The organism is Corynebacterium ihumii, from assembly GCF_028609825.1.
Lineage (GTDB): Bacteria > Actinomycetota > Actinomycetes > Mycobacteriales > Mycobacteriaceae > Corynebacterium > Corynebacterium afermentans.
Map to the genome: position 1 here is coordinate 726,967 of NZ_CP063190.1, position 55,292 is coordinate 782,258.

Annotated in this window: 54 protein-coding genes (2 of these 54 only partly in view); 22 read left to right on the forward strand and 32 right to left on the reverse strand. The window is 65.5% G+C overall.

Going from position 1 to position 55,292, the window contains the following annotated elements:
• The 8 genes from CIHUM_RS03675 to CIHUM_RS03710 form a co-directional block, all read left to right on the forward strand.
• Window positions 1-818, forward strand: the 3' portion of a protein-coding gene (locus CIHUM_RS03675) for a resuscitation-promoting factor (RefSeq protein WP_034999512.1). Its footprint begins 322 nt before the window's first position; only the last 818 of its 1,140 coding nucleotides appear in the window; the start codon falls outside the window, past its left edge; it ends in the stop codon at window positions 816-818.
• On the forward strand, window positions 819-1,673 hold the full coding sequence (gene rsmA, locus CIHUM_RS03680; protein WP_034999513.1) for a 16S rRNA (adenine(1518)-N(6)/adenine(1519)-N(6))-dimethyltransferase RsmA: 855 nt from the start codon (window positions 819-821) through the stop codon (window positions 1,671-1,673).
• Window positions 1,663-2,610, forward strand: a complete 948-nt coding sequence (locus CIHUM_RS03685) for a 4-(cytidine 5'-diphospho)-2-C-methyl-D-erythritol kinase (protein WP_034999515.1) — start codon at window positions 1,663-1,665, stop codon at window positions 2,608-2,610. The genes rsmA and CIHUM_RS03685 overlap by 11 nt, the downstream gene beginning before the upstream one ends.
• Window positions 2,611-2,655: 45 nt before the next feature.
• Window positions 2,656-4,446: an ABC-F family ATP-binding cassette domain-containing protein gene (locus CIHUM_RS03690; RefSeq protein ID WP_034999945.1), complete on the forward strand. Its 1,791-nt coding sequence runs from the start codon at window positions 2,656-2,658 to the stop codon at window positions 4,444-4,446.
• Window positions 4,447-4,456: 10 nt separating this feature from the next.
• Window positions 4,457-4,780: a putative quinol monooxygenase gene (locus CIHUM_RS03695; RefSeq protein WP_034999517.1), complete on the forward strand. Its 324-nt coding sequence runs from the start codon at window positions 4,457-4,459 to the stop codon at window positions 4,778-4,780.
• A gap of 184 nt (window positions 4,781-4,964) precedes the next feature.
• Entirely contained in the window at window positions 4,965-6,134 is a 1,170-nt protein-coding gene (locus CIHUM_RS03700) for an NRAMP family divalent metal transporter (protein WP_034999518.1), read from the forward strand.
• 9 nt (window positions 6,135-6,143) lie between these two features.
• Window positions 6,144-6,923, forward strand: a complete 780-nt coding sequence (locus CIHUM_RS03705) for a putative hydro-lyase (protein ID WP_034999520.1) — start codon at window positions 6,144-6,146, stop codon at window positions 6,921-6,923.
• 103 nt (window positions 6,924-7,026) lie between these two features.
• Window positions 7,027-8,184 (forward strand): HNH endonuclease signature motif containing protein, encoded by a 1,158-nt coding sequence (locus tag CIHUM_RS03710; RefSeq protein ID WP_273680238.1) that lies wholly within the window; start codon window positions 7,027-7,029, stop codon window positions 8,182-8,184.
• Here CIHUM_RS03710 and CIHUM_RS03715 read toward each other — a convergent pair.
• From CIHUM_RS03715 to CIHUM_RS03730, 4 genes are read right to left on the reverse strand one after another with little or no spacing between them, the layout of a single operon-like run.
• Window positions 8,150-9,898 carry an ATP-binding protein gene (locus CIHUM_RS03715; RefSeq protein ID WP_034999521.1) on the reverse strand — a complete coding sequence of 583 codons (1,749 nt, stop codon included), beginning with the start codon at window positions 9,896-9,898 and terminating at the stop codon, window positions 8,150-8,152. The genes CIHUM_RS03710 and CIHUM_RS03715 overlap by 35 nt on opposite strands.
• A 3-nt stretch (window positions 9,899-9,901) precedes the next feature.
• Window positions 9,902-11,455: a 5-oxoprolinase subunit B/C family protein gene (locus tag CIHUM_RS03720; RefSeq protein ID WP_034999523.1), complete on the reverse strand. Its 1,554-nt coding sequence runs from the start codon at window positions 11,453-11,455 to the stop codon at window positions 9,902-9,904.
• The gene (locus CIHUM_RS03725) at window positions 11,452-12,207 is read right to left on the reverse strand and encodes a LamB/YcsF family protein (RefSeq protein ID WP_034999524.1); all 756 of its coding nucleotides are present in this window, start codon (window positions 12,205-12,207) and stop codon (window positions 11,452-11,454) included. The genes CIHUM_RS03720 and CIHUM_RS03725 overlap by 4 nt, the downstream gene beginning before the upstream one ends.
• 59 nt (window positions 12,208-12,266) lie before the next feature.
• Entirely contained in the window at window positions 12,267-12,905 is a 639-nt protein-coding gene (locus CIHUM_RS03730; protein WP_034999525.1) for a GntR family transcriptional regulator, read from the reverse strand.
• A gap of 186 nt (window positions 12,906-13,091) precedes the next feature.
• On the opposite strand from CIHUM_RS03730, the gene ppk2 reads away from it, so the two are divergent.
• Window positions 13,092-13,943 (forward strand): polyphosphate kinase 2, encoded by an 852-nt coding sequence (gene ppk2, locus CIHUM_RS03735; protein WP_034999526.1) that lies wholly within the window; start codon window positions 13,092-13,094, stop codon window positions 13,941-13,943.
• Here ppk2 and CIHUM_RS03740 read toward each other — a convergent pair whose 3' ends face one another.
• The gene (locus CIHUM_RS03740; protein ID WP_034999527.1) at window positions 13,944-14,510 is read right to left on the reverse strand and encodes a DNA-3-methyladenine glycosylase; all 567 of its coding nucleotides are present in this window, start codon (window positions 14,508-14,510) and stop codon (window positions 13,944-13,946) included.
• Window positions 14,507-15,283 carry a Cof-type HAD-IIB family hydrolase gene (locus CIHUM_RS03745; protein WP_034999528.1) on the reverse strand — a complete coding sequence of 259 codons (777 nt, stop codon included), beginning with the start codon at window positions 15,281-15,283 and terminating at the stop codon, window positions 14,507-14,509. Before CIHUM_RS03745 ends, CIHUM_RS03740 begins: the two co-directional genes overlap by 4 nt.
• A gap of 41 nt (window positions 15,284-15,324) precedes the next feature.
• Here CIHUM_RS03745 and CIHUM_RS03750 point away from each other — a divergent pair, with 41 nt between their 5' ends.
• Complete coding sequence (locus CIHUM_RS03750) at window positions 15,325-16,308, forward strand: 3-hydroxyisobutyryl-CoA hydrolase (protein ID WP_034999947.1); 984 nt, start codon at window positions 15,325-15,327, stop codon at window positions 16,306-16,308.
• 8 nt (window positions 16,309-16,316) lie between these two features.
• Here CIHUM_RS03750 and CIHUM_RS03755 read toward each other — a convergent pair whose 3' ends face one another.
• On the reverse strand, window positions 16,317-17,717 hold the full coding sequence (locus tag CIHUM_RS03755) for a histidine-type phosphatase (protein WP_051106443.1): 1,401 nt from the start codon (window positions 17,715-17,717) through the stop codon (window positions 16,317-16,319).
• A 450-nt stretch (window positions 17,718-18,167) separates the two neighbouring features.
• Here CIHUM_RS03755 and CIHUM_RS03760 point away from each other — a divergent pair, with 450 nt between their 5' ends.
• Together CIHUM_RS03760 and CIHUM_RS03765 are read left to right on the forward strand one after the other, a co-directional pair.
• Window positions 18,168-19,559 carry a glyceraldehyde-3-phosphate dehydrogenase gene (locus tag CIHUM_RS03760; RefSeq protein WP_101494257.1) on the forward strand — a complete coding sequence of 464 codons (1,392 nt, stop codon included), beginning with the start codon at window positions 18,168-18,170 and terminating at the stop codon, window positions 19,557-19,559.
• Window positions 19,560-19,561: 2 nt separating this feature from the next.
• On the forward strand, window positions 19,562-20,014 hold the full coding sequence (locus CIHUM_RS03765) for a hypothetical protein (protein WP_034999530.1): 453 nt from the start codon (window positions 19,562-19,564) through the stop codon (window positions 20,012-20,014).
• Here CIHUM_RS03765 and CIHUM_RS03770 read toward each other — a convergent pair.
• From CIHUM_RS03770 to CIHUM_RS03780, 3 genes are all read right to left on the reverse strand, one after another.
• A complete protein-coding gene (locus tag CIHUM_RS03770) occupies window positions 19,992-21,122 on the reverse strand; it encodes a glycosyltransferase family 4 protein (protein WP_034999531.1) in 1,131 nt (376 codons plus the stop codon). The genes CIHUM_RS03765 and CIHUM_RS03770 overlap by 23 nt on opposite strands.
• A complete protein-coding gene (locus CIHUM_RS03775; protein ID WP_034999533.1) occupies window positions 21,123-22,319 on the reverse strand; it encodes an NAD-dependent epimerase/dehydratase family protein in 1,197 nt (398 codons plus the stop codon). It abuts the gene before it with no gap.
• A gap of 247 nt (window positions 22,320-22,566) precedes the next feature.
• The gene (locus CIHUM_RS03780; protein ID WP_051106444.1) at window positions 22,567-23,364 is read right to left on the reverse strand and encodes a hypothetical protein; all 798 of its coding nucleotides are present in this window, start codon (window positions 23,362-23,364) and stop codon (window positions 22,567-22,569) included.
• Window positions 23,365-23,516: 152 nt separating this feature from the next.
• Between CIHUM_RS03780 and CIHUM_RS03785 the strand changes: the two genes are divergently transcribed.
• Window positions 23,517-23,876 (forward strand): DUF2200 family protein, encoded by a 360-nt coding sequence (locus CIHUM_RS03785; protein WP_034999949.1) that lies wholly within the window; start codon window positions 23,517-23,519, stop codon window positions 23,874-23,876.
• Here the strand turns inward: CIHUM_RS03785 and CIHUM_RS03790 are convergent.
• From CIHUM_RS03790 to CIHUM_RS03805, 4 genes are all read right to left on the reverse strand, one after another.
• Window positions 23,873-24,460 carry a TetR/AcrR family transcriptional regulator gene (locus CIHUM_RS03790; protein WP_081634454.1) on the reverse strand — a complete coding sequence of 196 codons (588 nt, stop codon included), beginning with the start codon at window positions 24,458-24,460 and terminating at the stop codon, window positions 23,873-23,875. The genes CIHUM_RS03785 and CIHUM_RS03790 overlap by 4 nt on opposite strands.
• Window positions 24,461-24,462: 2 nt before the next feature.
• Window positions 24,463-26,820, reverse strand: a complete 2,358-nt coding sequence (locus CIHUM_RS03795) for an MMPL family transporter (protein WP_034999538.1) — start codon at window positions 26,818-26,820, stop codon at window positions 24,463-24,465.
• Window positions 26,821-26,875: 55 nt separating this feature from the next.
• A complete protein-coding gene (locus CIHUM_RS03800) occupies window positions 26,876-28,006 on the reverse strand; it encodes an ATP-binding protein (RefSeq protein WP_034999539.1) in 1,131 nt (376 codons plus the stop codon).
• Between the two features lie 109 nt (window positions 28,007-28,115).
• On the reverse strand, window positions 28,116-28,301 hold the full coding sequence (locus CIHUM_RS03805) for a hypothetical protein (protein ID WP_034999541.1): 186 nt from the start codon (window positions 28,299-28,301) through the stop codon (window positions 28,116-28,118).
• Between the two features lie 125 nt (window positions 28,302-28,426).
• Here CIHUM_RS03805 and CIHUM_RS03810 point away from each other — a divergent pair, with 125 nt between their 5' ends.
• A complete protein-coding gene (locus CIHUM_RS03810; RefSeq protein WP_187370391.1) occupies window positions 28,427-29,932 on the forward strand; it encodes a DASS family sodium-coupled anion symporter in 1,506 nt (501 codons plus the stop codon).
• Here CIHUM_RS03810 and CIHUM_RS03815 read toward each other — a convergent pair.
• Window positions 29,929-31,326: a hypothetical protein gene (locus tag CIHUM_RS03815; protein ID WP_143313251.1), complete on the reverse strand. Its 1,398-nt coding sequence runs from the start codon at window positions 31,324-31,326 to the stop codon at window positions 29,929-29,931. The two genes, CIHUM_RS03810 and CIHUM_RS03815, sit on opposite strands and share 4 nt — an antisense overlap.
• A gap of 80 nt (window positions 31,327-31,406) precedes the next feature.
• Window positions 31,407-31,799: a hypothetical protein gene (locus CIHUM_RS03820; protein WP_034999546.1), complete on the reverse strand. Its 393-nt coding sequence runs from the start codon at window positions 31,797-31,799 to the stop codon at window positions 31,407-31,409.
• 27 nt (window positions 31,800-31,826) lie between these two features.
• Here CIHUM_RS03820 and CIHUM_RS03825 point away from each other — a divergent pair, with 27 nt between their 5' ends.
• Window positions 31,827-32,741 (forward strand): ADP-ribosylglycohydrolase family protein, encoded by a 915-nt coding sequence (locus tag CIHUM_RS03825; protein ID WP_051106445.1) that lies wholly within the window; start codon window positions 31,827-31,829, stop codon window positions 32,739-32,741.
• Here CIHUM_RS03825 and CIHUM_RS03830 read toward each other — a convergent pair.
• On the reverse strand, window positions 32,727-33,788 hold the full coding sequence (locus CIHUM_RS03830; RefSeq protein WP_051106446.1) for an HNH endonuclease: 1,062 nt from the start codon (window positions 33,786-33,788) through the stop codon (window positions 32,727-32,729). The genes CIHUM_RS03825 and CIHUM_RS03830 overlap by 15 nt on opposite strands.
• A 143-nt stretch (window positions 33,789-33,931) precedes the next feature.
• Here CIHUM_RS03830 and CIHUM_RS03835 point away from each other — a divergent pair, with 143 nt between their 5' ends.
• Genes CIHUM_RS03835 through bioD form a run of 3 tightly spaced genes read left to right on the forward strand, consistent with a single transcriptional unit; the run spans window position 33,932 to window position 37,017 of the window.
• Complete coding sequence (locus CIHUM_RS03835; protein ID WP_034999548.1) at window positions 33,932-35,044, forward strand: YihY/virulence factor BrkB family protein; 1,113 nt, start codon at window positions 33,932-33,934, stop codon at window positions 35,042-35,044.
• Window positions 35,045-35,086: 42 nt separating this feature from the next.
• Window positions 35,087-36,352, forward strand: coding sequence for an adenosylmethionine--8-amino-7-oxononanoate transaminase (locus CIHUM_RS03840; RefSeq protein ID WP_034999550.1), 1,266 nt, complete (start codon window positions 35,087-35,089; stop codon window positions 36,350-36,352).
• Entirely contained in the window at window positions 36,349-37,017 is a 669-nt protein-coding gene (gene bioD / locus CIHUM_RS03845) for a dethiobiotin synthase (RefSeq protein WP_034999551.1), read from the forward strand. The genes CIHUM_RS03840 and bioD overlap by 4 nt, the downstream gene beginning before the upstream one ends.
• Here bioD and CIHUM_RS03850 read toward each other — a convergent pair.
• Window positions 37,004-38,635, reverse strand: coding sequence for a peptide chain release factor 3 (locus CIHUM_RS03850; RefSeq protein WP_034999553.1), 1,632 nt, complete (start codon window positions 38,633-38,635; stop codon window positions 37,004-37,006). The genes bioD and CIHUM_RS03850 overlap by 14 nt on opposite strands.
• Before the next feature lie 47 nt (window positions 38,636-38,682).
• On the opposite strand from CIHUM_RS03850, the gene CIHUM_RS03855 reads away from it, so the two are divergent.
• Window positions 38,683-39,222, forward strand: a complete 540-nt coding sequence (locus CIHUM_RS03855; protein ID WP_034999953.1) for an NADPH-dependent FMN reductase — start codon at window positions 38,683-38,685, stop codon at window positions 39,220-39,222.
• On the opposite strand, the gene CIHUM_RS03860 is transcribed toward CIHUM_RS03855, so the two are convergent.
• Both CIHUM_RS03860 and pth (CIHUM_RS03865) read right to left on the reverse strand, forming a co-directional pair.
• A complete protein-coding gene (locus CIHUM_RS03860) occupies window positions 39,219-39,788 on the reverse strand; it encodes a DUF6891 domain-containing protein (RefSeq protein ID WP_034999954.1) in 570 nt (189 codons plus the stop codon). The genes CIHUM_RS03855 and CIHUM_RS03860 overlap by 4 nt on opposite strands.
• A 10-nt stretch (window positions 39,789-39,798) precedes the next feature.
• Window positions 39,799-40,377 (reverse strand): aminoacyl-tRNA hydrolase, encoded by a 579-nt coding sequence (pth, locus tag CIHUM_RS03865; protein WP_187370392.1) that lies wholly within the window; start codon window positions 40,375-40,377, stop codon window positions 39,799-39,801.
• Between pth (CIHUM_RS03865) and CIHUM_RS03870 the strand changes: the two genes are divergently transcribed.
• Both CIHUM_RS03870 and CIHUM_RS03875 read left to right on the forward strand, forming a co-directional pair.
• Window positions 40,376-41,293 carry an NAD(P)H-dependent flavin oxidoreductase gene (locus CIHUM_RS03870; protein ID WP_051106490.1) on the forward strand — a complete coding sequence of 306 codons (918 nt, stop codon included), beginning with the start codon at window positions 40,376-40,378 and terminating at the stop codon, window positions 41,291-41,293. The two genes, pth (CIHUM_RS03865) and CIHUM_RS03870, sit on opposite strands and share 2 nt — an antisense overlap.
• The gene (locus tag CIHUM_RS03875) at window positions 41,290-41,601 is read left to right on the forward strand and encodes a hypothetical protein (protein WP_034999559.1); all 312 of its coding nucleotides are present in this window, start codon (window positions 41,290-41,292) and stop codon (window positions 41,599-41,601) included. Before CIHUM_RS03870 ends, CIHUM_RS03875 begins: the two co-directional genes overlap by 4 nt.
• Here CIHUM_RS03875 and CIHUM_RS03880 read toward each other — a convergent pair.
• The 10 genes from CIHUM_RS03880 to CIHUM_RS03925 form a co-directional block, all read right to left on the reverse strand.
• Window positions 41,598-42,392, reverse strand: a complete 795-nt coding sequence (locus CIHUM_RS03880; protein WP_034999561.1) for a fumarylacetoacetate hydrolase family protein — start codon at window positions 42,390-42,392, stop codon at window positions 41,598-41,600. The two genes, CIHUM_RS03875 and CIHUM_RS03880, sit on opposite strands and share 4 nt — an antisense overlap.
• 5 nt (window positions 42,393-42,397) lie before the next feature.
• Window positions 42,398-42,949, reverse strand: coding sequence for an aminoacyl-tRNA hydrolase (gene pth / locus CIHUM_RS03885; RefSeq protein WP_051106491.1), 552 nt, complete (start codon window positions 42,947-42,949; stop codon window positions 42,398-42,400).
• Window positions 42,950-43,029: 80 nt separating this feature from the next.
• The gene (locus CIHUM_RS03890; protein ID WP_034999563.1) at window positions 43,030-43,677 is read right to left on the reverse strand and encodes a 50S ribosomal protein L25/general stress protein Ctc; all 648 of its coding nucleotides are present in this window, start codon (window positions 43,675-43,677) and stop codon (window positions 43,030-43,032) included.
• A gap of 134 nt (window positions 43,678-43,811) precedes the next feature.
• Window positions 43,812-45,146 carry an MFS transporter gene (locus CIHUM_RS03895; protein ID WP_034999565.1) on the reverse strand — a complete coding sequence of 445 codons (1,335 nt, stop codon included), beginning with the start codon at window positions 45,144-45,146 and terminating at the stop codon, window positions 43,812-43,814.
• The gene (gene hisC / locus CIHUM_RS03900) at window positions 45,136-46,152 is read right to left on the reverse strand and encodes a histidinol-phosphate transaminase (RefSeq protein WP_034999567.1); all 1,017 of its coding nucleotides are present in this window, start codon (window positions 46,150-46,152) and stop codon (window positions 45,136-45,138) included. The genes CIHUM_RS03895 and hisC overlap by 11 nt, the downstream gene beginning before the upstream one ends.
• Window positions 46,149-47,441 carry an amino acid permease gene (locus CIHUM_RS03905; RefSeq protein WP_081634456.1) on the reverse strand — a complete coding sequence of 431 codons (1,293 nt, stop codon included), beginning with the start codon at window positions 47,439-47,441 and terminating at the stop codon, window positions 46,149-46,151. The genes hisC and CIHUM_RS03905 overlap by 4 nt, the downstream gene beginning before the upstream one ends.
• A 66-nt stretch (window positions 47,442-47,507) precedes the next feature.
• Window positions 47,508-47,954 carry a hotdog fold thioesterase gene (locus CIHUM_RS03910; RefSeq protein WP_051106448.1) on the reverse strand — a complete coding sequence of 149 codons (447 nt, stop codon included), beginning with the start codon at window positions 47,952-47,954 and terminating at the stop codon, window positions 47,508-47,510.
• 79 nt (window positions 47,955-48,033) lie between these two features.
• The gene (locus CIHUM_RS03915; RefSeq protein WP_034999569.1) at window positions 48,034-49,011 is read right to left on the reverse strand and encodes a ribose-phosphate diphosphokinase; all 978 of its coding nucleotides are present in this window, start codon (window positions 49,009-49,011) and stop codon (window positions 48,034-48,036) included.
• Window positions 49,012-49,015: 4 nt separating this feature from the next.
• A complete protein-coding gene (gene glmU / locus CIHUM_RS03920; RefSeq protein WP_034999571.1) occupies window positions 49,016-50,458 on the reverse strand; it encodes a bifunctional UDP-N-acetylglucosamine diphosphorylase/glucosamine-1-phosphate N-acetyltransferase GlmU in 1,443 nt (480 codons plus the stop codon).
• A 60-nt stretch (window positions 50,459-50,518) separates the two neighbouring features.
• On the reverse strand, window positions 50,519-51,745 hold the full coding sequence (locus CIHUM_RS03925; RefSeq protein WP_034999573.1) for an MFS transporter: 1,227 nt from the start codon (window positions 51,743-51,745) through the stop codon (window positions 50,519-50,521).
• A 56-nt stretch (window positions 51,746-51,801) separates the two neighbouring features.
• On the opposite strand from CIHUM_RS03925, the gene CIHUM_RS03930 reads away from it, so the two are divergent.
• Window positions 51,802-53,292: a multicopper oxidase family protein gene (locus tag CIHUM_RS03930; protein WP_081634457.1), complete on the forward strand. Its 1,491-nt coding sequence runs from the start codon at window positions 51,802-51,804 to the stop codon at window positions 53,290-53,292.
• Here CIHUM_RS03930 and CIHUM_RS03935 read toward each other — a convergent pair.
• Together CIHUM_RS03935 and CIHUM_RS03940 are read right to left on the reverse strand one after the other, a co-directional pair.
• A complete protein-coding gene (locus tag CIHUM_RS03935) occupies window positions 53,289-54,998 on the reverse strand; it encodes a hypothetical protein (RefSeq protein WP_148363850.1) in 1,710 nt (569 codons plus the stop codon). The two genes, CIHUM_RS03930 and CIHUM_RS03935, sit on opposite strands and share 4 nt — an antisense overlap.
• 193 nt (window positions 54,999-55,191) lie before the next feature.
• On the reverse strand, window positions 55,192-55,292 hold the 3' end of the coding sequence (locus CIHUM_RS03940) for a DUF3558 family protein (RefSeq protein ID WP_158293375.1). Its footprint extends 565 nt past the window's final position; 101 of the gene's 666 nt are visible here — the last part of the coding sequence; its start codon lies beyond the right edge, outside the window; it ends in the stop codon at window positions 55,192-55,194.

Sequence of the window (55,292 nt, forward strand, 5' to 3'; positions counted from 1 at the left end):
AGGAGATCACGTCCACCGCCGGCACCGTCGGCGAGCTGATCGAGCAAGCCGGCGTGGCCGGACACTCCGCTGTGGACGTGGACCGCGACCAGCCGGTCACCCACGGCATGAACCTGGACGTGACCACCCCGAAGATCGTCGCGCTGCGCGACGGCGGGAACCTGACCTACGTCTCAGCCGCCGCGAAGACCGTCGGTGACCTGCTTGCCGCCCGCGGCGTCACCTTCGACACCGACGACCGCCTCAACGCCGCGCTCACCGACGCCATCGAGCCGGGCATGGAGATCGTGCTCGACCGCGTCAGCACCGTGGACCGCCCGGAGACCGTCGTCGTCGAGGCCCCGGCTGAGTACGTCGACGACGACTCGCTCGAGGAAGGCACCGAGGAGGTCCGCGAAAAGGGCGAACAGGGCGAGACCGAGGTCATCCACCGCACCGTCACCGTCAACGGCAAGGTCGAGTCCGAAGGCGTGGCCGAAGAAGAGGAAGTGAAGAAGGCCAAGCCGGCCCTGATCGCCCGCGGCACCAAGCAGGCCGGCAACACCGGCGCGGCCGCCCCCGCGGTGGCCTCCGGCAGCGTCTGGGATTCGCTTGCGCAGTGCGAATCCGGCGGCAACTGGGCCATCAACACCGGCAACGGTTTCTACGGCGGCCTGCAGTTCACCCCGTCCACCTGGGCGGGCCACGGCGGCACCGCGTACGCGCCGAGCGCGAACCTGGCCACCCGCGAGCAGCAGATTGCCATCGCCGAGCGCGTCCAGGCATCCCAGGGCTGGGGCGCTTGGCCGGCCTGCACCGCCCGCCTGGGTATCCGCTAGATGGCGGGGGCGCAACTCCTCGGGCCAGCCGAGATCCGCGACCTCGCCGCCGAGCTGGATGTCACGCCGACGAAGAAGCTGGGGCAGAACTTCCTGCACGACCCCAACACCGTGCGCCGCATAGTCGCGGCCGCGGAGCTTTCTGCCGACGACCACGTCGTGGAGGTCGGGCCGGGCCTCGGCTCGCTCACCCTGGGGCTGATCGACACCGCCGCGAGTGTGACCGCGCTCGAGATTGACCCGCGCCTGGCCGGGCGTCTGTCCACCACCGTGGAGACGTTCGCCCCGCAGTGCGCCGAGCGGCTTTCCGTGATCAACACCGACGCACTGAAGGTCGCCCGCGCCGACTTTGACGTCGCGCCGACCGCGCTGGTGGCAAATTTGCCCTACAACGTCTCAGTGCCGGTGCTGCTGCATTTGTTGGCGGAGTTGCCGTCGATACGCAGCGTGCTCGTGATGGTGCAAAAGGAAGTTGCCGACCGCCTCGCTGCCCAACCTGGCTCGAAGATTTACGGCGTGCCCAGCGTCAAGGCCGCGTTCTACGGCGATGTCTCGCGCGCCGGCACGATTGGCAAGCACGTGTTCTGGCCGGCGCCGAACATCGAGTCGGGGCTGGTGCGCATCGACGTCGCAGCCGACGCCCCACGCGAGCTTCGCGACACTATCTTCCCGCTGGTGGATGCCGCGTTCGCCCAGCGCCGCAAGACGCTGCGCTCCACGCTGTCGGGCGTATACGGTTCGGCCGCAGCCGCCGAGGACGCGTTGCGCGCCGCCGGCATCGACCCGGGCCTGCGCGGCGAGAAGCTCACCGTCGCAGACTTCATCCGCCTGGGGGAGGCCCGGAATGGTGCGTGAGATCGTCGCCTCCGCGCCGGGCAAGGTCAATCTGCACCTCGGCGTCGGTGAGGCGCGCACGGACGGCTACCACGACCTGGTCAGCGTTTTCCACGCGGTGGACCGGCGCGAGGTGGTGCGATTGCTTCTCGACGGCGACCCCGTAGCCGGCCCGGCAGTCGAGTCCATGCACACCACGTTTTTCGTGGACGAGCCGGACGAGGACATCGACGGGCCGAACAACCTGGCGTGGCGCGCCGTCGAGGCCGTGGTGGCGCGCGCGGGCGTGGCGGTGCCGCGCGTGCGCATCGAGGTGGATAAGCACGTCTTCGTCGCGGGAGGCATGGCGGGCGGCTCCGCCGACGCGGCCGCCGCGCTGGTAGCGGCGAACGCGCTCGTGTCGCAGTTCGGCGAGCCGCTGCCGGACGAGGCGCTGCACGAGATCGCGGCGTCGCTCGGCGCGGACGTGCCCTTTTCGCTCATGGGCGGCACGGCGCTCGGCACGGGCCGCGGCGACGAGCTGGTCGAGATGCTCTCGCGCGGCCGGCTGCACTGGGTGTTCATCAACCCCAAGATCGGTATCAACACTTCGGGAGCGTTCTCGCTTCTCGACGACCTCCGGCACGGCAACCTCGCCCTCGTGCCGCATTTGGACGCCACAGACCTGTCCCAGGCGCTGACCTCCGGCGACGTGGCGCGCGTCGCTGCGGCGCTGCACAACGACCTGGAGGCGCCCGCGTTGTCGATGCGGCCGGTGCTCAAGCGCGTGCTCGGTGTAGCCGCAGAGGCTGGCCGCCGTGCCGTCGTCTCCGGGTCCGGCCCCACCGTGGCCGTGCTCTGCGATGATGCCAACGCCGCGCGGTTCGCCGCTGAGCACTTGGCGGAGCAGTTCGACGGCTACGAGGTCTTCGTCGCCGAAGGCCCCGACCACGGCGCGGTGGTGGAGAAGGTGAGTTAACCGGAGGCGTCGTTACGCGTGCGCCTGCGTAAGATTGCAAGCCATATGGCTAACCTGATCAACCTGGAAAACGTCTCCAAAACGTGGGGGCTGAAAACGCTTCTCGACGGGGTCTCGCTCGGCGTGCAGACCGGTGAGCGCATCGGCATCGTCGGCGTCAACGGCGGCGGCAAAACCACCCTGTTGGAGGTGCTCACCGGCATCGAGCCGCCGGACGCCGGGCGCGTCTCGCACACCTCGGATCTGCGCATGGCGGTGGTGACGCAGCGCTTCACGCTGGATAGCGCGCTCACGGTCGGCCAGGCCGTCGTCGAGCCGCTGGGCCTGCAGACCTTCGAATGGGCCTCCAACGCCCGCGTGCGCGAGGTGCTCCAAGGCACCGGTGTGGCGGAGCTTGGCCTGGACACCCCGGTGGGGCAGCTCTCCGGCGGCGAGCGGCGCCGCGTCAACCTCGCCGCCGCGCTCGTGCAGGACCTGGACCTGGTGGTGCTGGACGAGCCGACCAACCACCTCGACGTCGAAGGTGTGCAATGGCTTGCCGACCACCTGCTCTCGCGCAAAGTCGCGGTCGTGGTGGTCACCCACGACCGCTGGTTCCTCGACACCGTAGCCACGCTGACGTGGGAGGTGCATGACGGCACGGTCGATGTCTACGAGGGCGGCTACAACGACTGGACCTTCGCGCGCGCCGAGCGCGCCCGCCAGGCCGACGCCATCGAGCAGCGCCGCCAGAACCTCGCCCGCAAGGAGCTGGCGTGGCTGCGCCGCGGCGCACCGGCGCGCACCTCCAAGCCGCGCTACCGCATCGAGGCCGCCGAAGCCCTGATCAAGGACGTCCCGCCGCCGCGCGACACCGTCGAACTCATGGCCTTTTCCAAGCAGCGCCAGGGCCGCGTGGTCATCGAGCTCGAAGACGCGCGCATCGACGCCCCCGACGGCCGCACCCTGGTCGACCACCTCACCTGGCGCCTCGCGCCGGGCGAGCGCATCGGCCTGGTCGGTGTGAACGGCTCCGGCAAAACCACCCTGCTGCGAACCCTGGCCGGCGAGTACCCGCTCGCAGCCGGCAAACGCATCGAGGGGCAAACCACCCGCATTGGCTGGCTGCGCCAAGAACTCGACGACCTCGACCCGGAGCGCCGCGTCATCGACGCCGTCGAGGATGTGGCCACCTACATCTCCCTCGGCAAGAAGGAGCTGTCTGCCTCCCAGCTCGCCGAACGCCTCGGCTTCTCGCCGAAGCGCCAACGCACCCCTGTGCGCGACCTCTCCGGCGGCGAGCGCCGCCGCCTCCAACTCACCCGCGTGCTCATGAGCGAGCCGAACGTTTTGCTTCTCGACGAGCCCACGAACGACCTCGACATCGACACCCTCCAAGAGCTGGAAAGCCTCCTCGACTCCTGGCCCGGCACCCTGGTGGTTATCTCCCACGACCGCTACCTGATTGAGCGCATCGCCGACAACACCTACGCGCTGTTCGGCGACGGCAAGCTGACCAACCTGCCCGGCGGCATCCAGCAGTACTTGGACACCCGCGCCGACCAGGCCCGCACTGCCGGCGTGCTGGATCTGGGGGAGGGGAAACCGGAGGGCGTCGAGAAGCAAATGAGCTCCCAACAAGAGCGCGAACTGCATAAGAAGATGAAGGCCCTCGAGCGCAAAATCGCCAAAGAAAACGAGCGGGCGGAAGCACTCGAAACCGAAATCGCCGAGCTTTCCGAAGCCGGCGAATTCGACACCATCGGCGCCAAAACCAAAGAGCTCAACGCCGTGAAGGACGCCCGCGAGGAACTCGAGATGGAATGGCTCGAACTCGGCGAACAGCTCGAAGGCTAGGGTGGGGCGCATGATTTTGATCAACGTACGATTCAAGCCCCTGCCCGAACACGTCGACAACTTCCGCGAACTGGTCAAGGACTTCACCGACGCCTCCCGCGCCGAAGAAGGCAACATCTTCTTCGACTGGTACCGCAACGAAGACAACCCCGACGAATACCTGCTCATCGAGGCATTCCAAGACGACGCCGCCGAAGCCCACGTCAACTCCGACCACTTCAAGGCCGCCCAGGAATTCTTCCCCACGATCCTCAAAGAGACCCCCACCATCATCAACACCCTCATCGAAGGCAAGACCGAGTGGGACCAGATGGCGGAGTTCAAAGTCTCTTAAGGGGTAACCCCAGTGGGGCGCAATGTTTCCTGGAGCGCATTCATGGCTTAATATCTCCCCCGTCACATTTTCCTAGAACGTGAAAGGGGTGTCCCCAGTGACCGCTCCAGATCCGACCCAGAGTGGGTCCACCGCGGCCGACGTGCCCGCGAAACCACCAGCCGCGGCGAGGGGGATCGGCCCCATGATCGGCGCCATCTTCCTCATGGCCACCTCGGCCATCGGCCCAGGATTCCTCACCCAAACATCCGTCTTCACCGTGAAGATGGGCGCAGCGCTCGCCTTCGCGATCCTGCTGTCCATCGTCATCGACATCGCCGTGCAACTCAACGTCTGGCGCATCCTCGGCGTATCCGGCCTGCGCGCCAGCGAACTCGCCAACAAGGTGGTGCCCGGCCTCGGGTGGGTGCTCGCGGTGCTCGTCGGCGTCGGCGGCTTCATCTTCAACATCGGCAACGTCGCCGGCACGGGCCTCGGCCTGCAGGCGCTCGCTGGCATTGAACCGCGCATCGGCGGCGCCATCTCCGCCGTCATCGCCCTGGTGGTGTTCCTGTCAAAGCGCGCCGGCGCCGCGCTCGACGTCATCGTCGGCATCCTCGGCGCGATGATGATCCTGCTCATGCTGTATGTCGCCATCTCCTCGAACCCGCCGGTGGCGGAGGCCATGCGGCAGACGGTCGCGCCTGAGGCGATCGACTTCAACGTCATCACCATCCTCATCGGCGGAACCGTCGGCGGATACATCGTGTTCGCCGGCGTACACCGCCTCATCGACGCAGGCCACACCGGGCCGGAAAACATCGATTACCTCACCCGGTCCTCGGTCACCGGCATCATCGTCACCGGCATCATGCGCGTGCTGCTGTTCCTCGCGGTGCTCGGCGTGGTGGCCACCGGTGTCACGTTGTCCAAGGACAACACTGCCGCCGACGTGTTCTACCAGGCCGCCGGCGAGTTCGGCCGCCGCGCGTTCGGCCTCGTGCTGTGGGCCGCTGGCCTGTCCTCGGTGATCGGCGCGTCGTTTACCTCCGTGTCGTTTATGACCAAGCAGGGCTTCGACCCGAAGAAGCGCACGATGTTCACCGTCGCGTTTATTGTCGCCTCCGCCGCGATCTTCCTCGCGCTCGGCGGCACCCCGCCGCAGAAGGTGCTGCTGTTCGCCGGCGCGTTCAACGGCTTGATCCTCCCGATCGGTTTCGCGGTGGTGCTCTTCGCCGGCATCTTCCGCCGAGACCTGTTGCGCGGCTACAAGCCGCCGGCGTGGATGCTCACGATCGGTGTGCTCGTGCTGGTGCTCACGCTGTACATGGGTTGGAGCTCCATTAGCAAGCTTCCGGAGATTATCTCGATGTAGCGTTGAGGCATGTACGCCTCCTACACCCCAGCGCAGGCCCGCGCGTTGTTCCGCACCACGGATGTGGCGACAACGGCGGGCTTTTCCGCTGGCTTCGCCCAGGCCAATCTGATCGCGCTGGATCGGAAGTACGCGTTCGATTTCTTGTTGTTCGCGCAGCGCAACCCGAAGCCGTGCCCGCTGCTCGGGGTGTTAGAGCCGGGCGAAGTGTCCTCGCCGCTGCTTGCGGGTGGCGATATCCGCACCGACATTCCGTCCTACCGGGTGTTTTCGCACGGCTCGCTTATCGACGAACCAACGGATGCCACCGCCTACTGGACCGAGAACACCGTCGCATTTGTCATCGGGTGCTCCTTCACCTTCGAACAGGCATTGCTGGACAACAATGTGCCGGTCGCCCACATCGAGCAGGGTGTGAACGTGCCGATGTATCTGACCAACATCGACTGCGAACCTGCCGGGGTATTCAGCGGGAAGATGGTGGTCTCCATGCGTCCCATCCCGGCGAACTTGGTGTCGGACGCGGTGCGGATCACCTCGCGCTACCCGGCGGTGCACGGAGCGCCGGTGCACGTGGGGGAGCCGGGGCTAATCGGCATCGACGACCTGGCCGCGCCCGATTTCGGCGACGCGGTAGACATCCCAGCAGGTTGGGTGCCGGTGTTCTGGGCGTGTGGGGTCACGCCGCAGTCGATCGTGACGTCGTCCAAGCCTGACCTGGCGATCTGCCACGCGCCGGGCAAGATGCTCATCACCGACGCGAGGGACGTGGCGTACCAGGTTCCCTAAAGGTCCCGGCTGTGGACAACTTTGGTGCGTTTTGGGACGGGTTATCCACAGATTGGGCTTGTGGGGGTTGTGTGGGGTTGCGTTGGGTTTAGGGTCTGTGGTCATGAACTCGTTCGACGCATTCATCCAGGCGATGTCCGCAGTATCCATGGAGACACTGCGGCACTTCGACCTGCCGGTTGCCCTTGCTGCCGGGATGGCGCCGGATCGGGCGCGTGCGTGGGATCAGATGCAGGACGTCTACTACGGAAAAACGAAATTCACCCGCAAACAAGCCCACGCGGTGCAGAAAGCCCGCGGGTTCTCCCTCGACGAACTCGGGCTGATCGAACGACGTGTTGCCGTGGTGAAGGATGCCGGCGAGCGGTGGCGGCTGCGGCTGGAACTGTTGGATGTCACCGGCGGGTACCGCGCGATCGAACGCGCCGCACGAGAGATCGTGCCCCGCGAGGACAACACCCCGACAAAGAAACAAGTCGCGTTCTCACAACCGAAAAACGGGCGCGCGCGCATCACCATCGACACCACCGACCGCAAAGCAGCCGACTTAGAGCACCGCCTGCGCCAAGACATCGACGCCACGCTGCCGGCGGCGGCGCAGATGGAGGATGCGTTTTGGCGCATCGTCGAAGGTAAGGCTGGCGGGGTGGTCGCCGCCGCGCCACGGCCGATCGTGATGGTGCCGATCACCGAGCACGCCCGGATTATGGCGGGCGACGGCGACGACATCATCCTGACGCTGACTGACGGCACCATCATGACGGGTGCGGAGTACCTCCAGCAAGAGTTCGGCGAGGCACTCGAGGTCGCAGCCTTCCACCCCGAGGAAGGCGCGGTGAACCTCTACGACACCGAACGCTTCGCCAACCAGAAACAACGCGATATGGCCTGCATGGTCTCACCCGTGTGCGCGTTCCCGGGGTGCAGGCACGGGGCGTACGGGTCGGAGATTCATCACGTGGATGCGTGGAAACACGGCGGGCTGACCAACATGAACAACCTGGTGCCGCTATGCAGGTATCACAACCGGATCAACGACGACGACCCCTGGCGCACCAAACGCGGCCGCATCACCATGATCAGAGGCGCGCCCTGGTGGGTCTCACCCCGCGGTACCACATCAAAAACACCGACCGCGGAGCACTCGACCAACTCTTCGGACCACAAAGCACCTAGCAACGCGAAACGCCGCCGCCCAAACGGACGACGGCGTAACACCCGCGCGCCTAGGAAATCGTCGCGATGGTGGCGTTCGCCTTGACGCGCTCGCCCTGTTGTGCGGCGAGGGAGATCTGCCCGTCTCGAGGCGCTTTGATCTGCGATTCCATTTTCATGGCCTCGACTGTGGCGATCGCGTCGCCCTTGGAGACGACGTCGCCGTCGGCGACCAACCATTCAACGATGGTGGCTTCGTACTTCGACGTCACGGCTCCTGCTTCGTCGCTGGCCGGGCCAGCTGTTTCGGCCGGGGCCGTGGCCGCGCCGCCGCCGAGCATGGCGACGGGGAAGCCGATGGTGTGCAGTCGGCCGTCGATTTCCACGACGACGTCGCGGCGCTCGTCGTAGATGTGCTCGATGTCGACGCCGTTGTGTTTCTGCGACGGTGAGTAGTTGTGGTCGACCCAGTCGGTGTAGACGTCGAGGCTCTCACCGGTGATTTCGGGCGCGTCGACCATGTCGCGGTGGAACGGCAGCACGGTGCGCACGCCTTCGATGACGAACTCGCTGAGCGCCTGCTTTGCGCGGGCGAGGGCGGTGTCGCGGTCGGGTCCCCAGACGACGAGTTTGCCCATGAGCGAGTCGTAGTACGGCGGGATTTGTCCGCCGGTGCGAACGCCGGTGTCGATGCGCACGCCTGGTCCGGTCGGCACGTCGAAGCGCGTCACCGTGCCAGGCGAGGGGGCGAAGCCGTTGGTGACATCTTCGGCATTGATGCGGAACTCAAAAGCATGCCCGCTTATCGACGGATCGATCCCGTTGCCGCCGTTGCCGTTCGAGTCGACGAAGGAGAGGGGAAGCCCATCCGCAATGCGGAATTGTTCGGCGATGATGTCCACGCCGGTGACGGCCTCGGTGATGGGGTGCTCGACCTGGACGCGGGTGTTGACCTCCAAAAACGACACGGTGCCGTCTTCGGAGACGATGTATTCGACGGTGCCGGCGGACTGGTAGTTCGCCTTGCGGATGATTTCGCGGGCGCCTTCTTCGATGGCGCTGCGCTGCTCGTCGGTGAGGAACGGGGCGGGGGCTTCCTCGATGAGTTTTTGGAAGCGGCGCTGGGTGGAGCAGTCGCGGGTGCCGAGCACTGCGACGTTGCCGTGCGCGTCGGCAAGCACTTGCGCCTCGACGTGGCGCGGGTGGGTGAGGAACTTCTCCACGTAGCACTCGCCGCGGCCGAACGCCTCCTTTGCCTCGCGACCAGCGGACGCGAAGCCTTCCTCGATGTCGGCTTCGTCGAAGACAACTTTCAGGCCGCGGCCGCCGCCGCCGAAGGCTGCCTTGATCGCGATCGGCATGCCGTGCTTGTCGGCGAAGTCGCGGGCTTCCTCCCAGGTGGACAGCGGCTCGCCGGTGCCTGGTGCGAGCGGGGCGTCAACCTCGACGGCAAGGGCGCGGGCAGAGAGTTTGTCGCCGAGTAGCTCGATGGCCTCCGGCGATGGTCCGATCCAGGTCAGGCCGGCCTGCTCGACGGTGCGGGCGAAGTCGGCGTTTTCGGACAGGAACCCGTAGCCGGGGTGGAGGCAGTCGGCGCCGGCGCGGTGCGCGATCTCGATGAGCGCCGGGATGTTCATGTACGTCTCGGCGGAGGTCTTGCCCGGCAGCAGGTAGGCCTCGTCGGCGATCTGGGTGTGCAGCGCCCCGGTGTCCGGCTCGGAGTAGACGGCGATGGAGCGGATGCCTAAATCGCGGGCGGTGCGCGCGATGCGCGCGGCGATCTCGCCGCGGTTGGCAATCAGTACGGCAGAAAGAGTCATGAATTAACCTTCCAGGGTGTAGCGCTCGAAGCGGAGTTTTCCGCCGGGCGGGAGTTGTGCGGCGATGTCGACGTCTTCATTGATCACGGTCGCGATAACAGGGTAGCCACCGGTCACGGCGTGGTCGCGCAGGAAGAGCACCGGTTGGCCGGACGGGGGGATCTGCACGGAGCCTGCGACCATGCCTTCGCTGGGCAGCTCGCCGTCGCGCGAGCGGGTTAGTGGTGCGTCGGATTCGAGGCGCAGGCCCACGCGGTTGGAGTCACCGGTGACGGTGAAGGTGGTGGCGAAGAACCGGTCGACGGCGTCTTGGTCGAACCAGTCGTCGCGGGGGCCGAGGACGCAGCGCACCACGCCGACGACGTCCGCGCCGTCGCGTTCGACTCGCAGCGGGTTGGTCAAAAGCGAGTTGGCGGACTGCGGAGGGGTCAGTGACATGGCGATGGTGTCGCCGGCTGCCAGCGGTTTCGGGCCGAGCCCGGAGAGCATGTCGGTGGCCGCCGAATCCAGCTCGGTGTCGGCGATGAGCCCGCCGCGCACTGCGACGTAGGTGCGAAAACCGAGGCGCGCCGGCTTGACGACGACCTCCGCGCCCGCCGGCACAATCGTCGGGGTGGCCAGCGGCGCGGGGCGCCCGCCGACGGTGATGTCGGCGTCGGCGCCGGTAACGCAGATGACAGTCTCGGCCAGGGCGGTCATGGTCAGCCCGCCGACGTTTTCCAAAAGCGTGGCGTTGCGTTTGTTGCCCACGGCGGCGTTGGCGGTGCGGGCGGAGGCGCGGTCGGTGGACCCGGACGTGGTTACGCCCAGGTTGCCGTTGCCTTGTCGGCCGAGGTCCTGGTACAGCGTCTGCAGGCCCGCGTCGTCCAGCGTGAACACGGGGCGCCGCGGCGGTGTGGCCAGGTGCTTGCGCGCGGTCTGCGTGTCCGCGGGCAGGGTGTCCACGGCGTGGTAGTGCACGCGGTCGCCGGGGGCGACGAGCGCGGGCGGGGTGGCGGTGGAGTCCCACATCGGGGTGGCGGTGGTGCCGATGAGCTGCCAGCCGCCGGGGGAGGTGCGCGGGTAGACGGCGGAGAACTCGCCGGCGAGGGCGACAGCACCTGCGGGCACGGCGGTGCGCGGCGAGTCGCGGCGCGGGATCGTCAGCGCGCGCGAGGCGTCTTCCGGCACGCAGTAGGTGAACCCGGGGGCGAATCCGCCGAAGGCGGCGACCCAGGTGGTGGAGGTGTGCCGCTCGATCAGGTCGCGCGGGCTCATGCCTAGCGACGTCGCCAGCGCGTCGACGTCCTCGCCGTCGTAGCGCACGTCGATGTCGATGTCGCGCGGCGTGCCCATATCCGCAGCTGCGGGCGAATAGCCGGCGAGCACATCGACGGCGTTGGTGGTGGCGGTGGGCGAGTCGAAGGTCACGAGCACGGTGCGCGCGGCGGCGACGACGTCGGTTTGGTGCTCCAGCGGCGAGGCGGAAAGCGCCGCGTAGAAGTCCATGACTGTTTTCAGGTCGGGCAGGTCCACGATGAGGGCGCGGGTGCCGACTCGCTTTACGGGGTAGTTCACAGGACGGCCTCGATGCGGATGCCTTCGTCGGCAAGCTTGTGCACGACGCTGCGGGTCAGTTCGACGGAGCCGGGGGAGTCGCCGTGGACGCAGACCGATTCGGCCTGGACTTTGACTTCGGTGCCGTCGATGGCGGTGACGGATCCGGTGGAGGCGACTTGGAGAACCCGCTTGGCGACGGCCTCCGGGTCGTGCATGACCGCACCCGGCTCACGGCGCGACACGAGCGTGCCGTCGGGGTTGTAGCCGCGGTCCGCGAACGCTTCACGGATCACGCGCAGGCCTGCCTTTTCGGCGATGTCGACGGCGACGCCACCGGGAAGCAGCATCACGGCAAGGTCGGGGCTAAATGCTTTGATGCCGTCGATGACCGCCTTGGCGTGGGTTTCGTGGTGGACGATCGTGTTGTAGAGCGCGCCGTGCGGCTTGACGTAGCGCACGCGCATGCCGTGGACGCGGGCCAGGGCGTCGAGGGCGCCGATTTGGTAGAGCGTTTCGTCTGCGAGCTCGGCTGGGGCGTAGTCGATGAAGCGGCGGCCGAAGCTGGCCGGGTCGTTGTAGGCCACGTGCGCCCCGAGGGCTACGCCGTGGGCCGCGGCGTTTTTGAGGGTGCCAGCGATGGAATGGGGGTCTCCTGCGTGGAATCCGGTGGCGACGTTGGCGCTGGAGACCATCTCCAGCATGGCTGCGTCGTCAGCTACCGGGTTGCCCGCGGTGGTCTCGCCGAGGTCAGCATTGAGGTCGATGTGCATGGCCCTAGTTATACAACCTGGGTCATGTGACCTCGCACTCAGGTTTGGAAGGGGGTGGGCTAGACGATGCCGTTGTTGATCTTCTCGATCATTTCGATGATGGCTTCCGCCTGCACCATCAGCTGTTCCTGCAGGTAATCCGAGGCGCCCTGGCGGTCGCCGGACTTGACCAGTTCGACGATGTGCTCGTTGACCTCGATGAAGCGGCGGTTGAAGCTCGGGTCGTGCTCCAGAATCGGCAGTGTGGCCAGGCGGAGGAAGGCGTCGAGCTGGTCCATAGTGTCGCCGAGCGTCTTCGAGCCCATTGCGGCGAGCACGACGTGGTGGAATGCCTGGTTGACGGCGATGAACAGGTCGTCGTCTTCTTCCTCGATGGCGACGCGGGCTTCCTTGTTCAGCTCGTCGAGCCGCTCGACGTCCAAGTCTGGGCCCCACAGTAACGCCGCCGGCTCGATGGCGGCCCGGGCGCGGAAAGTGTCGGTGACGAACTCTGGCGACGGGGTGGCCAGGAAGACGCCGCGGTTGGGGATGCGTTCGCAGAGGCCTTCTGAGGTCAGCATGGCGAATGCTTCACGCAACGTGTTGCGGGAAACCCCGAAGCGCTCGGCGAGGGCTACCTCGTTGAGCTTTTGCCCGGGAGCGAATTCGCCACGTGAGATCGCGCGTCGGACCTCGGCGGAAACGTTGTGTGCAAGCATGGCATCCGTATTGAAATCAGTTGTCACCTACCATGTTTCTGCAGGTGGGTGACCACGTTGGTTAGAACTAGGGAAAGTATAACGCATTTATTGTTGAACAATGCACTGGTTACCTCATGTTGATCTATCTTCTCAGGTTCCAGCGCCTTTTTAGTGCTCACGGCACCTGCGGGTACGGTTACACCCATGAGCCACGACAACAAACCACCGAAACTGTCCAAGAAAGCCTACGAAAAGGAGCTGCTGCGCCTGCAGGCTGAGCTTGTGGCTATGCAACAGTGGGTGGTGGAAAATGGCGAGCGCTTGGTCATTGTCATGGAAGGCCGAGACGCCGCCGGCAAGGGCTCCGCGATTAAGCGCATCACCCAGTACTTGAATCCTCGCACCTGCCGCATCGAGGCACTGCCGAAGCCGACGGATCGCGAGCAGGGCCAGTGGTACTTCCAGCGTTACGTGGAAAAGCTGCCTACGGCCGGCGAGATCGTCATCTTCGACCGCTCTTGGTACAACCGTGCCGGCGTGGAGCGCGTAATGGGCTTTGCGTCCTCGCAGGAGTACCGGCGGTTTTTGCACCAGGCACCGATCTTCGAGCGCCTGTTGGTCGAAGACGGCATCATGCTGCGCAAATACTGGTTCTCTGTTTCCGACGAGGAGCAGTACAAGCGTTTCAAGTCCCGCCGCAACGATCCGCTGCGTCAGTGGAAACTCTCGCCGATGGACCTGGAGTCCATCACAAAATGGGAGGACTACTCCCGCGCGAAGGACGAGATGTTCGTTCACACCGACATCCCGTCGGCGCCGTGGTACACGGTGGAAAGCGAGGACAAGAAGCGCTCCCGCATCAACGTCATTTCGCACCTTTTGTCCACTATCCCGTACGAGCACACCAAGCCGGATCTGCCGGAGATCCCGGAGCGCCCGGAGACCACGGACTATGAGCGTCCGCCTCGCGAGGAGTTCCGCTACGTCCCCGACGTCGCCGCCGAGCTCGAGGTGGGCAAGCAGTCCAAGAAGAAGAAAAAGAAAAAGAAGAAGTAGCTAGCGCTTCTTTGGCGCGCCCCGTGGGGTGGAGACGGTTTTGTTGCCGGGGATCCAGAACCGCCACGGGGCGTCGGCGTTTTTGGAAATGCCGATGCGTGGGCCGGCCACCCATTCCGGCTCCGCCTCGCGCAGGGTGAGCTCGACCGGCGTGCCGTTGTCTCCCAACTCGAGCCCGAGGGCTCGGCCCAGGTTGCCCGGCCCCCGCGCCAGGTTCTCGTAAGCGATCGGCGCCCGGTCGGGGCGCTGCCGCCGCTCCCGCGCCAAATCCTCGCCGGCGACAACCTCGCCGCCGCGCATGAGGCACCCCTGGCCGTCGCCCTCCGGAGCGCACACGATGTTGCCGTTGTGGTGGATGCCGTAGGAGAAGTACACGTACAACCGCCCGGGCGGACCGAACATCGCCGCGTTGCGCGCCGTTTTACCGCGGTACGTGTGCGCCGCCGGGTCGTCTGCGCCGAGGTACGCCTCGACCTCGGTGAGCCTGATGCTCACCCCGTTGTGCGTGATCACGCACCCAAGCAACTGCGGGGCGACAACGTTAGCGGGCTGTAAAAAGTCGATCATGAGAGCCACTTCGCCAACCTTGCCACGGCCGCGCCGTCCGTGTTGGTGCCCACTACCTCGTCGGCGACGGCTTTGACGTCCTCGTGCGCGTTGCCCATCGCCACGGCGTGCCCGGCGGCGCGCAGCATGCCGAGGTCGTTGAGGTAGTCGCCGAACGCCGCCGTCTCCGACATCGCAACGCCCATCGCCTCGGCCAGCTGGGCGAGCGCCAGGCCCTTGTCGGCGTCCGGGTGCATCAGGTCCACCCAGTGCTTGCCGGAGACCACCGCGCGCAGCTCCGGCACCAGCTCGCGCACCCACGGGTAGGCGTCGCGCTCGGCGTCCGACTCCACGTACAGGGCGATTTTGATGGTGGGGGAGGCGGAGCCGTCGCCAAGCAAGGTGCGCGAAGCGTAGTACTTGTCCACTTCCGCGTCCACGGCGGGTGGCAGGGCGGCGGTGGCGGCGACCGAAGGCGCGCACACCACGGCATTCGCCGCAAACGGCGCGCTGGGCAGGGCGGACAACAACCGCTGCACCGGCGCTTCTGGCAGGGCAGTGGTGGAGACCACCTCGCCGCCGCGCGCAACCACCGCTCCGTTTTCCGCGATGAAGTCCTCGCAATCCGGGAACATTTGCTGCAACGTGGCCAGCTGGCGCCCGGACGCTGGCGCGAGGGTTATCCCGCGCGAGCGCGCGGTCTCCAGCAGTGGCCAAAACGCATCCGGCACACGTCCGTCGCCGTCGAGGAGTGTGCCGTCCATGTCCAACGCTATTAACCGAGGTGTCCGCATTGTCCCCACACTACCGGTGTGATGTGGAACACTGGGAAAGCATGACCGATCTGATCAAGACCGAAGTACGCGAAACCACCGGCGTGATCACCCTGGACCGTCCGAAGGCGTTGAACTCACTCAACCCCGAGATGGCGCGCGCCATCGACGCCACGTTGAAGCAGTGGCGTAACGACGATGCCATCGCCCAGGTGGTCGTCCAGTCCGCGGGCAAGCACTTCTGTTCAGGCGGCGATGTGCGCGCCGCGCGCGAGGGCATCCTCGACGGCCGCAGCACTGAGGTCGACGCCTTTTTCGCCGACGAGTACGCCATGAACCTCGACATTGCGAACTACCCCAAGCCCTACATCGCGCTTTGCAACGGTGTGATCATGGGCGGCGGCATGGGCATCTCGGCCCACGGCTCGCACATGGTGGTCACGGAAGATGCCTTTGCCTCCATGCCGGAGATGAACATCGGCTACGTCACGGATGTGGGTATGTCCTGGCTGCTGCAGAACCTGCCGAAGCGCCCGTCGCTGCCGCTGGGAAAGTTCCTCGCGCTCACCGGCTACCGTCTCACCCCCGACGACATGCTGGCCACCGGTCTGGCCACGCACAAAGTCGCGTCGCTCGACGGAGTGCTCGACGGCATCGTCGCCGAAGGGCCCGGCTACCTTGACACTGTCGCCATCGCGCCGGGGGAGTCGGAGCTTTTTTCGCTTTACGACGGCATCGAGCACACGTTCCAGGGTTCCTGGGCTGAGATTCAGGAAAATTTGGACGGGGAATTGGCGGAGCTCGTCGCAAAGCGGACGGCGCAGGCATCCCCGTCGGCCCTGGCCGCAGCCGCCGAGCTGTTCGCCGCGAACGCCACGCAGGACCTCGCCGGCGCGCTCGACAACGAACGGCGCTTGGGCGCGCTCATGACCCGCGAACCCGACTTCGCCGAGGGGGTGCGCGCAGTGCTCGTGGACAAAGACCAGTCCCCGAACTTCGCCCCGCAGCCAGAACCCGGCAAGTACCGGGACGTCCTGCGCAATTAGTTATTGGGCTAGCGGGGCATCAGCCGCGTAATGACCTGCCCACCAAGGCCGAGCAGAGCCCAGACCGAGAAGAAGGCCGCGACGGCAATCGCGATGACTTCGGGCGCGCCCATCTTGCTGGACGACGTTTCTGGCGCCGGAACGGGCGTCGCGGTCTCGGTGAGGCGGGCCTTTGCGTGGTCTGAGGTTGCGCCCAGCGGGAGACAGTCTTCAAGCTCATCGAGCGTGTAGAACATCGAACCTTCTTCGATCGGCACGCAGCCGGAGTGGAACGGAACTTCGGCCTCGTTGTACAGCATCCGGACAATGGTGTCGTCGTTGTCGTTTTGGAATGCGTCCCATTGAATGTTCGCTCCCATCGGCGTGACCTTGTCGCCACGCCACGAGGAATTGGAATAGTCCATGACCTGGTTCGCCGGCACGCCCTTCTCCGAGCCCGGCAGTTTCAATAACGCCGCTAGCGGAACGATGGTCTCCGCGTGGCCGAAACGGAACTCGGCCGCGGTGTCACCGCCCTCGGCGCGCTCGCGCACACCGGCGAGCATGTGGTCGAGCAGTGGCGCGAAGTTGTCGTACGAGACCGTTTGGCCTGCGATAGCTGGGCCCTTCTCGTAGTAGTCCTCGACATCGAGAAGGTATGCGAATGTCGGGCCGTCGGACTCATCCATGTATTCGTCGAAGATCCAACCTTCGGCGGGCTTCGCCGGCTCTTCCTCCATGGCTGGGGCAATGATGTACAGGTTGTAGAACTGCAGGGCGGCATCAACGATGCCCTCAACGGTCTTGTCTTTCTTCTCAACGCCGACGAATGTCAGGGTGCCGTTATCGATCGCGTCGATGAACTCCGGCGCGAATATCTTTCCCAGTAGGCTCGTGGCCGCCTCTCGGGATGCGGGTTTTGCGTAGGCTTGCTCCACCTTTTCTTCGAGTACGCCGCCGTCGGCCCACGCTTTGTATGCCTCGTAGCTCGGCGCCGTTTTGTCCTTGTGCGCGTAGAGGAGGTCTCGGCGGGGCTCGAGCTCTACATGGCCGTCGGCCGCACCGTACGTGAGGTTGTCGGTAAGTTCCGGATTGGTTTCAAGCAGGCCGCTGCCGAAGTACCAGCCGGATTCAATCGCGCGGTCCTCGCCGGAGGATAGAAAACTAATGGAGTGCTTCTCGCGGTCGATAGCGTCGAACAGTTCCGCGTTGCGCCGCGCGTTGCGCTCGCCGATGCCGCTCAATTCAGCGCGACCGAAGGCAGTGAGGTTGCCGTACCCGCCTTCACCCGGACCAGTCAGTTCGCGGTTAGCTTTGCTCATCGCCTCGACCTGCGGGATGAGGCGTTCGCCGAGTTCTGTGAGCTGACCGCGTTCTTTCGCGGCGGTGAGCATCTGGCCGGCGAGGTCGTCGTACTTGAATGAAGACAACCCTCGCGATCCGTGGCGGTTGACCGAGCTCGTGTAGATCTGCTGAAAACCTTCGGGGGCTTCGCTGTAACTGTCGATGGTTCCGGCAGGGAAGTAGTGCTGCTTTGTGGAATAGTACGTCGCGGTATCGGCGCTGGCAGCCGCAACGTTGCTGACAGCTACAGACGCAGCTGCGACTACACATACCGCTCGACGGGAAAAATGGACATGGGAAGCGGGCTCCTTACAGGGGGGGGACAAGGCCACTGCCGACGCTAAACCTCCGAGATGAAATTAAAGTGAACACACGCTAGGGGATCCTTGCCCGGCGGGTTCGCGCAGGCGCTAGAGTAAGGGGGCGATCACGGGCGAAGAAATTGCCCCCGATTCCCACATGCAAAAGGAGCGACGTTGACCGAAACGACAAACCCCCGCGACGAATGGAACCACAAGCTCACCCTCGCGCAGGAGATGCTGCCGCTGATCAGCCGCCTGCACCGCGAGCACAACGCGGCGACCTCGGTCTACGGCCGCCTGCTGGTGGGTGTCACCGACATCGACATCATTAAGGCGCACCGCTACGCCCGCCGCATCGACGAGAAGGAACTCGCGCTCGACGAGACGCTGCCGATCCTGCGCGAACTCGTGGAGATGGACTTGGGCACCGCGTCGATCGATCTGGGCCGCCTGGCCAAGGAGTTCAAGCACTCCGACGAGCAGGACCTGCGCGCCTTCCTCGACCGCGAGCTCGCCGACGTCATCGGCACCTCCTCCGAACTCGAAGCCCGCGACGTCGTGCTCTACGGCTTCGGCCGCATCGGCCGCCTCCTCGCCCGCATCCTTATCGCCCGCGAGGCGATGTACGGCGGCGTGCGCCTGCGCGCCGTGGTGGTGCGCAAGAAGGGCGACATCGACATCATCAAGCGCGCCTCCCTTCTGCGCCGCGACTCCGTGCACGGCGCCTTCAACGGCACCATCACCGTCGACGAGGAGAAGGAAATCATCTGGGCCAACGGCACCCCCATCCAGATGATCTACGCCAACGACCCGGCAGAGATCGACTACACCGCCTACGGCATCGACAACGCCATCGTGGTGGACAACACCGGCGCATGGCGCGACCGCGACGGCCTGTCCAAGCACCTGGAGTCCAAGGGCGTGGACCGCGTCCTGCTTACCGCGCCGGGCAAGGGCGACATCCCGAACATCGTCTACGGCATCAACCAGGACATGATCGGCGACGAGCGCGTCCTGTCCGCCGCGTCATGCACCACCAACGGCATCACCCCGGTGCTCAAGGTGATCAACGACCGCTACGGTGTCAAGCACGGCCACGTCGAGACCGTCCACTCCTACACCAACGACCAGAACCTCGCGGACAACTTCCACAAGGGCAACCGCCGCGGCCGCGCTGCCGGCCTGAACATGGTGCTCACCGAGACCGGTGCCGCCAAGGCCGTGTCCAAGGCGCTTCCGGAGTTCGAGGGCAAGCTCACCGGCAACGCCATCCGCGTGCCCACCCCGGACGTGTCCATGGCCGTGCTGAACCTGGACCTGGACAAGGAAGTGGAGAAGGACGAGGTGAACAACTTCCTGCGCCGCGTGTCCACCCACTCCAACCTGCGTCAGCAGATCGACTACATCAACTCCCCGGAGGTGGTCTCCACCGACCTGCTCGGCACCACCCACGCGTCTGTGGTGGACGGCCTGGCAACCATCGCCTCCGGCAACCACCTCGTGCTCTACGTCTGGTACGACAACGAGTACGGCTACTCCCACCAGGTGGTCCGCGTCGTCGAGGACATCGCTGGCGTGCGTCCGCGCGTGTTCCCGGAGCGCAAAGACCCGGCTGAGATCCAGTAGCCATGGGTGTGTTGCGTAAGTTCAGCCTCGCCGCCGTCGCCAGCGTGTTCGTGTTGGCCGGCTGCGGCGGGCACGGAACCGAGATGGGGCTAGAGGACGCCGCGCTCGCCGGGGACTTCACCGTCGCGGACGTGGCGGGGCCGGACGTGGAACGCGCCTACGTGTTCTGCCCGTACACGGTCAAGGCTGAAGCGCAGCGCCTCGGCTTCGACCCGGACGACGTGCCTGGCATCGACGACAACGTCCAGGCATGGGAGACTGCCTCCGGCATCGGGGTGATCGCAGGTGGGCGTGCGGAGATCGAGTGGTTCGACCCGCGCAAAGTCGACGCCTGCGGGCTGGAGGTGGTGCCGTACCAGGAGATCGACCCGGCGGCGCCGGTGCGCGGCACCGCCGAGACCCGCGAATACGCGGGCGGGGAGACCGCCGAGGTCACCGTCCTGCGCTTCGAATGACCTCCTCGTAGTACCCGACCACCGTTTCGGTGGAGGCGCGCCACGTCCAGCGCTCCGCCTCGGCGCGGCCGGCCGCGGACATGCGCTCGCGCAGCTCCGGCTGCGTCAGAATGCGCTCGATCGGGTCGGCCCAGGCTGTGTCGGGCGCCTCCGGGTCGACCAGCACGCCGGTCTCTCCGTCCGCCACCACAAACGGCAGACCGCCGGCGTTGGCCGCAACCACCGGCACGCCCGATGCAAACGCCTCCAGCGCGGCGAACCCCAAGGTCTCGGTGGTAGAGGGAAACAGCAGCACATCGCCCGAGGCGTAGGCCGCGTGCAGGTCCGCCCCGGACAAATATCCGGTGAAGGTGGCCCAGGCGGGCGGGTTGGCGCGGAGCTCGTCGTAAAGCGGGCCCTCGCCCACAAACGCCAGGCGCGCGCTGGGCACGCGCTTGCGCACCTCTTCGACGATAGGGACGCAGCGGTCCACGGATTTCTCCGCCGAGATGCGGCCGACGAAGATGACCAGGGGGTCGTCCGGATGGCCGTCGGTAAGCAGGCTGCGCATCTTTCGGGTGCGCGCTTCCGGGGTGAAGCTTTCCGTATCCACCGCCTTCGGCCACAGCCGCACGTTGTCGATGCCGTAGTCGGCGGCCTTGTCCATCATCGGGCCCGAGGTGACCATGTTCAGCCCGGCGCGGCCGTGGAAGGTGCGAAGCCCCCACTCGGCGATCGGTTTCACCCACGGGATGCCCAGCTTCAGGCAGTAAGCCGGCACGTCCGTGTGAAACGACGCGACAACGGGGTAGCGGCGCGCCACCACCAACGTGGACCAGCCAGCCGTCCAGATGGGGTTGACGGCGTGCACGACGTCCGGGTTGAACTCGCGCAGGCGACGGTAGGTTTTCGGGCCCAGCATGCCGTGCTTGACCTCCGGGTACACCTTCAAGCTGTGCGAGCGGATCGGCCCAACCTCAAAGCCCGCGTACTCGGCGGGCGGGTTACCGGGCGCGAAGATGAGCACCTCGTGGCCCAGCGCCGCCAACTGGTCCAAGTGGCGGGTGGTGCGGGTGACCACGCCGTCGATTTTGGGCAGGAAGACCTCGGTGAGAAGCGCGATGCGCATCTACTTCTCGCCCTGCGGCACGCCGGCGGACTGCGCGGCGGTCCACAGCGAGCGCGCCGGGATCTTCGAGCGGTCCGCGCGGTCGGCGTACTTCTTCGCCACGTCTTCGACCTCCACCAGCAGCCCTTCTTCCAGCTTCGTCGGCTCCAGGCCGAGATCGAGGAAGGCGTCGTTGACCACGTGCAGTTCGTTCTCCGCGGACTCCTTGCGCGGGTTGGGCACCATCTGCACCTCGGCGTCCGCGATGCGGCCGATGAGTTCGGCGAGGTCGCGCACGCGGTGGGTTTCGGTCATTTGGTTGAAAATCTTCACCCGCTCGCCGCGCGCCGGCGGGTTTTCCACCGCCAGCTGGATGCAGCGCGCCATGTCGCGGATGTGGATGAACGCGCGGGTCTGCCCGCCGGTGCCGTGCACGGTCAGCGGGTAGCCGATAGCGGCCTGCATGAGGAAGCGGTTGAGCACGGTGCCGTAGTCGCCGTCGTAGTCGAAGCGGTTGATCAGGCGCTCGTCGCGAAGTGTCTGTGGGGTGTGGGTGCCCCAGATGATGCCCTGGTGCAGGTCCGTGATCCGCAGCTCGTCGTTCTTGGCGTAGTACGCGAACAGGTGCTGGTCCAACACCTTGGTCATGTGGTAGATCGAGCCCGGGTTGGTGGGGTAGAGGATCTGCTGTTCCACAATGCCGTTTTCGCCCGCGTCCACCTGTACGTCCAGGTAGCCCTCCGGGATCTTCATACCGGCGGTGCCGTAACCGTAGACGCCCATGGTGCCTAGGTGCACGACGTGGATGTCTTGGCCGGATTCCACGATCGCGGTGAGCAGGTTGTGTGTGGCGTTGACGTTGTTGTCCACGGTGTAGCGCTTGTTGCGCGGGGACTTCATAGAGTACGGCGCGGCGCGCTGCTCGGCGAAGTGGATCACGGTGTCCGGCTGGTAATCCTTCAGGAAAGCCAGCAGTGCGTCGTAGTCCTGGGCTACGTCGATGTTTTCGTAGCCGATCGTATTGCCGGAGACCTCGTTCCAGGCCGACAGCCGCTCGTCGATAGTCGCGATCGGCGTCAGCGACTCCGCGTCGAGCTCTTCGTCGATGCGGCGCCGCGACAGGTTGTCCACGATCGTGACCTCGTGTCCGAGGTCTGAAAGGTGCAGGGACGCGGGCCAGCCACAGAATCCGTCGCCGCCCAGAACTGCAATTTTCACTAAAACTCACCTTTCTACGAGCGTATTTTCACATACGTTACCGCTGTCTGTGAACGGACGCTGGACGAACCCTCCAAAGACTACTTCAGCCCTCATACAATCCGGGATGCGCATCGCCTACCGATGACCGAAGGAGCTCTCATAGCGAAGTGCGTCGTCGTGCCCGCGCTCGAGGAGTCGCCCCCTTCGCCTCGATCGCTTGGGGCCGACGAGCGTGTGCCACTCAAACACCGTATGGAAAGACTCGCTACGATGCCTGCTCCCCGTAGTAGCGCTTCAGGTACGCGATAGCCTGGTCGATGGCGTGGTGGGTGTCCACCGCCTCCATCGACGGCAGGCCCTCGGAACGGAACTGCGGGCCGAGGTTCTTAAACGGGCTGATGGTGCGATCTTCGTGCATGGCCGCGTGGATGGACTCTAGGATGTCGTTGATCCTGCGCGCGACGATTTTCTTCTGGGCGCGGTTGAAGGTGGGTGGGGCGAACGGGTTGTCGTCGATAAGCATGTGCCCCGAAAGCCTGCTCACGCGCGGGTCGAACGCGAACACCGCAACCGGGAACGTGAAATCAGAATTCATGTTCGGGCGGAACTCGATGCAAAACGTGGTGTAAAGCGCGTTGTCCTGCGAATCCTGCAGCATCGCCACCGTGGCGGTAGTCATGTCCTCCGCCTCGAACGATGCCCGGCGCTTCAGCGCGAACGCGGGGTCCTGCGGCTCGGTGATTTTCACCGTTTTGTCGTCGAGCGCGACGAGGATGCGGCCCAGCTCGGCGACCACGTTCGCGGCGTCTTCGGACGAGTACCACTCGGGCGCCTGCGGGCTGCCGGGCTGCAGCATCGCCAGTTCAACCTCGTGGGAGTCGATGTCGTGCACGATCACGGCGACTTTCAGGCCGGTGTCGGTGACGTAGTCGGCGTCGAAGTGGCGGGCGATGTCTTCGTCGAAGTACGGGTCGTCCTGCTCGAGCCCGAGGTCGTCGGCGAGGTCCGCCGCCTCGTCGTCGTAGGTGTCCAGGTAGTACAGCTCGTAGGTGTCGAATCGCATGGGTCCCCCCTAGGTTTCGTGCGGCAGCCCCCTGCTCCCGCTTATCGACGACACTAAAGTCCGCCACCTGCCCGCGCAAGAGATCCCGTGCTCATGAAAATGCGCACCGGCGAGGGAACCGCGCCGGGGGGGGGGGGGATATGGTTGCGGGCATGGATGAGCAAGCGAAGTTGGAGCGGGTCTACGCGTACCCGTTCGGCGACATTTACGGCAACTACCTGGCCAAAGTGGAGCGCAAGGGCCACAGCCGCGACGAGCTGGATGACGTGCTCGGCTGGTTCACCGGGCTCGCGCCAGGCGAGCTGAATGCGGCGGCGGAGTCGGATAAAACGCTGCGTGACTTCTTCGACGCGATCGCGCTCAACGCGAACACCGATTTGATCACCGGGAAGGTGTGCGGCGTGCGCGTCGAGGAGGTCGAGCAGGACCTCATGCGCAAGATCCGCCAGATGGACCTGCTTGTCGACGAGCTGGCCCGCGGCAAGAAGATCACCAGCATCAAGCGCGGCTAGCGCATGTCGCGCAGCACCTCGAATGCGCGTCGGACCAGAGCACGGCCGTCGTCAGCTGCGCGTGGCTCTGGCAGGGCCAAGTATGTCTTGACCGCGGTGGCGCCCGCGATGCCGTAGGCGTTGAGCAGCACTTCGGCGTCGAATGCTGTCGCGCCGGGGGTGCGCCCGCGGATACTCGCGACCATCGGCTGTGCGATTTCGCGCATGGTCTCCTCATCAGGGGGCGCCGCGGACTCCGCGCGGGTGCGATCACTCAGCAGCACGAGAGTGGATGCAGAGTAGAGCTCGAGGCCGTCCTCCTCGAGCGCGTCGATGATGATCGCCTCAATGGCTTCGGCAGCCGAGAGTTGCTCCGGCAGAGCCACGATCTGCTCGGCGATGGTAGCGAACACTTTGCGCAGGAACTCTTCCAGCGCTTCGTCGATGTCTGCGAAATAATTGTGGAAGGTCCGCGGGGACACGCCCGCACGCTCGGAGACTCGCGCGACGGTGGCGGCGGCCGTACCCTCTTCGAGCAGCAGGGCCGCGGCCGCCTCCGAGATGGCGCGCCGAGTCGCTGCCTTCTTCTCCTCGCGCAGGCTCATAGCTACACCTTAACCGGCTCAGCGCCTGGAGTTTCGTTGTGGTGCAGCTTCTCGCCCTCGATATCCAGATTCGGCAGCGCCTTGTCCAGCCAGCCGGGGATCTTCCAGGCGCGATTGTCCAGAATGTACATCGTGGCCGGGATCAGGGTCATGCGGACCACGAAGGCGTCGATAAGCACACCCGCGGCGAGCGCGAAGCCCATGGCCTTAATGAACGGCTCATCGATGAGCACGAACGCAGCAAACACCGAGATCATGATCAGCGCAGCCGCCGTGACCACGCGCGCACCGTGCTTGTAGCCGTTGGCCACAGCGTTGCCGGCGGTCTTGCCGCGAGAGACGAAGCCCTCGCGCATGCGGGTGACCAAAAAGACCTGGTAGTCCATGGCCAGGCCGAAGGTGAGACCAATGAGCATGATGGGGAGGAAGGACAGTAGCGGCTGCGGGTCCTCGATGAGACCGAACATGCCCTCCTGGAAGATGGCCACAGTGACGCCGAAAGTTGCGGCCATGGACAGGCCAAAGCCGAGTGCGGCAATTAGCGGCACCCACAGGGAGCGGAACACCAGCATGAGGACGATGAACGCAAGCCCCAGGACAATGGCGATGTAGGGCACGAGCACGTCGGAAAGCATCTGCGAGATGTCGTCGAAGATCGGCGTGATTCCGGTGATGCCGAACGTTGCACCGGTTTGGTCCTCGAACGACTGCTTGAACTCGCGCAGGCGCTCCAAGGTGTCGGTCGTAGCCTGGTCGGTCGCGCCCGAGTCCGGCGTGATCAGGATTTGGGCAGCGTCGAAGTTCTCAGTGGACTGGACGATCTGCGCGTTGACCACGCCCTCGGTGCCGGCGAAGTCCTGTAGCAGCGTCTGGTAGGCGCGCATGCGGTCTTGCTCAGCGATATCGGCGGTGTCCACGTACGCGATCATGGGGGCGTTGCGGCCGTGACCGAAGGCGTCGTCGATAAGCTCATACGCTTCGCGCTGCGGGGAGCCCAGCTTGGCAGTGCCGTCTGTCGGCATGGCCAGGCGCAAGTTTGCGGCGGGGATGGCGAGGATTCCCAGAAGCACCACGCCCGCGATGAGGTTGAGCCACGGGCGGGCGCGGATCTGCCGCGCCCACAACAGGCCCATGGTCGGTTTTTCGTCCTCCGGGTCTGGCACCTTCGGGCCGGGAATTCGGATCGCGAACGCGCGGGAACCCAGCAAACCGAGCAAAGACGGCAGGAACGTTAGCGCCACCAGAACTGCAATGGCGACAGTCGCCGCGGCGGCAAGTGCCATGGCGGTCAGGAACGGGATGCGGATGATCGATAGTGCGGCCAGCGCAATAAGCACAGTCGTGCCGGCGAAGACGACGGAACCGCCCGCGGTACCCAGCGCCATGCCCATGGCGTGGGCGCGCTTCGCCTTATCCATCTTCTTCAGCTCCTGCGCGAGTTCCTTAGGTGAGAGATCGTTGAGGCCGGAGGACGAAATCAGCTCGTTGCGAAAGCGCGCGACGATGAACAGGGAGTAGTCGATGCCCACGGCAAGCCCGATCATGGACGCCAGCGTCGGGGTCATGTCGGAGATCGAGTCGGTGAACAGGGTGCCCAGCTGCACGCCGAGGATGCCCACGCCCACGCCAATAACAGCGGCGATCAACGGCAGACCGGCGGCTACCAGAGAGCCGAAGGTGACTAGCAGCACGATCGCGGCAACCGCCATGCCGATAAGCTCGGAGGTGCCGTCCATTTCCCCGGCACTGCTGAACGCGTTGCCGTTGTACTTCACGGTGAGCCCGGAGTCGTCGTAACGTTCGAGAATGCCCCCGACCTCATCGAGGGTCTCCGCCGGGATTTCCATGATGTTGTCCTCAGCGAACGTGACGGACACAGTGCCGGTGGTTCCGTCCGGGTTCAGCGGCGACAGTGCCGCGATGTCAGCGTCGATCTGCTCCTGGGGCATACCCTGGGCCGCCTTAGCTTCGCTCATCTGCTTGGCCATGCCGCCGGCGGCGAGGACTGGGTTGACAATCGCGTCTGGATCGCGGAAATAGCCGGTGGCCTTGAGCTCTTCGAGCATCGCGTCGACCTCGGCCATCACCTCCGGGTCCTTCAGCGTCTTCTCCTCCGGTGCCTTGACCACGACGGTGCCGGAGGGCACGCTCATCGCGTCCTCGTCGGTGCCGAAGCGCTCGTTCATCTCCTCCTGCGTGACGGTGGAATCCATATCAGGCATGGAAAATGTGGGGCTGGGGGATTTTGCAAAGTTCACGGCGCCGAAGCCGAGGGCGGCCAAAAGGATCAGCCAGACGGCCAAGAACGGCCAGACTTTTTTGTATGACCAGCTGCCGAGCCGGTAGAGGAATTCAGACATGTTGCACACAGTACGCAAAGTTGCGCAGTGCGTGCAATATCTTAAGGTAGGGGTGCTAGTCCCAGCCTGTGTTGCGCGTAGCTCGTTGATTGAGGTGGTGGCCCATGTGGGGAATGACAAAGTTGAGCATTCCCCGGCGAGGGGAGTAGATCAGTTCCCGGTCGATAAGCTTCTGCCGCACCATGGAGACTTGCTGAACGCGTTTGCCCAGTTGCTGTGCGATGGCCGCGCTTGGTACCGCCTGCTGACCCTCCTGTACCTCGGCCATCGCTTCGAGGTATGCGAGCTCGGCGGCGGGCAGGTGCAGCAGCGCTGGTTGGTGGACTAAATCGCCCAGTGTTTTCAACACGTCTGGGGTCACTGCCGCGAGGTCGTCGTGGGAGACCGGCTGGTCCCGGCGGTTAGCACGCTCGAATAGGTGGTAGCCGAGGAGCTGGATCAAAAAGGGGTAGCCGCGGGTCAGCGCCGCGGCGTCCGTAAGTACCCCGTCGGGGATCTCCACGCCACCTTGCGCGGCGGTATCCCGAAGCACCGTCAGCGTTTCAGCTGGTGTCATTGGGGCGAGCACGGCGTGCTGAGCGCGGCGCAGAAACGTGGTGCCCGGGTGCTGCAGTAGTGACTCCACGCCGTCAGGCAATCCGGCGGCGGCGAAGGCGATGTCGCGCCCGTCCCGGCGCAGATCCTGAACCGCGGCCGTGAGTTGCCACAACTCTTTCGCGTTGACGCTTTGAACTTCGTCGAGGGTAATTAGTACGCCGGATTCGGGCGGCAGCTCATCGCAAAGCGTGTTCAGCGAACCGATCAAGGAGGGAGCCGGCTTGTCCCCTGGGGCGGCAGTGGTGGAAAACCCGCCGATGCCGGAGACCGTCACGCCTGAAATTCGGCGCCGGCCCGGATCCTGCTGCCGGAGTGTGGCGAGCGCCTGCGGGATCACGGTCGCAACTAGCGGTTCGATCAGCTCGTACGGCTGAGCGCGCAACACGATCCAGCCATGGCTGGCGGCTTCGTCTTCGAGCTCGTTGAGCGCGACCGTCTTACCGATGCCACGTGGCCCCGAAACGAGCAGGGTTCGCCGCGGGTCGCCGGGCCCGCCGTCCAGGCCGGCGCCGAAGTTACGTGTCAGGCTGTCGTCGCCACCGAGCACGACGGGGGAAACGCCGAACGTGGGGATGAAGGGATTACGCATCCGTGCCTCCTTGAGTCTTTATACTCTTTATACACGGGGAGGTCTTTATACTCTTTATACTCACAGCTCGGTGACGTTTTCCTGTGGAGTTCGCGGTTTTGTGAGGTTGTTACAGCAGGACGGATACGCCGCGCACGATCGAGTCCCACAGCCCGATCACCGAAAAGCTCAGCGCGTTCAGCGAATCCTGCCAGGACGCCGGCAAGAAGTTGTTGGTGATGTCGGTGGTCAGCATCGTGCGCAGATCCTCCGCACCGTGGTGCATGTTGTAGTTCAGCTGCGAGCTCAGATTCATGGCAGCGATGCTACCCCCAGCACGGCCGCGCGCCCCCGGTAAACCGTACAAACATCCCATTTTGCAGGCTTTATAGGAGTGACTAGCGTCAGGTATATAACAACCGAATCAAGGAGGGGCACGCAGTGGCTACAGCAGTCACACCAGCAGCTAACTCAGAGCAACAACCTGTGGAAAAGGAACGCAACACCGGCAAGGTCATCGCGTTCATCTTGGCGTTTGTGGCACTCGGGGTGGTGATGATGCTGCCGATTGCGGGCCTGGCCATGCCGGCGAAAATCGCGCTCGGCATGCTCGCCTTCGCCGTGATCATGTGGGTCACAGAAGCGGTGTCCTACTCGGTTTCCGCCGTGATCATCGTCGGCCTCATTGCGATCCTGCTCACCTTCGCCACCGACCCCGAGACCGGTCAGGCGGTCGGCGCTTCCAAGGGACTGAGCATCGCGATGAGCGGATTCTCCTCGTCTGCGGTGGCGCTCGTCGGTGCCGCGCTCGCGCTGGCAACAGCGATGCAGGCCACGGGGCTGCACCGCAGGCTGGCGCTCTACGTGCTCAAGACTGCGGGCGAGAAAGTCTCCAACATTGTCATCGGCGCGATCGTCATCTCCATCATCCTGGCGTTTTTCGTCCCGTCCGCGACGGCGCGCGCCGGCGCCGTCGTGCCGATCCTCATGGGCATGGTCGCCGCGTTCGGCCTGGCCAAGGAGTCGAAGCTGGCGGCGCTGCTGGTCATCACCGCGACGCAGGCGGTGTCCATTTGGAACGTCGGCATCAAAACTGCCGCGGCGCAGAACCTGGTAGCCGTCGGCTTCATCGAAGACCAGCTGGAACAGACCATCTCCTGGGGCCAGTGGTTCCTGTGGGCCGCGCCGTGGTCTGTGCTGATGTCGATCGCGCTGTTTTTCATCATGCGCTGGGCGATCAAGCCGGAGGCTGAGGCGATCGAGGGCGGGCGTGAGCTCGTCGAAAAGCAGCTTGCAGAGATGGGGCCGATGACCGGCGCCGAGAAGCGCCTCACCGCAATTGCCGTTGCGCTGCTGCTGTTCTGGGCGACGGAAGGCGTGCTGCACCCGATCAGCTCCGCCACCATCACCATCGTCGCGGTGGGCATCATGCTTACCCCGATCATCGGCGTGATGGACTGGAAATACGCCCAAGAACACATCAATTGGGGCACCCTGGTCGTCTTCGCCGCCGGTATCTCGCTGGGTAAGTTCCTGCTGGACACGGGCGCGGCGACCTGGTTGTCGGAGGCGACGTTCGGCGCCATCGGCCTCGCGTCCATGCCGATCATCGCCACGATCGCGCTGGTGAGCCTGTTTAACATTCTCATCCACTTGGGGTTCGCCTCGGCGACCTCGCTGGCGTCCGCGCTGATCCCGGTGTTCATCGCGCTGGCGGCCACCCTGGACGTGCCCAACAACGGCATCGGCTTCGTGATCATCCAGCAGTTCGTCATCTGCTTCGGCTTCCTGCTGCCGGTCTCCGCGCCGCAGAACATGCTGGCCTACGGCACCGGCGCGTTCACCTCCAAGCAGTTCCTGCGCACCGGTATCCCGCTAACGATCGTGGGCTACCTGCTCATCCTGCTGCTGTCGGCGACCTACTGGAACTGGATCGGTCTGCTCTAACAGGGGTCGTCGGTCCCAAGCACAGCGGCGACGTGGTACTCGGTACTGACCGCAAGCGGTGTGGAGCGTGCATCGAAAAGGCGCTGAGCGCGGCCGGCGACCTCAGCAGCAAGAGCGACCTCATCCGCCGATTCCGCTCCCACTGCTGCAGCGGTCAGTGTTCGCGCGAGCGCGAACACGCGCATGAGTCGGGGAATTGCATTCGCGTACACGGCGCCAGTCACTGCAACCGCGTCGGGTTCCGTTTCCATCAACACATCGCGCGCGGCACAAAGCAGCGAAATAGCCTTTGCTGCGTCATCCACGTTTCCGTATGAAAACCAATTCAGGACAATTTCGTGGGGCTGAAATGCTAGGTGAGGTGAGGGCGCGCAGCCCTCAAAATCGGGGACTACCAAGCAGCCCTCGGTGGTGACGTCAAGCGGGAGTGCGATCTCTTCTCTTCGCTTCACTACCGGAATGGCTTTGTCCAGGCCGATGAGCTCTTCTTCGCCTATGTCGGTGACCGCATAAGCCACCCTCTCACCGATGACTACGGGTTTTGTGAACTCGAAGACCACGTTATCCACATATTCGATGAGCTCTTTCGGGATGTCTTCGACGAGCATGTAGCTGTATTCGCCCCAGAAAGGGTTGATGATGCCGAGTTCCCGGAACCGCTCGAATTGCCGCTTTCTTGCGTTGCCATCAAGGTCGGTCGTCTGCAGACCCATCCGCCAGTACATGAGCAGCTGCAACTTCCACTCGGGCCGAAACTCGCGCGATTGGGCGCATTTGAGGTCTAGAAGTTGATGTTCGGTCGCGAGATCGTATTCGCCGCTGGTTACTTTTTGGGTGTGGTATCCGTCGATTAGCACGTGCGCGTTGGTGACCCTGGAACCTAACTGGGCCAGTTGCTTTTCTGCCACCCACACCGCGGCGTTGAACAGGCTGACGTGAAACTCGTTGAGGGAATCGGCCCACTCAATTAGTGCGAACGCCTCGTCTTCGATGCCGGGATCAATGAAACCAAACCGGTGTTGTGCGAGCCCGCACGCTTTGCCGATTGCGCGCATTACGTCGATTGGGATGAACATGTCGTCGGCTTCGAAAAACGCGCTGCGTTTAACTCCGATCGGTTTACGTTTTTGGCGGAACTCGGCTGTTAACTCGTGGTGCACGGCGCGTGCCACGCTGTTGTCCGCCAATTCGTCTTCGAGGAGAAACTCTAGGGCCGTTTCTAAGCCGAGGGGATGTCCGAAGTTGGCGCCAGGCCGGCAGAGTTCGAGCCGTAGCGCGAGCTCAATGATCGAGCCCATCCAGTTGCGCGGCTCGTTTTCCAATGACCTTCGCTGTTTCGGTGTCATCGTCGGACCTTCGACCGGCCGGCAGTGCAGCTCGATGGATTCCAGCAAGCGTTCACACTCGGGACTTCGGGCTACCTGCCTCGCTAGTTGCGTGCCACTCATTGGCTCGCGAGCTGAATCACACACGGCTACTCCACAATCAGGCCCAGGTGCAGCGCGGAAAGTTCGTGCTCGCCTGGGCCTTTCGGCAATTCAGCGAGCTCGCGGGCGGTCGCGGGCGTCACCGGAATGATCCACCCGAGCTTCGGGTCCAGCACCGGCACGGCCTCGCGGTCCACCGGCACGAAAGTGACGTCGCGTTCGCCTTCGTGCCGCAGCTGCACCGCGCCGCCTGCGGCGATGCGGTCGAGCGCGGCCACCGTGGTGGTCACGATGACCATCTTTTCCTCGGTGTCGGGGGAGAGTTTCGCGGTGTGCACCTCAAGCTTATCGACGTCCAAAGGTTCAAACCGGTCCGGAAAATCCACCAACGGCGTGTGGCCGAGGCCGAGGAGTTGGCGCGCGCGACTGAGAAGTCCCATGTTGGCTGAGTGTATAAGGTGGCGGTCATGGACATGATGTCGCGCGCCCGAGGAGTGCTCTACGGCCAGTGCATCGGAGATAACCTTGGGGCGCAGGTGGAGTTCTATAAGTCCGAAGACATCGCCGCCGAGTACCAAGGCGGGGTGCGCGAGATGCACGACGGCGGCTACTGGGGGCTGAAGGCTGGCCAGCCCACGGACGACACGGAGATGGCCATCGAGCTCATCGACGCCCTGCGCCGTGCTGGCGGGTTCGACGAGTCGGAGGCACTGGCCGGCTACCAGCGGTGGATGGCAACCGACCCGTTCGACGCCGGCAACACGTGCCGCAGCGCGCTGGAGCGCGGCGAGAAAGACCACGGGTCTCAGGCTAACGGGGCCTTGATGCGCATCAGCCCGCTCGCGGTTGCTTACGCAGGCAAACCCGAGGAAGCGGAACGCTTCGCCCGCGCCGACGCCGAGCTCACCCACCCGAACCCCATGACGGTGGCGGCTAACGCGGTGTACGCCGGTGCGCTCGCGGATGTGCTCGGGGGTGCGGACCCGCTGGAGGCACTGCGAACCCGCCTCGAGCGCGAAAACCTCGACCAGTACCGCGACGACCGTGCGATCGCCCGCGGCGACACCACAGCGACGTGGGAAACGCAGCTTCCCAACAATGGCGGGGGCTGGGTGTGCACCGCGCTCAACGCAGTCGTCTACCACGTCGCACAGGGCACCGACTTCGAGGAGGCGCTGGTGCAAACCATCGCGCTCGGCGGGGACACGGATACCAATGCCGCCATCGTGGGCGCATTTCTCGGTGGCGTGGTAGGGGAGCACTCCATCCCGCAGCGCTGGCGCGACGTCATCGACGTTATCGAGCCGCCGCTGGCCCACAACCGCCCGGAGCGCTACGTCCCGCGACCGTGCGATTGGGGTGAGGCGCTACTTGCCGAATAACAATTTCATCGCCCCGAACTGGTGGTACGGGTTCGGCACCGCATACCCCCTGGGTGAGACCCACACCGGCATCCCGCCGATGAAGCGCACGCGGCCGCGTTTGTTGATGTGCGCGTCATCGTCGTTCGTCCGGTTGTGGTACGGGCACAGCATAGCCAGGTTGTTCATGTTTGTCTCGCCGCCGTGCTTCCACGGCACGACGTGGTGCACTTCGCAGTGGTCGGCGGCGTGTCGGCAGTCGGGAACCAGGCACACCGGGGAGGTCGCCTTAGCCAGGATGCGCTGCTTCCAATTGGCGTGGCGCTGTCCCGTATACAGGTTCACAGCGCCCTCCTCCGGGTGGAAGAGCGCGACCTGGAGAGTGTCGCCGACGAGGTGCTGCAGGCACTCGGCGCCGGTGATGGTGGTGCCGTCGGTCAGCCCCAGGATCGTCTCGTCGCCGTCGCCGTCGAGGATGCGGACGTAATCCTCGAGCGGCACCAGGATCAGTGGGGTGGGGGAGGCGGTGGGTACGCTGTCGCCGTCGCGAAGCAATGCGACAAAACGCTCGAGCATTTGCGGGCCAGCGGGTTTGGAGGTGTCGATGCCGCGGCGCAGGGCCGCTTCGAGGTCGGCGAGGAAGCGTTCGTCGAAGATGATGCGCAGCACCCGCTTGCCGTCAACGGACTTGGAAAAGGAGATCGAATCCTTCCGCGGCTTCTTTACCGCCGGGATCAGCTCTTTCGCGGCGCGTTCGAGCGACTTGTACCGCTTCGACGCCTTGAGCAGCGCCAGCCGCAAACGCCACCGCGTGCCCTCGTGCGTGATGGGCTTGAGCCGGCGCTCGATCATGGCGAGCTGCTCCACGGAAAATTCCCCTTCGCGGGCCCTGTTCAATGCTTTGCGTTGCTGCTTGACGTGTCTCGTACGGCCGAAATACACCTTCTCCAGCTGCTGCCAGGCGGTGGCGGTGGTCGGGTTCATGCCGATGGAAAGAGCGGTGTCGCGGTCAAAATGTTCAAGGTGGGCGACGGTCGGGCGGTTTTGGACGAAGTGTTGGAAACTCATGCGGGCAAACCTAAACGCAAAAAGCAACCCCGCAAGCCCCCATAAACGAAATCTGTGGATAACCTGCTTCCGGCGCCCGGGTTATCCACAGATTTGCGACACCAGGGAACCGAGGTGACGCACGCCCGTTTACAGTGGTTGACATGGCAGAAAACGGCACCTCTTACCGCGCTGAGCTGGTCATGCCGTACGGCACCGGCGATGTGGTCGTTTCCCCGCACGACTACTCCTCACCGCTGGGCACCCGGCTGTCGCGCGCCGGTTGGAAGTCGGTGCTGCGCCGCATCGTCACCGACTTCGCCAACGACGCCATGGTGGACCGCGCAGCCGCGATGACGTACTACACGCTGCTGTCGGTTGCGCCGATACTGCTTGCGTCGTATTCCATTTTCAGCCTGCTCATGCCGCGCGAGGAGGACGCCCCGGATTCGCTGCTCGCCGAACTGATCCGCTCGTATGTGCCTGCGGAGTTGCAGGAAGATGCGCTGGCGCTGGTGCTGTCGATTGTCGGGACGCCGTCGCAAAGCACGATTGCCCTCGTGGTCTCTGTGCTGATCTCGCTGCTGTCGGCGTCGGGCTACGTGCGGTCGTTTTCGCGTAACGCGAACCTCATGTACGGCCGCACTGAAGGCCGCCCGATTGTGGTCACGTGGGCGACGATGTGGCTGGTCACGCTCGTGCTCGTCATCGGCGCGGTGGTGATTATTTTGGGCGCGCTGCTTACCGGCGGCATCGTCAACGCCGTCCTCGGACCCCTCGCACGTCCGCTGCAGCTGGAGGACGAGCTGGAGTACCTCACCTCGATTTTCCTGCCTGTGTGGGACTACCTGCGCGGCCCCGTGATCGCGGTGGTGGCAGTTGCGCTGGTCAGCGTGCTCTACCACTTCACCCCGAACGTGCGGCCCGGGCGGTTCCGGGTGCTGACGCTCGGCTCGGCGCTGGCGCTCACGGTGGCCAGCGCGCTGTGGGTGGGTTTCGGCTGGTATCTGAAACTGGTCGGCGTGCGTAGCACCTACGGCGCGTTCGGGACGGTGCTGGCGGTGCTGGTGCTCGTGTGGACGATGAACGTGGTGCTGCTGATGGGCGTGAAAATCGACGCCGAGATGCTGCGCGCCAAAGAACTGCAGGCGGGGATGGATTCGCGCCGTTGCATTCAGGCGCCGCCGCGCTCCAGCATGGGTGCTGCGGGGCGGTTGCAGATGCGGCGCTGGACTGACCGCGCAGCCGACGAAATCACTACCCAAAGTCGCGGCTGAACACCGTTCAAAACTAGCGGTGAGCTGCTAGGGTTCGTGTTCATGAACCCACGCGAGATCGCCGACATTGACGCTGCCCACATCTGGCACCCCTACGCGGAACCGGGGCAGTTTACCTACCCCGTCGAAAGCGCCAAGGGCCCACGCATCACGCTTTTCGACGGCCGCGTGCTCATCGACGCCATGTCCTCCTGGTGGGCCGCCATCCACGGCCACTGCAACCCGCGTTTGGTCTCGGCGGCGGAGGCGCAGATTGCGAAGATGAGCCACGTCATGTTCGGCGGGCTCACCCACGAACCAGCGGCGACGCTGACGAAACGCCTGCTGGAGTTGACCGGCGGGGCGTTTTCCCAGGTGTTTTACTCCGACTCAGGCTCGGTGTCGGTGGAGGTCGCGATGAAGATGGCGCTGCAGTACGCCATCGGGCAGGGGCACCCGGAGCGCACCACGTTTTTGACCTGGCGCTCCGGCTACCACGGCGACACGTTCGCCACCATGAGCGTGTGCGACCCGCAAGGCGGCATGCACGCGATGTGGGGCGACGCGCTGAAACCGCAGGTGTTTGCCCCCGCGCCGCCGGTGCGCGGCGCATCGGCCGGCGAGCATGCGGCGTATTTGGACGAGTTCGCACGGCTGATCACACCGGAGATCGCCGGCGTGATCGTCGAGCCAGTGGTCCAGGGCGCCGGCGGCATGCGCTTCCACGACCCCGAGCTGCTTGTGGGGCTACGCCAGCTTTGCGACGCCTCCGGCATCCCCCTCATCGCCGACGAAATCGCCACCGGGTTCGGCCGCACCGGCCAGCTGTTCACCACCCTGGACAACGGCGTCGTGCCCGACATCATGTGCGTAGGCAAGGCGATGACCGGCGGGTTTATGACACTCGCAGCCACCCTGGCCACCGAGAAAATCGCCTCGGGGATGGAGCCGCGCGCGCTCATGCACGGCCCAACCTTCATGGCCAACCCGCTCGCCTGCGCGGTGGCGGCCGAGTCCGTTGCCATGGTGGCGGAGGGGAAGTGGCGCGACCAGGTCGCCCGGATTGAAGGGGAGCTCGAGCGTGGCCTTCGCCCGCTGGCGGACATCCCGGGTGTGAATGATGTGCGCGTGCTTGGCGCCATCGGCGTGGTCGAGCTCGAGCACGACGCGCCCATGCGCGAAGCTACCGAGGCCGCCATGGCAGAAGGCGTGTGGATCCGCCCATTCGGCCGGCTGATCTACACCATGCCGCCCTACATCTGCTCGGAAGAGGACATCGCCCAGATCTGCCGGGGCATTGCGGCAGCAGTCAAGGAGGCTACGAAATGATCATTGCTGTCACCGGAACCAACACCGACGTGGGCAAAACGGTGGCCACCGCCGCCATCGCCGCCGTGCTCAAACGCCGCGGCTTCGACGTGGTAGCAGCCAAGCCCATCCAGACGGGCGAGGAGGCGGGGCAGGGGGATGCGTCAGCCGTCGCAAAGCTTGCTGGCATCGAGACGTTCGAGCGGTGGCGCTACCCGGAACCCCTCGCCCCGAACCTCGCCGCGCGGCGCGCCGGGATCCAGACCCCGAGCCTGGACGAAGTCACCGAGTGGATCCGCAGCCTCGATGCCCCGAAGCGCGTGGTGCTGGTGGAAGGCGCCGGCGGGCTGCTCGTGCGGCTCGCGGACGACTACACCCTCGCCGACATCGCCAAAGCCACAGGCGCGCCGCTCGTGGTGGTCACCTCGCTGGGGCTGGGCAGCCTGAACCTCGCCGAGCTGACCTGCGTCCACGCCCGCGCGACGGGACTGGAGGTGCTGGGGCTCATCGGCGGCAGCATGCCGGACAACCCGAACCTGCCCACGCGCCTCAACGTCGAAGAGATGCCGGAAGTCACCGGCGCCGAGTACTGGGGCCACCTGCCGGAAGGCTGCGGGCGACTCAGCCAAGACGAGTTCGCCGATGTGGCCTGGGAGGCGATCGGGGCGCGAGTTAGTCCGCGATAAGTGGCTCGATGGTCAGCTCCGGGTGCTCCTTTTCCACGAACGCGAGCTTCCATTTGTCGCCGAACAGGGCGATCAGCTCGCCGTCGGTGCGGGTGAAGATTTCCACGCCGCGCTGACGCCCCAGCTCCGGCGCGGAGTCGGCGTCGGTGCGGCGCGCCACCGAGTACGGGATCGGCTCGGTGACGGTTTCGACGTTGTACTCGTTTTCCATGCGCGCCTGCATGACCTCGAACTGCATCGGGCCGACTGCGGCCATCACCGGGGCGGCGTCGCCGCGGGCGTCGTTGCGCAGGATCTGCACGACGCCCTCGGCGTCTAGCTGGTCCAATGCCTTGCGGAACTGTTTGTACTTGCCCAGCGACTTGGCGCGCAGCGTGCGGAAGTGCTCCGGCGCGAACTGCGGCATCGGCGGGAACTGGACCTTCTTGCCGGCGTAGATCGTGTCGCCAGGTGCCAAAGCACCGGCGTTGACAAGGCCGATGATGTCGCCCGGGTACGCCGTTTCCACCGTGTCGCGGTTGCGGCCGAACACCGTCAGCGCGTACTTCGTGGAAAACGACCGGCTGGACTGCGCGTGCGTGACCTGCATGCCGCGGTCGAACTCGCCGGAGACCACGCGCATGAATGCCAGGGTGTCGCGGTGGTTTTTGTCCATGCCGGCCTGGACCTTGAACACCACGCCGGAGAAGTCGTCGCCGACTTCGCGCTGTTCGTCCATCGCGGTGGTGGACGCCTCGATGGCCTTCGGGTCCGAGGCGCGGCCCTCTGGCGCCGGGGCGATGGCGCACAGCGTGTCCAGGATCTGGTGCACGCCGAAGTTCAGCATCGCGGAGGCGAAGATGATCGGCGAGGTGATGCACTGCTCGAAGAGTTGCTGGTCGTGCACGGCGCCGTCTTCAAGCAAAAGCGACGCTTCCTCGACGGCGGTGTCCCACACGTCGCCTTCCTTCGCCGCGGCCTCGTCGGGGGCGTAGTGCTCCTCCGGGGCGATGGTGGAGCCGCCGGCGGTGCGGGTGAAGTGCACGTACCCGTCGATCTCGCCGTCGCGTGAGACGTGCGCCAGGCCGCGGAAATCGCCCGCCTCGCCGACCGGCCAGTACAGCGGGGTCGGCTGCAGGTCGATCTCGGAAACGATCTCGTCGACAAGCTCAAGCGGCTCGCGGCCCACGCGGTCCCACTTGTTAATCACGGTGACAATCGGCAAACCCCGGGCCTTGCACACGCGGAACAGTTTCAGGGTTTGCGGCTCGAGGCCCTTGGCTGCGTCGATAAGCATGACCGCAGCATCGACAGCGGAAAGCACGCGGTAGGTGTCCTCGGAGAAGTCCGCGTGGCCCGGCGTGTCCACCAGGTTGACCACGTACGGCTCGCCCTCGTGGCCGTCGGGGGCGTACTCGAACTGCAGCGCGGAGGACGCGACGGAAATGCCGCGGTCCTTTTCCATCTCCATCCAGTCCGACACGGTGGACTTGCGGTTGCCCTTGCCGTGCACCGCTCCGGCCTCCGAAATCACGTGCGCGTGCAGCGCCAGCGCCTCCGTGATCGTCGACTTACCGGCGTCCGGGTGGGCGATGACGGCGAATGTGCGGCGGCGCGCGGCCTCGGAAACGGTACTCATAAGCAGCTAGCTTATCGACGCACCTCCGGCCAAGTACAGTCGTGTCCATGACAACAATCGGAGTGTTTCTTGGATCTCTACGCTCTGGCCGCATCGGCGAGCACATCGGTGCCTGGGTGATGGACGCCGCCGCCGAGCGCGACGCGGACTACCGCCTGCTCGACCTGGCCGATTTCGACGTGCCGCACCTGGTTGCGGAGGTCGTGCCTGGTGCGGCGAACAAGCAGTACGACGACCCTGCCGTCACCGCCTGGTCCGAGGCCGTGGACGCCTGCGACGGGTTCGTCTTTGTCACCCCGGAGTACAACCACTCCATCCCGGGCACGATGAAAAACGCCTTCGACTCGTTGTTCGGCGAGTGGGCCGGAAAGCCCGTGGCGTTTGTGGGCTACGGCGCGGACGGCGGTGTGCGCGCGGTGGAGCACTGGCGCCAGATCGTGGCGAATCTGTCCATGCGCGGCATCCGCAACCAGGTGGCGCTGAACATTTTCGGCGAGGACGTCGAGGATGGCGAGCTCGCTCCGCGCGAGCACAAGCTGGCGGCGCTCACGCGCGCGCTGGATGACCTGGAGGCCGAGCTGGGCTAGTCCGCCAGCGGGAGCTCGAACTTCAGGCCGCTGCACTCGATGCGCGCGGTGTGCGAGCCGTTCCATTCAGGCGTGAAGCCGACCTCTTCGATCGCGTCGACGACTGCCTGGCCGATTTCGGCGTCGGACTCGTCGCCGGGGTTGTCCAGGGAGCTGAAGCCGAATAGGAGCTTGCCGGTGTGGATGACGCTGTCGATGTCCTGCATGGTGCAGTAGGCGTAGCCTTTATGGCCGTCTTCGCGGGCGACGTCGGCGCCGTCCTCGGCGGCCTCGCCCATGTCGTAGCCCTCGTCGAAGGAGAAGGCGAGATCGCGCTTGGCCAGGGCGTCGCGCAGCGCGTCGATGCGTTTGGCATCCTCGGAGGCTTCGGGGACTAAGCGGGCGTATTCGTCCCGGACCTCCTCGAAGACGGACACGGGGACCCCGTCGTCCTCGAGTCCGGCGGTGATCATGTCTGCGCTCCAGCCGTGGCAGAGCTGCAGGGAGATTGCGCTGGTGGTCTCGTCGGGTTCAAAAAGTCCGGGTGCGGGCGGGTATTTGCTGTCGAACATGGCGTGGTGTGTCATGCCCCACACGCTACCGTGCGGCGTGGATCACATTCTGGGCCTTGCCTAGGCCTTCGCTGACAATCAACTGCACGGCCTCGGCGGCGAGCGTGACCTGGGCGGAAATGTCGCCCTCGACGGGGGAGAGCACCCAGTCCGGCACCGCCACACCTTTCGGCGGGCGCCCGATGCCCATGCGCACACGCAGGTAGTCGCGGGTGCCCAGGTGTTCGGTGATGGACTTCAGCCCGTTGTGGCCGTTTTCGTTGCCGCCGAGTTTCACGCGCACTTTCCCGGCGGGCAGGTCCAGCTCGTCGTGCACCACGATGATGCGCTCCGGCGTAACCCCCAGGGCCTGGGCCAGCGGGCCGACGGCCTCGCCGGTGGTGTTCATGTACGTCGTGGACCGGGCGTAAGCCACGCCGTCGCGCACCTGCACATGGGCTTTGATGCCGGGCACCGGCTTGAGCTGGTCGGCGAGCTCGTCGAGCGCCATGTACCCCACGTTGTGCCTGGTGGCGGCGTATTTCGCACCCGGGTTGCCCAGCCCCACCACGAGCCACTCCGCCTCCAGTGTGGGTGTGCGTTTGCGCCTGAAGAATCCGAACATGATGCATACTTTAGCCATGGACTTTCCACGCGTAGTCGCAGCGCCCATGGCCGGCGGGCCGTCCACGCCCGCGCTCGTCAACGCGGTGAGCTTCGGGTTCATCGCGCTCGGCACCTGCACCGCCGTCCAAGCACGCGAGTGGCTCGCCGCGTGCGAGCCGCCGTTCGGCGCCAACCTGTTTGTGCCGCAGCGCGAGCCTTTGCTTGACGACGTCCTCACGCTCGCCGGCCGCCTCCACCAAAAAGTCCCGGACGTCTCCTCCGATTACGCCGAGAAGTTCACGCTCGTTCTCGATGCCGCGCCCGCAGTGGTCTCCTCGACGTTCGGCTGCTTCACCGAAGCCGAGATCGCCCAACTGCACGCCGCGGGCTCGGAGGCGTGGGCGACGGTAACCAACCCGGTCGAGATCGCCGAGGCGCAGCGCAGGGGCGTCGACGGCATGATCGTCCAGGGCCCGCGCGCCGGCGGCCACCGCGCAACCTGGGACCAGCACGACGATCCCGATCAGCGCCCGCTGGAGGAGCTGCTCGCGCTCGCGGACGGTCCGGTGATCGCGGCGGGAGGCGTGCGGGGACCGGAGGACGTCGCCAAGCTTGATGTCCCCGTCGCCTGCGGCACCGCATTTTTGCTTGCGGACGAGGCCGGCACGAGCGAGCGCAACCGGCAGCTGCTGCGCTCAGGCGCACCTGCCGTGGTCACGCGCGCGTTTTCCGGACGGTGGGCGAGCGGGGTGGAAACCGCGTTCACCCGCGAGCACCCGGACCTGCCGCCGACCTACCCATACCTGCGCCCCATGACCAGGGACAACGACTACTGCCTCGTCGGTGCGGACCGCGGCGAGCTCATGGCCGCACCCGCGCGCGAGATCGAGCGGATGCTAACGGCCTCGCCGACCGGGGCGATGTTTGAGGTATGAAACTTTCCAAGATCGCCATTGCCACCGCAACCACCGGCGCGCTTGCGATGGGCGCGCTCGCCCCGGCCGCTCCCGCCGCGCCTGCCGAAAGCGACCGCGCGTACAGCGGCAGCTCGTGGGGGCTGTACAGCTTCCTCATGACCAATCTCATGAACGGGCTCGACCAGATCAACGGGGGCGCGGACAGGCACCCGACCGAGAAATTCGGTGGGGTCATGCTCAGCGCGTTGCCGCTGGCGATCCTGCTGTTCCCGCTGCAGATGATCGCCGAGGCTGAGGTCCGCCTGCTGGACCGCTTGGGCGTCTAGTACACCCGCGTGGTGTTCTCGATCGCGCCCAAGCCCTCGATTTCCACGCGCACCGTGTCGCCGTTAGCGAGGTAGCGCTTCGGCTCGCGGGCGTGGCCCACGCCGGCGGGGGTGCCGGTGGCGATGACGTCGCCGGGCTCGAGCGGGTAGAGATGCGAGATGAACTCCACCAGCTTCGCCGGGGTGAACACCAGATCGTCGGTGGGGGCGTGCTGCATCACCTCGCCGTTGACGGTGGTGGTGATCGCAGGGCCCGGCTGCCACTCGGTGTCCAGCCACGGGCCGAAGCCGGCGGTCTTCTCCAGCGATTTGCCCTGGTGCCACTGCTGCGTGCGCTTTTGAAAGTGGCGCTGGGTGTAGTCGTTGATCACCGAGTAGCCCGCGATGTGCTCCGCGCCGTTTGCGGCATGGCGAGCGCGGGTGCCGATGATGACCGCGAGCTCGCCCTCGAAATCGAGCGTGTCGGCGTTGAAGCTGGGCACCTCGGCGTCGTCGTAGGCGCCGATGAGCGCCTCCGGGTACTTGATAAACAAGGTGGGCACATCGGGTTGCTCGTGGCCCATCTCCGCGATGTGCTTGGCGTAGTTCAGGCCGACGCAGATGATCTTGCCAGGCCGCGGGATCACCGGCGCGAGGTCGCCAGGAGCGAAGGTGATCTCCTCGCCTTCGTCGAAGGTGCCGTCGCGCAACAGCTTGCCGACGTCCTCCGCGCCCAGCTTGACCGCCCTATTGTCATCGGTGATGCGCGCGGCGGTGGTGGTGTCTCCGGTTCTGATCGTGGCAAGTTTCATGCGCGCTAGCCTATCGCGCGGAGGATCGCATCCGCCGCGTCCGCGGATGCGATAGCCAGATCCACCTGCTCTTTCGCGCTGAATGGTTTGAGCACGTAGTCCGCCGGCGCCATCCTCCCCGGCGGGCGGCCGATGCCCACCGCCACCTTGTTATACGGCTTGCCGCCTAAAGATTTCGTGATGGACTTCAACCCGTTGTGCCCGTGGTCGCCGCCGCCGAGGCGCAGCTTCACCTCGCCGAGCTCCAAGTCCAGCTCGTCGTGCACCACGTACAAATCGGCCGGCTGCACGCCGAAGTAATCCATCAACGCTTTGACGGGGCCGCCGGAGACGTTCATGAAAGACCGGGTGCGGGCGATGACCGCATGGTCGTCGTCAAGCAAGCGCCCCTTCGCCAGCTCGGCGATCTCCGTGTTCGTGCGCTTGTGCACCGCAAGCTGCGCCGGCATGGGGGTGGCGCGGCCGAGCAGTTCCTCCACGACGAACACGCCCGCGTTGTGCCGCGTGGCGGCGTACTGCGGGCCGGGGTTGCCAAGGCCGACGATCAAGATAGTCACGCCCACGAGGATAACCCACCCGAAAATGCGGAAAACCCGCCGCCGCGGCAATGCGGGGGCGGGTTTAAGCAGGGGAGGGTTTACTCCTCGCCCTTCTCCTCAGCCGGAGCGTCGGACTCGGCGCCAGCCTCAGCGCCGCCTTCCTCAGCTGCCTCGGCCTCAGCCTCGAGGTCCTCGTCAACCTGCTCGTAGGTGACGTTGACGATGAGGGTCTCTGCATCGGAGATGAGCTTTGCGCCCTCCGGCAGCTTGACATCGGTTGCGTAGAGAGCGTCGCCGATCTCCTTGCCCTCGATGGACACGGTCAGCTCGTCCGGGATGGACAGCGCGTCGATCTCGATCTCGACGTAGTCGGTCTCCTGCAGCACAACTGCGCCCGGAGCGGCCTCGCCCTCCATGACAACCGGGACCTCGACGGTGACCTTCTCGCCGCGCTTAATGCCGAGCAGGTCGATGTGGTCGATGTCCAGGGTGATCACGTTCTGGTCGATGTGCTTGACCATGGCCAGCAGCTTCTCGCCGTCGAGCTCGAGCTCGACGATGGCGTTGGCGCCGTCGTTACGCACGATCGCGGTCATCTCGATGAGGTCGACCGCGAAGTGGATGTTCTCGATGCCCTTTTCGTACAGGACACCCGGGATCTTGCCGTCGCGGCGCAGACGGCGTGCGGAGCCTTTGCCGAACTCCTCGCGACGCTCACCCTTGATGACGGTGGGGGTAATAGCCATGTTGTACTCCTTCGTGTGTGAAGGGCCACAGGCCTTGCCTGCGACCACTGAACGGATATGTGCTCGTCGAGTGATCGCAAAAGGATCTCAAAATCGCGTCGATAACGGCCCTTTAAAGGCCCTCGCCGAGACTGCTACAGGGTAGCAGCCGGTTTCTGCCACACAAAATGCCCGCCCGCCTGGGCTTCCTCGTACTCGTGCCCCAGCGGGATGCCGCCGCGTTCGCGCATCAGCAGCGTGACCACGAAGCCCGTGACCGTCGTGGCCATCAAGTACACGGTGATCGCGGTGGTGCCGCCCGTCGCCTCGCGCAGGGCAGCGGCGATGGTGGGGGCGAACGCGCCACCCAGGATCGCGCCGAGCGCGTAGGAGATGGACGCGCCGGACGCGCGGATGGAGGCGGGGAAGAGCTCGGCGTAGAACGCGCCGATCTCGCCGTAGGTCAGGCCGAGGCCGACGGTGAGGAAGACCAGCGCCGCGGTGATCTTCGGTAGCGACCCGGTGTCCACAAGCGGGAACAGTACCGCCACGCCAACGGCCTGCACGACAAAGCCGACCAAAAGGGTGCGGCGGCGGCCGATGAGGTCGGAAACCCAACCGGCGAACGCGGTGGTGCACAGCCAGGTGGCGGCGGAGGCCGTCACGGCCCATAAGATGTCGCCGCGCTCGATCGCCAGCCCGGCCGGGTCGGTGGCGTAGTTCTGGATGTAGCCGCCGGTGGTCATGTAGCCCACCGTGCCGTTGGCGGCGAAGATCAGCGCCGCAGCGACCACGAGCCCGGCGTGGCGCTTGAACAACGACCCGACCGGGTTTTTCGCGCCGACCTCGCGCATCTGTTCCACCACGGGCGATTCCTCCACGCCGGTGCGGATCCACCAGCCCAAAAATGTCAGCCCGATGGACAGCAAAAACGGCACGCGCCAGCCCCACTGCAAAAACGCGTCGCCGGGGGCGATCACGGTCATCAGCGCCAGCACGCCGGAGGACAGCAGCAGCCCCGCCGGCACGCCTACCTGGGGGCCGGCGCCGTAGAGGCCGCGCTTGTTGGTCGGCGCGTGCTCCACGGCCAAAAGCACGGCCGAGCCCCACTCGCCGCCGGCAGAGGTGCCCTGCAGGATACGCAGCAGCACCAGGGCGGCCGGCGCGAACCAGCCGGCGGTTTCATACGTGGGCAACAGGCCGATCAGCGCGGTGGCGGTGCCCATGGTGAACAGCGTGACCATGAGCACGCCGCGGCGCCCCAGCCGGTCGCCGAAGTGGCCCGCCAGCACCGCACCGAGCGGCCGGAACAAAAATGACAGGCCGACGGTGAGGAAGCTGACGATCGTCGCCGCCGCGGGCCCGAGCGGGCCGAACATGACCTGGTTGAACACCAGCCCGGCGACGGCGGCGTAAAGGAAGTAGTCGTACCACTCGATGGCGGTGCCGATGGTCGTGGCCGCGATGACGCGGCGTTGCTCACTGCGCACGGCTGAAAGCCTCTAAAAGTGCGTCGGTTTCCTCCGCGTTAGTCACCGTCACGCGGGTGCCCTCGGGGAAAGAGCGCACCAGCACACCTTCCGCCGCCAGCCGGTCCGCCAATTCCTGGCCTGCGTCGGGCAGCCACACAAAGTTCGCTTGGCTTTCTGCGAGCCCAAGCTTCTCGACGACACGGCTCCGCTCGGCCACGGTGCCGTCGATACGCGCACGCAGCGCCTCCTGCGCCTCGAGCGAGGCGAGTGCCGCCTCCTGCGCCACCGCGCTGACGGAAAAGGGGATGGAGACTTTATTCAGTGCCTCGATGATCGGGCGCGGGCCGAACGCGTAGCCGATGCGCGCGCCGGCCAGCCCGTACGCCTTGGAGAAGGTGCGAAGCCCCACCACGTTGGGGTAGCGGGTGATCACCTCAGTGGCGACAGGCGTGTCGGCGGCGTGGTTGTACTCGAAATAGGCCTCGTCGAGCACGACGAGCACGTCCGCCGGCACCTCGTCCATGAAAGCGGCGAACTCGGCGCCTGTGATTGTGGTCCCAGTCGGGTTGTTCGGGTTGCAGATGAAAATCAGCTTGGTGCGGTCGGTCACCGCGGCGGCTAGTGCCGGCATGTCCAGCCTGTCGTCGCTGCCCAGCGGCACGCGTACCGGGGTGGCGCCGACGACCTGGACGAAGATCGGGTATGCCTCGAAGCTGCGCCAGGGGAAGATCACTTCGTCGCCGGGCTGGGCCGCAATGGACACCAGCTGCTGGCACAGAGCGGATGAACCGGCGCCGAGCGCGACCTGCTCCGGTGCCACCCCGAGGTGCTCGCCAAGTGCCGCGCGTAGCTGCAGCGCCCCGATGTCCGGGTAGCGGTTGATTTCGCCGAGCGCCTTGCGCATGGCGTCGAGCACCGGCGGCAGCGGGCCCTCGGCGCACTCGTTGGAGGACAACTTGATGGCGCGCTCGTCGCGCACGCCGGGGACGTACGGGGGAATGGCCTCGAGGTCGGGGCGGATCATTCTCGGCTCCTCTGCGTGGTCAGTGAGATCAGGCCCAGCACGATAATCCAGCCGGTCAGCGTGGCCAGGCCCATCCGGTATTCCGGAAGAATACCCATCAGCACGAGCACGAGGATGAAAAACGCGATGCAAATCCAGTTGGCCGCCGGGTACAGCGGCGCCGTAAATGTCGCGCTCTTGGAGGTTTTGCGGAAGTTCAAGTGCGAGATGCAGATGCCCGCCCAGGTGATCAGCTCGGTGCCGACGATGATGGCGAGCAGCACCGCGAAGATTTTGCCTTCGAAGAAGAAGTTCAGGATGACGACGGTGCCCATCAGCGCGGCGTCGAAAAGCAGAGCTTTGGTGGGCAGCCCCTTCGCGCTGGTGGCGGCGAACGCGCGGGGCGCTTGGCCGTTGCGGGCGAGGTCGCGCAGCATGCGCGCGCCCGAATACGTCATGGTGTTGAGCACCGAGAACACCGCCACCACGATGACCACGTTGAGCGCGGTAGCCGCCGGGCCGAAACCGACGCCGGAAAGCACGCGGATGAACGGACTTTCATTCGATTCCTGCTCGTTCCACGGGGCGAGCAGCAGGATGGTGCCGATGCCCCCGAGGTAGAACACCAGAATGCGCCACACCACGGAGTTCACGGCGCGCGGGATCGCGGACTTCGGGTTGTCCGCCTCGCCGGCGGCGGTGCCGATGGACATGATGCCGCCGAATGTGAACGTCACCGCCACCAGAGCGAACAGCACGCCGGAGATGCCGTTGGGCATAAACCCGCCGTGGTCGGTGATGTTGGAAAACCCGATTGCCTCGTCCGGGCCGGGGCCGAGGCCTGCCACGAGCGCGAACCCGAGCACGATCATGAGCACGAGCGCCGCGACTTTGATGAGCGACAGCCAGTATTCCGTCGTGGCGAACACCCGCACGTTGAACAGGTTGAGCGCGACCACCAGCAGCAGCGTCACCAGTGCGGTGACCCAGTGGGGCAGGGCGGGAAACCAATAGTCCAAGAACGTGCCCATGGCAGTCAGCTCCAGCATGCCCACCACGACGGTGGTGAACCACCAGTTCCAGCCGGTGATGAAGCCGGCCACCGGCCCGATGAACGCGCGCGAGTACGCGGCGAAGGAGCCGGAGACGGGGTGCTCGACCGCCATCTCGCCGAGCATGCGCATGAGGAGGTACACGATCGCGCCGACGAGCGCGAAGGAGATCAGTACCGCGGGCCCGGCGTACTGGATTGATCCGGCGGAGCCCAAAAACAGGCCCGTGCCTATCGACGAACCAAAGGCAATCATCATCAATTGCCTACTTTTGACGCTCCTGTGCAGGCCCTGTTCTTGCAGGCTTTGGTTCTGGCTCAAGGTTTAGTTTCCTGTCGGTGGTCGTGTGGTGGTGCGGGACATACCTCGGAATTCGGCGATGGCGGTGTCGCCGTCGTAAAGCGTGACGTCCGAAAGCCCGTTGCGCCCCCACGTGTGACGCTCGCGCGCAACACCGCGGATGGTGTGGCCCATTTTCGCGGGCGCGAGGAAGATGATCTCGGACTGTGCGCTCACGGTCGGGTCGGTGCGCCGCGAGTTGCATGCGCCGCCGAACAGCGCGTCGGCGAAGGTGAACAGCACGCCGCCCTGGCACACGCCGAAGCCGTTGGCGTGGCGCGCCTCAACTGTGAACTCGCCCTCGGCCAAGCCAGGCTCGAGGCGTGTGATGGTCGCGCCGAGGTACTTCAGGGTTGCGTCGTTGTCGAACATGGACTTCGCGTGCTCGAGGTCGGGGGTGAAATCCACCGACGGGGCGTAGCGCTCGTACATCCTTTTTCCTTCCCGTATGCGTGAAGCCGGGGCAGCGCAAGTGCTGCCCCGGCTGTCGTAGTCCGGCGAACCGTGGCGGCTACGCCTGCCCCTCGAACAGGGTGGTCACGGAACCGTTTTCGAAGATCTCGTGGATCGTCTTTGCCAAAAGCGGCGCGATCGACAGCACCGTGAGGTTGCTCCAGCCTTCGGTGTCCTGCGGCAGGGTGTCGGTGGTGATGACTTCCTCTGCGCCGCAATCGCTGAGGCGCTCGCGGGCCGGGTCGGAGAACACGCCGTGGGTGCAGGCGATGACCACGGACTTCGCGCCGGCCTTTTTGAGCACGCCGACGGCGCCGGCGATGGTGCCGCCGGTGTCGATCATGTCGTCCATGAGGATGCAGTCCTTGCCGTCGACGTCGCCGACGACGCGGTTGGACACGACCTTGTTCGCGGCGTCGATGTCGCGGGTCTTGTGCACGAACGCCATCGGGGCGTCGCCGAGCATGTTGGCCCACTTCTCGGCCGACTTCACGCGGCCGGCGTCGGGGGAAACCACCACGAGGTTGTCCAGCGGGTACTTGGACTTGATGTAGTCCACCAGGATCGGCTGGGCGTGCATGTGGTCCACCGGGCCGTCGAAGAAGCCCTGGATCTGGTCGGTGTGCAGGTCCACGGAGACGATGCGGTCCGCGCCGGCGGCGGTGAGCAGGTCCGCGATCAGGCGGGCGGAGATCGGTTCGCGGCCGCGGTGCTTCTTGTCCTGGCGGGCGTAGGGGTAGAACGGCAGGATCGCGGTGATGCGCTTGGCGGAGCCGCGCTTGAGCGCGTCGATCATGATGAGCTGTTCCATCAGCCACTTGTTCAGCGGCTGGGCATGGGACTGCATGACAAAGCAGTCGGCGCCGCGGACGGACTCTTCGAAGCGGATGAAGATCTCGCCGTTGGCGAAGTCGCGCGCGGTGGTGGGCACCAGCTCGATGCCGAGCTCCTTGGCCACAGCTTCTGCGAGGGCCGGGTGGGCGCGGCCGGTGAAGACCTTGAGGTCTTTGTGGCTTTCGGTGGAGTAACCAGTCATGTAATTAACCCTCTCGCTTCGCGTTTTTTGCTGCTTCAGCCGCGTCAGTGCCCGGGCGGCGGTCTTCCACCCAGCCTTCGATGTTGCGCTGGCGGCCTTCCTTGATGGCCAGCGCGCCGGCGGGCACATCTTCGGTGACCACTGTACCCGCGCCGGTGTAGGCACCATCACCGATGTTCACCGGTGCGACGAACATGGTGTCGGAGCCGGTGCGGCAGTAGTCGCCGATGGTGGTGTGGTGCTTGTTTACGCCGTCGTAGTTGGCAAACACGGAGCTTGCGCCGATGTTGGAGTGCTTGCCCACGGTGGCGTCACCGATGTAGGTCAGGTGTGGCACCTTGGAGCCTTCGCCGATCTTGGCGTTCTTAGATTCGACGAAGCCGCCGAGCTTGCCGCGGGCGCCGAGTTCGGTGCCGGGGCGGATGTAGGTGAACGGGCCGACGGTGGCTTCCTCGCCGATGACGCCGAGTTCGCCTTGGGTGCGCACGACGGTGGCGCGGGCGCCGACTTCCATGTCGGTCAGGGTGGTGTCGGGGCCGATTTCGGCGCCGTCGCCGATGACGGTGGAGCCCCACAGCTGGGTGTTCGGGTGGATGAGAACGTCGCGGCCGATTTCCACCTCGACGCCGATCCAGGTGGTGTCCGGGTCGATCACGGTCGCACCGCCTCGCATCGCCTTCTCGACGAGCCTGCGGTTGAGCTCCTTGCCAGCCTCCGCCAGTTGCACTCGGTCGTTCACGCCGGCCAGTTCGCGTGCGTCGGGGGCGGTAAAGGCGGTGACCCGGAGGCCGTCGCCACGCGCGATGCTCAGCACGTCGGTGATGTAGAACTCGCCCTGGGCGTTGTCCGGGGTGACGCGCGTGAGGGCGTCGCGAAGTACCTTGCCGTCGAAGGCGAACACGCCGGAGTTGACCTCGCGGACGGCGCGCTGCTCGTCGGTGGCGTCCTTTTCCTCCACGATCTCGAGGACGTCGCCGGCCTCGCCGCGGATGATGCGGCCGTAGCCGGTGGGGTTGTCGAACTCGAGTGAGAGCACGGTGACCGCGGCGTGCTCGGCCTCATGCTTTTCCACGAGCGCCTGCAGGGTCTCCGGGGTGAGAAGCGGCACGTCGCCGTTGGTGACCACCACGGTGCCGTCGAAGTCCGGGATGGCGGACAGGCCCACCTGGACGGCGTGGCCGGTGCCGTTTTGCTCCTCCTGGATTGCCTGGCGGATCTCCACGTGCATCTGCTCGGCGATCTGCTCCACGGCCGGGGCGACCTGGTCGCGCTGGTGGCCGACAACCGCAACCAGGTGGTTGGGGTGCACACCGGCGGCGGCGTGCAGGGAGTGGGACAGCAGGCTACGCCCGCCGATCTCGTGCAGCGTCTTCTGGCGGTCGGACTTCATGCGGGTTCCGGCGCCGGCCGCAAGCACGACAACGGCACGTTCGAAGTGGGTAGGCACTCGAATGCTCCTTGTTTTATGGGATTTGTAGCGGGTTTTTGTCGGCCACAAGCATAACGCCTAGGAGGCGGCCGCCGAGACTTCTTTCAGGTTCCGCGCGCCGACAACACCGGCGTAGCCCACAACGGCCAGGAAGATCAGCGCCGCCTGTGGCCCGAGCACCGCAATCGCGGAGGACACCGCGCCGACGACGAGGAGGACCACGCCCATCACCGTGTTGGAAGCGCCGGTGATCATGGTGCGCTTGTCGCCGTCGGCCATATCCACCAGGTAGGTCTTACGGCTCACGCGCACCGCGGTGTGGGCGAGGTTGACCAGGAAAAAACCCAGCGGCATGACCCAGGCGTTCACCGCAGAAGGCGCCAGGCGGGCACTTGCGACAAGGGCCACGATCACGGTCGAGGCCACGCCGGCGGCCCAGGCCATCGTGCTTTTCGACGACCTATCGGAAAGCTTGCCCGACACCCTGCCACCCAGCAGCGACGCGCCGCCCGAGGCGATGATGAATGCGCCCAGGCCCGTCAGGTCCGCGCCCTCATCGCCGGCCATCACCACGATGAACGGGGTGGAAAGTGCGGTGACCAGCATCAGCGAGCGCACCACCAGGAACTTCTGCAGGTCCCGGTCGCCCTTAACCAGCGCCCACATTTCCTTCATACTCTGGCCGTCGTTGGACTCCGGTTCGGCTTCCGGCTCGTCGATGCCGCTGAAGACCAGCGACGCCAGCGCCCACGTCAAAGCGCCGACGGCGAGCAGCGCGGCGATCGTCCACTGCGGCAGGTTGTTCGGCAAAAACGTCAGCAGCAGGCCGATTGCGAGCGTGAACGCGCCGGCCAGGGCGGTGGCGCGGCCGGTGATGCTGCCGCGGCGGCCCTTGGAAATCGTGCGCCCCTGCACGTCCTTGCCCGCCAGCGAGCACAACGAGCGAAACAGCGCATGGGCGGCTAGAAGGATCAGGATGACGGCGCCGAGCGGAGTGCCGTCGAGAAGCAAGGCGCTGAGCGCAATGAGCCCCGCGGCGATGGCTTGGCCCCACGAACCGATGAGCCACACGCGCTTGCGGGAGCGCTTCGAGGTCACCCACGGGCTCAAAAACGCCTGCGGCAGCATCGAGCCGGATTCGCGGATGGGCACGAGAAACGAGGTCATCACCGCCGGCACGCCCGCGGCGCCGAAGAGCCACGGCAGCACCGTCTTCGGAGCGACGAGCTGGTCGCCGATGTTTTGCAGGCCGTTGGACCAGACGAACCGGCGTGCGTTGCGTTCCTCGCGTTGATCGTTAGGCATACAGCGGATAGTAGGGTCGAAAGAGAGTATCAGCGAACCGGGAGGCGGACATGGCAATGAGCAGACGCACATTCTTCAGGGGCACACTTTTTGCGACGGCGGCGCTGGCCGCAGCAGCCACGGGTACGGCGTGCTCGACGTCCTCACAGACCAAACCGCTGGGCGCTGACGAAAAGGCGCGCCCGCTTCGCATCCCGCCGCTGTACGAGGGCCAGCTCGACGGCAACGTGCGCCGCTTCGAGCTGACCGCGCAGGAGGGCGAGTTCGAGATCGTGCCCGGCATGATGACCAAGACCTGGGGTTTCAACGGCCCGTACCAGGGCCCGACGCTGTACATGCGCCGCGGCGAGGAAATCGACATGACGGTGCACAACGAGCTGCCGGAGCCGACGGTTGTGCACTGGCACGGCCTGCACCTTCCAGCCACCGCCGACGGCGGGCCGGCGCTCATGTTCGACCCAGGTGAGTCCTGGTCGCCGTCGTGGACCGTGGACCAGCCGGCGGCGACCTGCTGGTACCACCCGCACCCGCACGAAAAATCCGCCGTCCACGCCTACCGCGGACTGGCCGGGGGCATCGTGCTTGACGACGACGATTCCGCCTTCCCCGGCCTCCCCAACGACTACGGGGTAGACGACATCCCCGTGATCATCACCGACGCGAACTTCACTGAGGACGGCCAGCTGGACGAGGACAACGGCTGGGTCGGATCCACCGTGATGGTCAACGGCATGACCAAGCCGCGCTTCGAGGCGACCACCCGGCGCGTGCGCCTGCGCGTGCTCAACGGCGCGACGATGCGTTTCCACCACCTGTCCTTAGGCAAGCCGTTCCACGTGGTGGCCACGGACCAGGGCTTCCTGGACGCCCCGGTCGAGGTCGACGGCGTGCTGCTCAGCTCCGGCGAGCGCGTGGAGATCGTGGTGGACCTGGAGCCGGGCGAGGACTTGATGCTGCGCAGCGACGGCCTCCCGGACCTGGGCGGTATGCCGGATAAGGAAACCGCGGAGATGTTCGGCTTCACCGACAAGTTCGACCTGCTCGAGATCGCAGCGCCCGCAGAAGATGCCCCCGAGGTGCCCGAGCTCGCGGATTCGCTGGTGCCGTTCGAGGTGCCTGATGCGGAGTCTGTGGAGGTCGAGCGCGAGTTCCGTCTCAACGGTGTGGAAATCAACGGCAAGACCATGGACATGACGCGCGTGGATTTCACCGTGGACCACAAGGGCCCGGAGATCTGGCACGTGACCAACGAGAACGACGACATGGCCCACAACTTCCACATCCACGACGCGCGCTTTGCCGTCATCGGTGTGGAAAACGGCGAGTTGGAGTTCACCACCGGCTGGCACGACACCATCACCGTCCCGCCGCTGGCCACGGTGAGCCTGCTTGTGCAGATGGGCTACTACCCGGACCCGAGCCTGGCGTACATGTACCACTGTCACATGCTCAACCACGAAGACAGCGGCATGATGGGCCAGTTCGTCATCGTCGAACCTGGCCAGGAGGCGGACCTGGATCTTCCGGCCGACCCCGGAGGGCACTAGCCGCGCACGTTGTGGCCGATGACTGCTGGCAGGAGCAGGGGAGCGTCGCCGAGCAGCGCCTTGAGGTTGCCGTCGCGCTCCACCGCACTGGTGACGGTGCGGACCTTCGAACCGGACTTGTCGCGCCCGCGTCCCCGGTTCGCGCCAGCCGCCATAGGGCCCGCAGCGAAGGCGCCGCCTCGCGCGCCGTGGGCGTTGTTGCTTGCCGCACCGTTCGCCCCAGCGGCGGCGTAGGACGAGCCCGCGCCGGTGCCGCCAGCGCCTGCACCACCGATACCTGGGCGCATGCCGTTGACACCTTGCCCCGTTCCGGCGTGTGATCCGGCTCCAGCGTTGAACCCAGCACCTGACCCCGTCCCAGCGCCGCGGCCAGCACCCGGCGCGGCACCGAAACCGCGGCCGTTAGCGAAGCCGCTAACGGCACCGCTGCCGGTAGCGATAGCGCCGCCCGCGTTAGGGCGGGCGTTGTTGGCGAGCCCTGCGCTATTGCTTCGACCGGAAGCTGCGCTGCGGCCACCTGCGACAGCATTGCCCGGCGCGAGGCCAAGTCCCGCCGCACCGGTGCCGGCGTTGGCGGGGCTTGCGGCCGCGTTGGTGTGCGGCGTGCCGCTGAATCCGCTGATGGTCGGGGTGGCGGTGTTGACAGGGGAGGCGGGAGTGCTCGTCGACAAGCTGCCTGCTGCTGACGGGGCAGGCGGGGCGAGAACCGCCGAAGCAGACTGGGTGGGAGCCGCGCCCGCGGCGATGCGCTCAAAGGTCTCAGGGGTGGGGCGGCCGTATTGCTGGATGACCTCCGCCGGCGACTTCGCGTGTGCGAGGTCACCATAGCCGCGGCTGGTCAAAACCTCCTGCAGCCCGGGCGGCAGTTCAGTCGGCGTATACGACGTGGTGGCCGGGGCGGGCACGTCGGTGCTGGCGTACGGCGTCGACGGCAGCTTGCCTGCCTCGGGCAACAGGCGGTTAAACGCCGGAATTGCCGGCTGGAGCCCCGAGGGGACGCGGACGGAGTACGACCCGAGATAGTCCGACTCGATCTGCCGTTTGATCTTCGGATCCTCCGCCGCGGCATAGGCAGCCGCGGCGGCCGCCGCGTACATACTCTCCGAGTCCGCCGTCATGCCGAGCGCCTCCGTGTGGTTGGCGAGCGAACGCGAGTTCGCCACGTATTCCAAGCCCGCATTCTGAATCTGCGTGAGCTTTTTCATCGCCTCTTGGATCCAGACAGTGTCCGCCGACGAACTCAAAGCGTGGTGGACCCCGTTGAGCTCATCCATGGCATCCGCGATGAGCTGAGCGTTGGAGTTCCAAAAATCCGACGCCGAGTACGCCAACGACGTATTGGTGAGGTTCAGATTCATTTCTGCGCCGAGCAACGACGTCTCCGACGCGGAGGATACGGCTGTGTTGTCGAACGTTTGGGTCTCCGGGTCCGCGGCTTTGAGCTGCTGGAACCCCTGGGAGTACATCGGCGTTAGCGCCTGAGCTGAATGGCCGAGCGGTGCCAGCAGCGAGCCCATCATCCCGGAGAACGACTCATCCGTCTGCTGCGTGTTGGTCAACGCCAGCCACAGGTTGTCTGCGGTGTGCTTCAGATACAGCGCGATAGCCTGGTTGGCCTCCGGTGCTCTCTCATCCCCGATCGGGCTGAGGCGCTCGCCCGCCTCGTCCAAGCCTCCCGCGTTGGAGAACCCGGAGAGGGGCAGCAAGTTACTGGAGGTACGGGTTCTGGCTATGGTGCTGGAAATTTTTCGTAGATGTTGTACAGCGTTTTCAACTTGATCTACGTCGAGGTAGATGCGCATTGGGTCCCCCACATTTCTCGATTTTGCTTATGGGAGAGACCTTAAGTGAGTGGTTCTTCAGGAGGAAGAGCTTGATCACTGAAATGGACATCCAGTTTTACGAGAACCCATTCGCGAGTTTCTCCAGATTCGAAACAGCAACCGCACAAATGTCCGGAGAGTTTGAGTGTCTCTCGATTACGCCCGCCGACGAGACAA

What these genes read in the sequence shown, in the direction of transcription:
- CIHUM_RS03780 (WP_051106444.1), bottom strand. Translation starts at nt 23,364, where the DNA reads ATGCGATTCGACACCTACGAGCTGTACTACCTGGACACCTACGACGAC.
- CIHUM_RS03710 (WP_273680238.1), top strand. Translation starts at nt 7,027, where the DNA reads ATGAACTCGTTCGACGCATTCATCCAGGCGATGTCCGCAGTATCCATG.
- CIHUM_RS03685 (WP_034999515.1), top strand. Translation starts at nt 1,663, where the DNA reads ATGGTGCGTGAGATCGTCGCCTCCGCGCCGGGCAAGGTCAATCTGCAC.
- CIHUM_RS03925 (WP_034999573.1), bottom strand. Translation starts at nt 51,745, where the DNA reads ATGCCTAACGATCAACGCGAGGAACGCAACGCACGCCGGTTCGTCTGG.
- CIHUM_RS03795 (WP_034999538.1), bottom strand. Translation starts at nt 26,820, where the DNA reads ATGTCTGAATTCCTCTACCGGCTCGGCAGCTGGTCATACAAAAAAGTC.
- CIHUM_RS03690 (WP_034999945.1), top strand. Translation starts at nt 2,656, where the DNA reads ATGGCTAACCTGATCAACCTGGAAAACGTCTCCAAAACGTGGGGGCTG.
- CIHUM_RS03825 (WP_051106445.1), top strand. Translation starts at nt 31,827, where the DNA reads ATGGACATGATGTCGCGCGCCCGAGGAGTGCTCTACGGCCAGTGCATC.
- CIHUM_RS03870 (WP_051106490.1), top strand. Translation starts at nt 40,376, where the DNA reads ATGATGCATACTTTAGCCATGGACTTTCCACGCGTAGTCGCAGCGCCC.
- CIHUM_RS03790 (WP_081634454.1), bottom strand. Translation starts at nt 24,460, where the DNA reads ATGAGCCTGCGCGAGGAGAAGAAGGCAGCGACTCGGCGCGCCATCTCG.
- CIHUM_RS03840 (WP_034999550.1), top strand. Translation starts at nt 35,087, where the DNA reads ATGAACCCACGCGAGATCGCCGACATTGACGCTGCCCACATCTGGCAC.
- pth (WP_187370392.1), bottom strand. Translation starts at nt 40,377, where the DNA reads ATGTTCGGATTCTTCAGGCGCAAACGCACACCCACACTGGAGGCGGAG.
- CIHUM_RS03855 (WP_034999953.1), top strand. Translation starts at nt 38,683, where the DNA reads ATGACAACAATCGGAGTGTTTCTTGGATCTCTACGCTCTGGCCGCATC.
- CIHUM_RS03915 (WP_034999569.1), bottom strand. Translation starts at nt 49,011, where the DNA reads ATGACTGGTTACTCCACCGAAAGCCACAAAGACCTCAAGGTCTTCACC.
- rsmA (WP_034999513.1), top strand. Translation starts at nt 819, where the DNA reads ATGGCGGGGGCGCAACTCCTCGGGCCAGCCGAGATCCGCGACCTCGCC.
- CIHUM_RS03745 (WP_034999528.1), bottom strand. Translation starts at nt 15,283, where the DNA reads ATGCGGACACCTCGGTTAATAGCGTTGGACATGGACGGCACACTCCTC.
- CIHUM_RS03800 (WP_034999539.1), bottom strand. Translation starts at nt 28,006, where the DNA reads ATGCGTAATCCCTTCATCCCCACGTTCGGCGTTTCCCCCGTCGTGCTC.
- bioD (WP_034999551.1), top strand. Translation starts at nt 36,349, where the DNA reads ATGATCATTGCTGTCACCGGAACCAACACCGACGTGGGCAAAACGGTG.
- ppk2 (WP_034999526.1), top strand. Translation starts at nt 13,092, where the DNA reads ATGAGCCACGACAACAAACCACCGAAACTGTCCAAGAAAGCCTACGAA.
- CIHUM_RS03730 (WP_034999525.1), bottom strand. Translation starts at nt 12,905, where the DNA reads ATGCTTGCACACAACGTTTCCGCCGAGGTCCGACGCGCGATCTCACGT.
- CIHUM_RS03820 (WP_034999546.1), bottom strand. Translation starts at nt 31,799, where the DNA reads ATGGGACTTCTCAGTCGCGCGCGCCAACTCCTCGGCCTCGGCCACACG.
- CIHUM_RS03930 (WP_081634457.1), top strand. Translation starts at nt 51,802, where the DNA reads ATGAGCAGACGCACATTCTTCAGGGGCACACTTTTTGCGACGGCGGCG.
- CIHUM_RS03750 (WP_034999947.1), top strand. Translation starts at nt 15,325, where the DNA reads ATGACCGATCTGATCAAGACCGAAGTACGCGAAACCACCGGCGTGATC.
- CIHUM_RS03700 (WP_034999518.1), top strand. Translation starts at nt 4,965, where the DNA reads ATGATCGGCGCCATCTTCCTCATGGCCACCTCGGCCATCGGCCCAGGA.
- CIHUM_RS03695 (WP_034999517.1), top strand. Translation starts at nt 4,457, where the DNA reads ATGATTTTGATCAACGTACGATTCAAGCCCCTGCCCGAACACGTCGAC.
- hisC (WP_034999567.1), bottom strand. Translation starts at nt 46,152, where the DNA reads ATGATCCGCCCCGACCTCGAGGCCATTCCCCCGTACGTCCCCGGCGTG.
- CIHUM_RS03725 (WP_034999524.1), bottom strand. Translation starts at nt 12,207, where the DNA reads ATGCACATCGACCTCAATGCTGACCTCGGCGAGACCACCGCGGGCAAC.
- CIHUM_RS03705 (WP_034999520.1), top strand. Translation starts at nt 6,144, where the DNA reads ATGTACGCCTCCTACACCCCAGCGCAGGCCCGCGCGTTGTTCCGCACC.
- CIHUM_RS03860 (WP_034999954.1), bottom strand. Translation starts at nt 39,788, where the DNA reads ATGACACACCACGCCATGTTCGACAGCAAATACCCGCCCGCACCCGGA.
- CIHUM_RS03835 (WP_034999548.1), top strand. Translation starts at nt 33,932, where the DNA reads ATGGCAGAAAACGGCACCTCTTACCGCGCTGAGCTGGTCATGCCGTAC.
- CIHUM_RS03765 (WP_034999530.1), top strand. Translation starts at nt 19,562, where the DNA reads ATGGGTGTGTTGCGTAAGTTCAGCCTCGCCGCCGTCGCCAGCGTGTTC.
- CIHUM_RS03850 (WP_034999553.1), bottom strand. Translation starts at nt 38,635, where the DNA reads ATGAGTACCGTTTCCGAGGCCGCGCGCCGCCGCACATTCGCCGTCATC.
- CIHUM_RS03770 (WP_034999531.1), bottom strand. Translation starts at nt 21,122, where the DNA reads ATGCGCATCGCGCTTCTCACCGAGGTCTTCCTGCCCAAAATCGACGGC.
- CIHUM_RS03910 (WP_051106448.1), bottom strand. Translation starts at nt 47,954, where the DNA reads ATGTACGAGCGCTACGCCCCGTCGGTGGATTTCACCCCCGACCTCGAG.
- CIHUM_RS03890 (WP_034999563.1), bottom strand. Translation starts at nt 43,677, where the DNA reads ATGGCTATTACCCCCACCGTCATCAAGGGTGAGCGTCGCGAGGAGTTC.
- CIHUM_RS03805 (WP_034999541.1), bottom strand. Translation starts at nt 28,301, where the DNA reads ATGAATCTGAGCTCGCAGCTGAACTACAACATGCACCACGGTGCGGAG.
- CIHUM_RS03875 (WP_034999559.1), top strand. Translation starts at nt 41,290, where the DNA reads ATGAAACTTTCCAAGATCGCCATTGCCACCGCAACCACCGGCGCGCTT.
- CIHUM_RS03880 (WP_034999561.1), bottom strand. Translation starts at nt 42,392, where the DNA reads ATGAAACTTGCCACGATCAGAACCGGAGACACCACCACCGCCGCGCGC.
- CIHUM_RS03760 (WP_101494257.1), top strand. Translation starts at nt 18,168, where the DNA reads ATGCTGCCGCTGATCAGCCGCCTGCACCGCGAGCACAACGCGGCGACC.
- CIHUM_RS03715 (WP_034999521.1), bottom strand. Translation starts at nt 9,898, where the DNA reads ATGACTCTTTCTGCCGTACTGATTGCCAACCGCGGCGAGATCGCCGCG.
- CIHUM_RS03785 (WP_034999949.1), top strand. Translation starts at nt 23,517, where the DNA reads ATGGATGAGCAAGCGAAGTTGGAGCGGGTCTACGCGTACCCGTTCGGC.
- CIHUM_RS03740 (WP_034999527.1), bottom strand. Translation starts at nt 14,510, where the DNA reads ATGATCGACTTTTTACAGCCCGCTAACGTTGTCGCCCCGCAGTTGCTT.
- CIHUM_RS03830 (WP_051106446.1), bottom strand. Translation starts at nt 33,788, where the DNA reads ATGAGTTTCCAACACTTCGTCCAAAACCGCCCGACCGTCGCCCACCTT.
- CIHUM_RS03905 (WP_081634456.1), bottom strand. Translation starts at nt 47,441, where the DNA reads ATGATGATTGCCTTTGGTTCGTCGATAGGCACGGGCCTGTTTTTGGGC.